This is a genomic window from Parasaccharibacter sp. TMW 2.1884 (genome assembly GCF_023337695.1).
Lineage (GTDB): Bacteria > Pseudomonadota > Alphaproteobacteria > Acetobacterales > Acetobacteraceae > Bombella > Bombella apis.
Genome location: NZ_QORR01000004.1, coordinates 1 through 54,741, shown reverse-complemented (window position 1 = coordinate 54,741; position 54,741 = coordinate 1). Strand labels below are relative to the sequence as shown.

Sequence of the window (54,741 nt, the reverse complement as noted above, 5' to 3'; positions counted from 1 at the left end):
CGGCGTGTGCAGGAGATCGCCCGGCAGGAAGCAGGAATCAGTCTGCCCATCTCCAAGCGCAGTCTCGTGTTTTCCCGTGTGTCCCGGCGCATCCGTGCTACCGGGCGGGCGTCCTTCCGTGATTATCTGGATTACGTCAGCATGAGGGAGGGGCAGGAGGAGCTGAAGGAGCTCATCTGTGTTCTGACAACCAATGTGACGCAGTTCTTCCGGGAGAAAAGTCATTTTGAACATCTGGAGACGCATGTCCTGCCCCAGCTGGGGCAGAAACTGCGTGCCGGAGGGCGGGGGCGTTTCTGGTCGGCAGCCTGTTCGACAGGGCAGGAGCCATGGAGCATGGCCATGTCCATCATGGCGGAGCTGCCGGATGCCTTGCGGATGGATCTCAAGATTCTGGCAACGGACATCAACCACGCAGTGGTGGAGACAGGGCGCATTGGCCAGTATCCCGGCGAGGAGGTGCAGAGTGTGCCGCAGCGCTGGCGGGATGCCTACATGGAACCCGTGGAGATGGCGCAGTTCAGCATGGCACGGGAGATACGGCGCCTTGTCACGTTCCGGCAGCTCAACCTGAATCGGGACTGGCCTTTCAAAGGTCAGTTTGATGTCATTTTCTGCCGGAATGTCGTGATCTATTTCGATGACGAAACCCGCAATGCCTTGTGGAAGCGGCTTGCCGAACGGCTGGTGCCGGGCGGATTTCTCTATGTGGGTCATTCCGAGCGGGTGGACTGCATCAGGGAGTGCCATCTCGAGGCTGTGGCGCCGACAATCTACATGAAAAAGGGTTGAGGCCATGAAAGAACGGGTCAAGGTTCTTGTAGTGGATGATTCAAGAACCGCCAGAGAGCTGATAAGGCGCTCTTTTCTCAAATATCCCGAGATTGATGTCATTGGCATGGCATCGAACCCCATCGAGGCACGGGACCTCATCATCGCCGACCAGCCTGATGTCATCACGCTGGATATCGAGATGCCGGGCATGAACGGGCTCCAGTTTCTGGAAAAGATCATGCGGCTGCGGCCGATCCCGGTGGTGATGGTGTCCAGCATGACCACACGGGGGGCCAATACGGCCATCACGGCTCTCCAGATGGGAGCTTTTGAATGTTTTCCCAAGCAGGGCGGGGCCGGGGAAGCCTTTGCTGGGTTGGGGCAGATCGTGCTGGAAGCCGCCCGCTATCAGCCCGGCCACCGGCAGGCGACCCCGGGCCCCCGGCCTGTACGGACAGAGCCTGTCGCAGGTAGCGGTACGGCGTCGTGGCGGACACCGTTCGATGTGGTGGGGATTGGCTCTTCCACCGGTGGGGTGGAAGCTGTTGAAGAGGTGATAAAAGACTTCCCGGCCAAGAGTCCGCCCATCGTCATATGCCAGCATATGCCTTCGCTTTATACGTCCAGTTTTGCTGCCCGTCTGGATAGCCTGATCCCGCAGCTTTCCGTTGCCGAGGCGCAGGATGGGGAGATGCTGGCTCCCGGCATGGTCCGTATTGCTCCCGGTGGGGAGGCCCATCTCGTGCTGGAGGGACATGCCCCACGGCTTTTCACAAGGTTGCGGTCTGGGGAGCCTGTTGGTGGTCATCGGCCATCGGTGGACAGGCTCTTCCATTCCATTGCCCAGACGGCAGGCAGGACCTCACTGGGGATCATCCTGACAGGCATGGGGCAGGATGGTGCAGAAGGGTTGCTGGCCATGCGGCGGGCCGGGGCACGGACCATAGGGCAGGACAGGGCCTCCTCGGTCGTCTATGGTATGCCTCGTGTCGCTGCCGAGCTGGGAGCTGTGGAAAAGGTTGGCTCCCTGATGGACATTCCCGGCCTGGCCATGGGCCTGCACTAGGAAAGATGAACGCCTGGCGTGGCGTTCCTGATGTCAGGCCATCCTGACAAAGAGTGATTATCAGAAGGCAGAAAGGTTCATAAATGCCGTCCGCATCTCAGATTCGCGCTTTAATTGTAGATGATCAGGCCTCCATCCGGCAGGTTCTGGCCAGCCACATGGCGGCGCTCGGCTTCAAAGGGGTCGTGCAGCGTAAGGATGGGAAGGAGGCTCTGGAATATCTGGAGGCCAACCCCATCCATCTCGTGATTTCAGATTTCAACATGCCGGGCATGGATGGGCTGGCCCTGCTGGAGGCCGTGCGCTCCAACCCGAAGACAGCCAAACTGGCGTTCATCATTCTGACAGGTGAGGCAAATGCCGGGCTGGTGCAGAAGGCCGTTGCGGCGGGGGTCAACAATTTTCTGGCCAAGCCCTATACGGTCGCCAAGCTGAAGGAAACCCTGGAGAAAGTTTTCGGGCCTATCAGGTGACGGACCTGCTGAAGATCACGACTGTTATCCAGGGCGAAATCGCCATTTCGGATGACCCCGGCGTGGTGTTCGGCACGTTGCTGGGGTCGTGCATTTCAGTCTGCATGTATGATCTTCAGGCAGGGGTAGGGGGTATGAACCATTTCCTTCTGCCCGGAGAGGACTGCATGGGGAGCATGGATGCAGCTGCCTATCTGTACGGGGTAAACGCCATGAAAGGGCTGGAAACCGGGCTCATGAAGGCAGGGGGCGTGCGGGAGCGTTTCCAGTGCAAGGCGTTTGGTGGAGCGGCCGTGCTGTCCATTGCCAGTGACATTGGTCAGGAGAATGTCGGTTTTCTTCTGGATTATTTCCGGCGGGAGGAGATCCGCTGTGTGTCTTACAGTTTTGGCGGCAACCAGGTGCGGCGTATCCGTTTCTGGCCAACGACAGGAAAAGTTCTTCAGAACCTGTGCTGACCGGCGACCGGTCGTGATGATGGGAGAGGCCGGTATGGAGAGAGAAAGATGATGCCCAAAGATACAGGAACCCAGCCTGTCGGGGAGGCAGACAGCATAAGGGCCTCGGTGCTGATGAAGAGGCTGGGGGCCATTCTGGATGATGTCTGTGGTCGGCTCTCGGATGTTCAGGATGTCGTTTCAGATTATGTCGGCACGGGAGAGCTGGATGCCGGGCAGATGGAACGGCTCCAGAGTCTTGATGCCCTGACACAGGAGGTTGAAGCCGTCCGTACCGTGCTGGAGCAGGTGGAACAGGCGGCTCCGGAGATCGGCAATCCCCGTTATGGGATGGGTACCGTTCTGGCGGGTGTAAAGCTTTCGCAGATAAGGGATATGCTGCGGTATGGCCAGACGGCGGACCTGAAAGAAGACAGGGGCAATTTTACCTTGTTCTGACCCTGACCTATGTTCTATGTGCCAAGTAGGGCAAGGTTATCCGGTGTGGTACCGCAAGCTGTGGCTGGCCGCATCGGAGCATCTGGAGAGAGCTGATGGCAGGGAGGGAACAGGGGGCGAATCTTATTGGCGTCATTGCCGAAACCGCCCGGGGTGCCGTTTTTCAGCCGCATGGCCACGTTGCAGGGCCGGCCAGACGTTTTCTGGCCGGGTATCATGAATCCGCAGGGCTTGTAGGGATGGGTGTACAGATGCTCCCTGTCCTTCTCGAGGGGCAATGGCCATTTCCCGGCACGGGCGGACTGGGGCAGGAGAAACGGTGTCTTGTCGGCCAGGGAGATGGCAGCGGCAATGACAGTGTCTATGATTCGATCCTGCGTCATCACCCTCCCCTGGTGCGGGAGGTGGATGAGATTGTCATTTCTTTCATCCCTGCCAGCATGTTCCAGCGTTGTTCCATAGGAGAAGCGTTGAACATCGGGCGGCTGGCAGCCTGTTTTGACCTTGCTTCATGGTTTGTGGATACCTTGCCCGGCCAGACCAGCAGCGGCTTTTATGAGCTGACGAAGCTGGATGTCAAAGCGCTTTCCCTGGGTGTCTGGGTCAATGTTCTGGTGACGTGGCTGTACGGAATGGACGTCCTGTCAGCCCGGGCGTTGCAGAAGATGCGTCTGGCCATCTGTGGCATCGTCATGGAAAATCTGGCACTGCTGAAGCTTGGCCCTTCAGCCCCGGCCTGTAGCAGTACGGCGGTTCTGCCAAAGAAATGTCTGGTGGAGGCCTATATGGGGCTGTACCCTGGCATGATGGGCAGGGTGGCGCGCATGCTTGCCTTCTGTCCGGAGGAACATATCCTCAAGACAGCCGGCTGTCCCGAGCGGGTGTGCCGTGATGTGCTCAGCAGGTCACTTGATTTCTTTCAGAGCAAGCAGGCTGTATGAGCTACTTTTTTTCGTCAGATTTTCCCTATAAGAAGTGACGGGGCCACTTTTGCGGTGTGTTTTGTGCAATCGGGCCAGTTGTTGGGGAGAAGTGGGAATATGGCAGCGTTTTCCATGCTGACTATTCTGCGTATTTTTTTAAACAGGTCCCGTGTGGGGGCCTGCTCTGTTCTGCTGCCATCCGTGGCGGCAATGTCTTTTGGGGCATCGCCTTCGATGGCCGCTGATGGCAGCCGGGCAGGTCAGCCTCTGCTCTATTCGGCCCAGGGTGCCCTGTCTCATGCCATGCAGACGCCTGCCGTCGTAAAGCAGACAGAGAAAGCACCAGAGCGACAGGTCATCCTTACACGGGACGGAAAACCTGTCCAGCAGGTATCCGTGGTGCAGAAACCGAAGGTAGTGGATGCCGAGAAGACGGCGGCCCATTATATCCATGACATGGGGTTGCGGCGTCGGCCATATTCCAATTATCCGACGGAAGAATTCGGTGTGTTCGGTGAGAACGGGCGTGAGCTGCTCGAGCGCGTGAACATTCCTTTGCATGAAGGGGACCCGATCAACAATGATGGGCCGCCGCTGCCCCGGCCAGAAGCACTCTTCCAGAAAATGCGTTGGAATGAGTGGCTGCGGGACCGTGGTGTGGTCGTCCTGCTGGACAACACCAACGAATTTGCTGGTGCCATCACCTCTCCGAGGAAAGGACTGGGGTTGAGGCAGGGGTCCTCCAATACGGGACAGTATGGTTTCGAGAATGACATTGACTGGTACAAGCTGGCCGGGATCCCCGGGTTCCAGACCCATGTCATCGGTGTAGGCCGTTACGGTATTCCAGCCAGCAGGATGTTTGGCGACAATGTGAACCCCAGCCAGGAAATCTATGGTGGTGGTGGTAACGTGGCGTTCCATCTCGTCTATTTCTACGGGGAAGAGACCCTCTGGGGTGGACGGCTGAACATCGCAGCAGGCCGCATGTCCATGGATTCGGACTTCGCCATCAGCCCGATCTACTGTAACTTCATGAACAACGCTTTCTGCGGAAACCCCAAGGCCGTTACGGATACGTACACACGGTCATCCTATCCGGGGTCAAGCTGGGGGGCCCGTATTCGTGGCCGTCCTACAGACAGTACCTACATCCAGGTCGGTGTCTATTTCCCCGAGCGCGGTATTTATGGCGTGCAGCAGAATCGCAGCGGGTTCAAGTTCAATGGCGGGACCATCAGCGGGGTCGTGACCCCGATCGAGGTTGGCTGGGAGCCTGAGTTTGGTAAACAGCAGCTGCCGGGTCACTACAAATTTGGGTTCTCCCCGGATACGTCCGACCATTATCTTGGTGTGTATAGTCCTCCCAATCGGCGCAATGCATGGCGGACCCGGATGACCATCCCCAACTGCCCGACCTGTCAGGGGGTGGGCGATGAGGTTCCCGGTACGGGCATCCGTCGTAATTTCAACTGGAGCATGTGGTTCCTGGCGGACCAGATGATCATGAAGAACAAGACACAGGACACGCCAGAAGGGGGACTGGTGGCCTTCTTTGATGCATACTGGAACAAGCCAGCCACAGCCATGCGTGGCAAGATGTATGCATTCGGTCTTGTGGATACGGGCTTCTGGCCAGCCCGCCCGCTGGATACGGTGGGTGTTTCCTTCTCCTATACCGGTTCCAGCAGCTATACCCGTGCTGCGCAGCGGTTCCAGGTGGATCATGGGATGGCTCCAGAGGGGGCGACCGCCTATTATGCGAGTGGCGGGGCGCCGCTCCTGTGGGGGTCTTATGGTGTGCAGCGCTGGGGCAGCACGCTGGAGGCCACCTACCGCATCCATGTCATGCGGGGTGTGACCTTTGCGCCGGATTTCCAGTATTACTTCCATCCGGGGATGCAGCGTGTCCTGAAGGACGCCGCCATGCTGGGCTTCAAGTCCCACATCCAGCTCTTCTGATGACGCTTCCTGCTTCCCGATGCAAAGGGGAAGCAGGAGGTTCGGGCCCCTTTCCAGCCACAGGCCGGAAAGGGGTTTTTTTATGGGCTTATTGGTTGGATGGAGGAGGCTGAGGCGTAGGGTCCGTGCGGGTCATGGCTTTGCCACGGACGAGCCAGTAAGCGGCGGAGAGTGACAGAACAGCGGCTGAAAGCGCCAGAAGTTCACGGACATTCACGCCATTCAGGTCCAGCACGATGAACTTGCGTACGGCTGCCATCATGCCGATGAGCAGGACGGACCTCATGCGGATCATTCCCTGTGATTCCGAACCGGGAAGAACGAGGATGGAGTGGCGGAATTCCAAGGCGATCAGGACGGTGAAGAACAGCCCGAAGACTTCCTGCAATATGGCAGGCTCCGTGGGGCTGAGGCCGGCATGGATGATGAGCTTTGCCACTGCCACCACGACATGCAGCAGCCCCAGGCAGGCCACCAGCGTGATGCAGATGGACAGGATCAACATGGCCGCTCCTTCAAACATGTCGAACAGGCGGGACAGTGTGACGAAGCCGGGCAGGGTGCTTTTCATGGAGTAGGGGATGCCTTTGATGTGGGGATGGATAATGTTGTGCTGCTTTTACTTCATTCTGATGGGAGGGAGAAAGGTAGGTGCAGCAGGACGCTTCCGCCTCCTCTGGCATGATTATGCCGACGGGGCGTCTGCCTGTGCGTCGCGGGGGGCCCGGTTTCGTGTCGGGTAGGGGACGGAAAGCAGCGTCTTACATACTACATGCGTCAGACATGAAGCACTGGGGAACGGCCTATTTTCAGGGAAAATCGTGGTGCCGGATGAGAGATTCGAACTCCCGGCCTTCGGTTTACAAAACCGCTGCACTACCACTGTGCTAATCCGGCAACGGGGCCGTACATCTCATTTTTCCCTCCAGAAATCAAGTGGAAAATCAGGGGAGTGGGGAAAAAATCCCGGCCAGGAAACAGCCGGACAGGTCAGCGGTCCGTGGTGGCGGGCTTCTGGTGCTGCATGAGATGGGCTGGGGGCGCAAGGACAGGGCCATCCTGTACAAAGCCATAGCCATCAGAAGAAAGGCCACGATGGCCGATAGCCTGGTTGGGTCTGTTACAGCCCCCCATGCTGAGCAGGGAGAGCACAAGGCCTGTCAGGAGGAAGAAACGGGGATGGCAGAAAGTCGGCATGGGCTTCCGTGGGTTGGTCAAAGAGGTGGACAGGATTGCCGGTCAGCATGAAGAGGGAAACAGTCTATCCTTCAGGGTGCGGGCAATGGCTCTGTAAGCCTGTGATGCAGGATGATCCGGGTCACGCAGGACAAGAGGGGTCCCTTCATCAGCACTGCATCTTATATCCCGCAGCAGGGGAATTTCCCCAAGGAAAGGAATGTTGAGGGCCTCTGCTTCCTTGCGGGCCCCACCATGGCCGAAGAGGTCAGTCCGTTCCTGACAGTGCGGGCAGCAGAAATAGGACATGTTCTCGATCAGCCCCAGCACGGGCGTTTCGGTCTTCTCAAACAGCGTGACACCCCGGCGGGCATCAAGCAGGGCAATGTCCTGCGGGGTGGAGACGATGACGGCCCCACCGGCCTTCAGCTTGTCCGAAAGCTTGCGGGTCAGGGTCAGCTGGGCATCTCCGGTGCCGGGTGGCAGATCGACCACCAGTACATCCAGCGCCCCCCAGGACACATCACTCATGAGCTGGGTCAGGGCGCCCATGACCATGGGACCACGCCAGATCATGGCCTGTTCCTTGTCAACCAGATAGCCGATGGACATCGTCTCCATGCCCCAGCGTTCCAGTGGGCGCAGCCTGCCATTCTCGACAACAGGTTTCTGGGTTTCACCCAGCATGTGGGGAAGAGAGGGGCCGTAAATGTCAGCATCCAGCAGGCCGGTCCGAAGGTCCAGCCGGGCCAGGCTGCATGCCAGATTGACGGCTGTGGTGGACTTCCCCACGCCTCCCTTGCCGGACGCCACGGCAATGACGGCCCGCACATCGGGCAAGCAGGCTTCCGGGGGGGCGGAGCGGCCTGTGGGTCGCTTCCCGAGGGCCAGAGGCCGGTGCCCGCTTTCTGCACCGGCCTTGCGGGGGGCGGGGCCTGCCGGGCGATGAGCTGTGAGGGACAGGGTCAGACTGCTGACGGCGGGGTGCTGCCTGAGCCTGTCCTCCAGTGTCGTCTGAGCGTCTTGGAGGAACGCCGCACCTTTAGCTGTTGTCCGCAGAATGAGGTGGAGATGGCCATCTTCCAGTGTCAGTGCTTCTATGCTGGTCTGACGTGCAGGCTCTTCTGCTGTGAGAAAGTCGGAGATGAGGTCTTTCAGGGAAGAGATGTCGGTGGCTGTCATGGGGCAGGACCTCTCATGCAACGCCCCTCATGAGGCAAAAAAACACAAACTTGCAGGCTGGAAGGATGACGTCCGGTCCGCCGTGGAGTAGATTCTACAGCATGAGCCGATTCATGTCTTCTTCTCTTCTGTCTTCCTCCCGCATGAGGGTGGCCCGCTGGCTGTCCTGTTGCGTGCTTTCTGGTATTCTTGGCCAGTCCGGTGGAGCCTGGGCGCAGGATGATGTGCCGATGCCGACCCTGCCGGGGGAAGAGCTGCCGCAGGGGGGGAGCGTGACAACCCGTGCTGCGCATGAGGCGGCCATGATGCCCGGTTTTGCGGCACTGGTGGAGCGGCTCCTGCCTGCTGTGGTGAATATTTCCGTCTCCAGCGTGATCCACCCTGATGAACAGCAGCCGGACGGGCCGGATGGCAGTACACCGTCCGGGCCGCAATCATCCCCTTTCCCGCCAGGGTCACCGCTCGAGAAGTTTTTCCATGATTATCTCCACCGCCGTCATGCCGATGGGCACCCTGCCCGTCAGGTACAGGCGCTGGGGTCCGGCTTCATCATCGATCCTTCTGGCGTGGTGGTGACGAACAATCACGTCATTGACAATGCCCAGCAGGTGAGCGTGACTCTGTCGGATGGGACGGAATATCCGGCACGGATTGTCGGGCGGGACAGCAAGGAGGACCTTGCCGTCCTTCAGGTGAAGGCAGACCGGCCCCTGCCGTCCGTCCCGTTGGGGCATAGTGACGATGCCCGCATCGGAGACTGGGTGCTGGCCATCGGCAATCCGTTCGGTCTGAGTGGCACGGTGACAGCTGGCATCATTTCGTCCCGCAAGCGGAATGTCGATCACGGTTTGTATGACGACTTCATCCAGACGGACGCAGCCATCAATCACGGTAATTCAGGTGGCCCGCTCTTCAATCTGAAGGGTGAGGTCATCGGGATCAATACGTTGATTTATGGCGGGTCTGGTGGGGATTCCATCGGCATCGGCTTTGCCATTCCTTCGGATGATGCCCGAGGCATCATCAACCAGTTGCGGCAGACAGGCCATGTCCGGCGTGGCTGGTTGGGTGTGCGCTATCAGGATGTCACCCGCAACATGGCAGAAGACCTTGATTTCTGGAAAGCGGATGTGCCCGGAAAAGAACGGGGAACGGGGGCCATCGTTGCCGAGGTCAGCAAGGATGGGCCGGCCCGGAAGGCAGGTTTGCAGGTTGGGGACATTCTGACAGCCCTGAATGGTCAGCCGGTGACAGGCCAGACCCTGCCCCGGCTCGTGGCGGGGTATCAACCGGGAGAGACGGTGCATTTCACCCTTTGGCGGCGTGGCAGCTATCAGACGCTGGATCTGACCCTGGGGCGCAACCCCGATGAGAAGGATCCCCTTCCTTCCGACACGCACCCGCCGGAACATCCGGTAAAGACCCTGAAAGAACTGGGGGTGAAGCTGGGCGTGGTCGATGAAGCGGCCCGGACGCAGTATGGCCTGACTGACAGCCAGAGGGGTGTGCTGGTGATGCGTGTCTATGAGGGTAGCCCCGCTGCCAGCCGTGGGTTGACGGAAGGGAATCTGGTGCTTCAGGTCGGGCAGCAGGAGGTCAATACACCGGAGGCCCTGCAGGCTGCGCTGGACCGTGCCCGTGAGCTGAAGCGGACGGATATTCTTCTGTTGGTGCAGGATGGTGAGGGGCTGCGCTGGGTGGCTGTGCCATTGGGGGGACAGCAACCCCAGCCGTGATGGAGCAGACCCGCCTTACAGGCCACGGTCCCGCTTTATCTGGTCCCATGCGGCATTGATGCGGGCCACATGCTCCTGTGCTGCTTTCCGTTGAGCATCGCTCATGGGGCGCTGGGCAAGACGGTCCGGGTGATGTTCACGGATCAGCACACGCCAGCGTGTCCGGACTTCGCCATCCGTTGCCGTTGCACTGATGCCCAGCACACGATAGCACTCTGCCGTTGATGATGTGGAGGCAGCCCGGGGCTGGCCGTCCTCGGCCCGCTCCCAGGCCCGTTCTGAAAGGCGGAAGGCTTTGTGCGTCCGGCGGAGATAGTCCATTTCTGCCGGATGCAGCGGGGCCCCGGCAGGCAGGTCTGCCCTGGCAATGCGGAAGAGGACGCTGAGCAGTGTTTCCAGCGGCTCCGGCTTGTCGGCAAAGGCACGACCCAGCTCACGGGCATAAAGTTCGAAATCGTCCGTCCGGTTCCGGGCCCGGTCAAAAAGCAGGCCAACCTCTTTCTGGTTGTCTTCAGGGAACCGGAAGGCCGTCTTGAAGGCTTCAATCTCGGCCCGGTTCACGGGGCCATCGATTTTGGCCAGCTTGGCGGAGAGCGTGACGACACCAAGGCCGTAGAGCTGATCCGTCTTTCCCAGCAGGGCAGAGAGTTTTGCGGCGGTGAAGAAGGCGGCATTATGCGGGTCGGGCTGCCCCCGTGCGGGGAAACGGTCGCCCCATGTGCCGGAGAGCGGGGTCAACAGTCTGTCCGTATCGCTCATATGGCCCAGAATGGCCCCGAGAAGACCGCCGACCGGCCCCCCGGCGGCAAAACCGGCAATACCACCAAACATTTTCCCCCAGAAAGCCATCGATGCCCCCCCCCTGTTCACATGGTTGTAAACTCTATCACGGGGACAGGGGAGGGCGGAACAGGAATATGCGGTCTTTCCAAGACGGGTCACACGGGGGCTGACGGGGCCTGGTTCAGGGCAAAGCGTAGTGCCGTGAGGCGAAGCAGGGAGGCCAGCGTCTGTTCCGGGGGGCGATGCCTGTCCAGCCGGGCGATGAAGGCTGCCAGGGCAAGCTGTTCGGCACGGGCCATGGTCTCCAGAACCTGCCAGAATTCGGCTTCCAGAGCGATGGAGGTTCTGTGCCCGTACAGGCTGAGGCTGCGCTTCTGCAACTGTGGTGGGGGTGGAGGAGGAGCGTGCATGGGGGAAGTGTGGCAGCTGGCATTGTGTGTGGAAAGGGATTTTCTTGTCAGCTCCGGCGCAGGCCGCCATCATGAGGCATGAGATTCTTTTGTCCTGCTGTTTTTGCCCTTTTTGTCTTTCTTGCTGGCCAGACAGGTCGGGTGTCTGCTGACCCGGTGGCGGCCCCGCCTTCCGTGGCGACCCTGTTCGAAAGGGTGAAGACCGACCCTGTCCGGCTGGAGCTGTTCCTGCGGGCCTTCCCCAAGGGAGCGGACCTGCACAACCATCTTTCCGGGGCGGTCTATGCCGAGAGTTTCCTCAAATGGGCAGCGGGGGATGGCCTCTGCGTTTCGCTGAAGGAGCGGACCATTCTGGCCAGTCATTGCCCAAAGCCGGGGGAGGGGCAGGTTCCGGCAGATGGTCTGCCAGGGAATGGAACCGGCTGGAATGAGATGGTCAATGCGTTGTCCATGCGCAATTTCATTCCTACGGAACATGACCGCTCCGGCCATGATCATTTCTTTGCGACCTTTCTGCGGTTCATGGCGGTGGAGTCAAGGCATCAGGGGGACATGCTGGCCGAGGCTGCCGAGCGGGCTGCCCGTGACAATGTGCAGTATCTGGAATTGCAGATCGCTCCCATTACCTTTGATGCATTGGGGGAGATGATGAAGGCTGCTGCCCTGCCTCCCTTGAGGACGGAAGCTGATTTCAGTCGGGCTTATGAGGTTCTGAAGCCCGCCCTGGGGCGGATGGCAGCCCTGTCCCATGTGGCCATTGATGAGATGGAGGCCCGTGCCCGAACCATCATGAAGTGCGGCACAGCGCAGGCTTCCGCAGGGTGTGGGGTGACGGTGCGCTATCAGTATTCCGCCCTGCGGACATTTCCGGCACCGTTTGTCTGGGTACAGCTCGTGGCGGCGTATGAGAGTGCCCGCCAGGATACCCGGCTGGTCGGCGTCAACATCGTGGCGCCGGAAGATGATCCGGTGGCCCTGCGGGACTATGACCTGCACATGCAGATGTTCCATACTCTGAACCGGCTGTATCCGGGGACGAATCTGAGCCTTCATGCGGGGGAGGTGACACCGTCTCTCGTGCCGCTGGGCGATCTGGACCATCATATCCGGGCGGCGATTGACGTGGCGGGGGCCAAGCGGATCGGCCATGGTGTGGATGTTCTGTGGGAGCATGACCCGGCCTCTCTGCTGGAAGAGATGGCACGGCGCTCCATTCTGGTGGAGATCAATCTGACCAGCAATGATGAGATTCTGGGTATCCGGGATGGGCGGCATCCTTTTTCGCTTTACAGGCAGGCCGGTGTGCCCGTGGCGCTCTCGACAGATGATGAAGGTGTGTCCCGTAGCGATCTGACGCAGGAATACATGCGGGCCGTATTGGCCTACCATCTGGATTATCCGACACTTGTCCAGCTGTCCCGTACGGGGCTGGAATATGGGTTCATGCCGGGGCAGAGCCTCTGGGCCGGGCATCATCTGGGGCAGGCTGTGCCGGCCTGTTCGGGCATGGTGCCGGGTGGAAGCGCCGCTCCAGCCTGTGAACGGTTTCTGAAGGACAATATGAAGGCACGGCTGCAATGGCAGCTGGAGGCCCGTTTTCAGGCTTTCGGGCAGGATGTGATGAAGAATCCCCTGCTGCGGTCCGTGCCCTGAGACAGGCCGGAGAGAACGATGGGAAGGAAAGGCATGTGATGAGACAGGCAGTGAAGGCGGGCTGGATGTATGGTCTTGGTCTTCTGGTCGGGCTGGTGGCAGCGGGGGCGGGGTCTGCCCGTCCGGCACAGGCTGCCCCGCTGGAGGTACACGTCGTGGTGGTGACAACCTTCGAGCTGGGGCAGGATAGTGGCGACATGCCGGGAGAGTTCCAGCACTGGGTGGAACAGTACCCGCTGGAACAAACACTGCCTGCACCGGGGACGGAGCACGGTGTCCTTCGCTATAATGCGCAAGACCATGTGCTTGGGCTGGTCAGTGGTGAGGGACCGGGCCATATGGCAGCGGCCATTACCGCTCTGGCGCTGGACCCCCGGTTTGACCTCCGCCATGCCTATTTCGTTCTGGCAGGGATTGCCGGTGTGAATCCCAATAAGGGCAGCATCGGGTCTGCCGCCTGGGCGCTGCATGTCGTGAATGGCGGGGCAGCCCATCTGATTGATTCACGTGAAATTCCGTCCGATTGGCCGGATGGTTTTACGCCGTTGCAGGGCCATGTACCGGATGAGCAGCCACGGCCACCGCTCCATTCCATCGCTGGGGACATGGCCTATACGTTGCGACCTTCCCTTGTGCGCTGGGCTTATGAAAGGACACGCCATATCGCTCTGCCGGACAATGAAAAACTTCAGGCCCATCGCCGGGCCTATCAGGGGTTCCCCGAGGCACTGAAGCCGCCGCATGTGATGATGGGTGATACGATTTCCGGTGAGACATACTGGCTTGGAGCGCTCATGAACCGGTGGGCGGAACGCTGGGTCGCTTACTGGACGGACCATCAGGGCGAGATGGTCACGACGGCAGAGGAGGACATTGGCCTCTGTCAGGCACTGGCGTTGCAGGCCAGAGCAGGACGTGTGGATGACCGGCGCCTCCTCATCCTGCGGACGACCAGCAATTTCGACATGCCGCCCAACGGCGTGGCACCGGCCACCATGCTGGCCAATGCAGCGCATGAGGAAAACCTGCCGGGCCTTTATGCCTCCACCAGTGCGGCCTATCAGGTGGCCAGCCCAATCGTGCGGGAGCTGGCCACCCATTGGGGGAGCTATGAAGGACAGGTGCCCTGAAGGAACGACCTAGCCCTGCTGGTAGCGGGGCATGGGCCATTCATCCTCGCTCCAGTCGCCCCTGGCCCAGTTCTGGCGGAGCTGGGTGGCGGTCTGTTCCAGCGTTCCTGCCACGATGGCGGCCCGTATCTGGCGCATGAGCCGCTGATAATAGGCGAGATTGTGGAGGGTCAGGAGCATCGGCCCGAGCATCTCGTTGGCCCGGAAGAGGTGGTGCAGATAGGCCCGGCTGTACCGGCCTGCCATCGGGCTGTCATCTTCGGGGGAGATGGGGCGGGTGTCTTCGGCGAAGCGGGCATTGCGGAGATTCAGCGTGCCCCGCTCCGTATAGGCCCGGGCAGTACGGCCTGCACGGGACGGCATGACGCAGTCGAACATGTCGCAGCCCCGCATGACGGCACCCAGCAGGTCATCTGGCGTGCCGACGCCCATCAGATAGCGGGGCTGGTCCTCGGGCAGCATGGGAGTCGTGTAATCCAGCGTGGAGAACATCAGCTCCTGCCCTTCGCCTACGGCAAGCCCCCCGATGGCGTAGCCCTCGAAGCCGATCTCCCGCAGGGCAAGGGCGGAGCGTTCCCGCAGGTCCTGTTCCGTGCCGCCCTGCACGATGCCGAACTGCCCATAGCCGGGGCGGGCGATGAAGGCTTCACGGGAGCGGGCGGCCCATCGCATGGACCGCTCCATGGAGGCTTCCAGCACGTCCTTCGTAGCGGGCAGGGCCGGACATTCGTCAAAGGCCATGGTGATGGTGGCATCCAGTTTGTACTGGATGTCCGTAGAGCTTTCAGGTGTCAGACGGTGGGAGCTGCCATCAATGTGGGAACGGAAGGTGACGCCATCTTCATCCATCTTCCGCAGTGGTCCCAGAGACATGACCTGAAATCCGCCGGAATCTGTCAGGATGGGGCCGGGCCAGTCCATCATGCGGTGCAGCCCGCCGAGACGCTGGACCCGCTCGGCCGTGGGGCGCAGCATGAGGTGATAGGTGTTGCCCAGCACGATGCCCGCCCCGGTGGCCCGCACATTGTCCATCGTGATGCCCTTGACGGTCCCGACGGTTCCGACCGGCATGAAGGTCGGTGTCGGTACGCTGCCATGACGGGTATGCAGCCAGCCTGCCCGGGCCCGCCCACACTGGGCGTCTTTCTGCCAGTGCATGCGGTCGGATGGGGTAAGGTTGGGGCGGATGGACTCGGTCGTCATGGGGCACGTTCCAGAAGGCAGGCATCACCGTAGGAATAGAAGCGCAGCCCTTCGGCAATGGCGTGATGATAGGCATGGCGCATGGTCTCCGTACCGGCAAAGGCACAGACCAGCATGAAAAGGGTGGAGCGGGGCAGGTGGAAGTTGGTCAGCAGGGCGTCCACCGCCCGGAAGCGGTAGCCCGGCCGGATGAAGATGGAGGTTTCGCCTGTCCATGGATGAACGATACCCTGTTCATCCGCCGCACTTTCCAGCAGGCGCAGGCTGGTGGTGCCTACGGCAACGACACGGCCGCCATTGGCACGGGTCCCGTTGATGAGACGGGCCGTTTCCTCATCAATATGGCCCCATTCCGCATGCATTTTATGTTCGGCAATGGTGCTGCGGACGGGCAGGAACGTCCCGGCTCCGACATGCAGGGTGAGGGTCTGTTTTTGTATGCCTCTGGCCGCAAGGGCCTCCAGCAGTTCTTCCGTGAAATGCAGTCCTGCCGTCGGTGCCGCCACGGCTCCACGAAAGCGGGAGAAAATGGTGCGGTAGTCGCTGTTGTCGGCTTCAGTCGGACCATTGGGGCGGGCAATGTAAGGCGGCAGGGCCAGGGCGGCCCGGCGTTCCAGAAAGTCATCGAACTCATCGCCTTCGACCGAGAAGCGGAGGGTCACGGCCCCATCGCCCTCATTGGTCAGGACGTCCGCCGTGACGGGATCATCCTCGAAGTGGAGCCGGTCACCGGGGCGGAGCTTGCGGGCATTGCGGGCGAGGGCATGCCACTGCCCTTCCGGCAGGATGCGGTCCAGCGTGATGCCGATTTTTGCCTCACCCCGTCGGGCCTCCATTTTTGCCCGGATGACTTCCGTATCATTGGCGACGAGCAGGTCGCCTTCCTTCAGCAGTTCGGGAAGATTGCGGATGCGATGGAGGGAGAGGGTTGCATCATCAGTTCCTGCAAGGGCCGGTGGGACGACATGCAGGAGCTGTGCCATGTCACGGGGGCGGGCAGGTTCCGTGGCGATATGGTCACGAGGGAGCGTGAAATCGAAGAGGGAGAGGTCGTCAGTCATTCCGGGGACATGGTTGGAGAAACAGGCCAGTCAGCGAAAAGGGGGCTTATGGCCCCCTCCACGTTGCTGATCCGTTGTGAATGGAGAGATCAGTGACGACCCAGCTGATGCTTGAGGGCGTCGATCAATGTCTGCACCTGCCCGCCATGGCGGGTGAGGTAGGTCGTGTAGTCGCTGCGCTGTGTCAGGCGCATGCTGGCACCCTCACCATACAGGTCCACCACCTTGGGCGGTTCGCCATCAATGACGGCCGTCATCAGGATGGGGGGCTGATGCGGACGGGAAATCTGAAGGGTCACCTTCTGGCCTGCCGGGGAGGGCACACTGTCCACCAGGCGGACGGAAATGTTCTGATATTCCCCCACGCGGGCCGTGACAGCATTCAGCAGTACGTCCTGAAACAGCTCAAGATAAAGCTTCTGTTGTTCCGGCGTGGCGATCCGCCAGTAGCGGCCCAGGCAGTAGCGGCCGATTCCTGGTACGTCCACATTGGCCCGCAGGAGGGGCAGAAGGGCTTCGCGCTTTTTGTCCAGCGAAGTGTCGCTGTTCAGGACGGCCACCAGTTTCCCGCCAAAATCATTGACAAACGCCTTTGCTTCATCACTGGAGGGAGTGGCGAAGGCCAGCGTGGGAATGAGAGCGAACAGGCTGGCAGCTCCCAGAATGGTGCGGCGTGTAAGCTGACGGAGCATCATGTTTAGGGATCCTTCCGATAAAGGCTGTCCTCATGGGGACGGAATGGTCAGTACCAGTCGGGGGTGGTGGCGCGGTGATCAGCCTTGAGGGTATCGATCTGGCTCTGACGCTGCTGCTGCCATGCACTTCGCATGAAAGCATAAGGGTCGAGACTTTGGTGTTCCAGCTGGTCCAGCTGGTCTGTACTGTCTGCAAAGGTATTGAAGGTGCCGAGAATGTTGTAGCCCCAGTTGAAGCTGATGAGGCCATACCCTCTGGGCACGTAGTTGATGGGTGTCAGCCCCTGGCCGATGGCATAGCCTGCGGCATCACGGAAATTGGTAGGACCAAGCCCGGGCAGGAAAATGTAAGGCCCGGATTTGACCCCCCACAGCGCCATGACCATGCCAGGGTCTGTCTCATGCTGCTTGTAGCCAAGATGCTGGGCAACGTCATAGAAGCCAGCCGTCGTCATGTTCAGCAGGAAACGCATGAAGGAATCCCCCGCACGCCGCGGGCGCCCTGCCCCCACATCGGAGAAGAAGACGGCGGGTTGGCGCCATGTCTCGTTCAGCGTGGCGACAGAGGTGCGGATGGGCTGGGGAATGTTGTTTTTCCAGAACCGTCCTACCGGCCGCAGGGCCTTGTGATAGACCCACATGTTGAGGCTGAACATCTTGCGGTTGAAAGGCTCGTAAGGGTCGTTGACCGCCTTGTAATCCGCCAGATCGTCCGGGTCGGTCGGCGGCTTGGCGTGGAGGGAACCACACCCGCCGAGCGACAGCAGGGCCAGGCAGCCGACCAGTGCGGAAAGTGCAGTGAGTCTGCCTCGATGATGCTGTTTTGTGCTGCCTGTGCACGCCATGCTGCTGCCGCTCCTGTTTTTTTCTTTCTTCAAGGCCCGGCTATGCGGCTTGCCACGTCATCCACCAGGAGATGGCAGCGGCGTACCTTTAACGGGAACGGGCCGTAACATACGTCTGATTCCACATGCGCAAGTCATGAAGACCAGTGAACTCAAGCATATGGTACTTGCTCCATGCTGCCTACCCCTTTCGAATATCAGGCATGTTAAGAAAAAGAAGTATTGCATTTTTGCATCGTTAGGTTTTCTGATGGACACCAGCCCTGAAGGGGACGCTTCCCGCCCCCTCCCGGGAGGAGCGCAGCCCGTCGTCCTGGCGGGTCCTGTATTTCGTGGAGTGCGAGAGATTTTATGTCTTTTCTGAAGAGTCGCAGCTGGCTTCTGTCTGCCAGCGCTTTGGTTGCCAGTGTGGCCCTGTCTGGCATGGCTGCCGCAGCGCCAACGGTCCAGACAAAGGACTGGGGTCGTCTTTCCACTGGCAAGAAGGTGCAGGCAATCACCCTGACCAATGATCATGGGGTGAAGGTTGTCGTGCTGACCTATGGCGCCATCATCCATGAGATGGACGTGCCGGACCGCAATGGCCGTCTGGGGAACGTTGTTCTGGGCTTTCCGAACATTGCCGGGTACGAAAACCATAACTCCGACCCGCACTTCGGTGCCGTGCTGGGGCGTGTGGCCAACCGTATTTCCGGTGGTGTCTTCACTCTGGAAGGTGAGAAGTATCATACGAGCGTCAATGAGGGGCCGAACACCCTCCATGGCGGTGCTGAGAGCTTTGACCGCAAACTCTGGAAGATCGTTCGCAAGGGCGTGGACTCCCAGGGGGCCTATGTTGTGCTGAAGATGGTCAGCCCCGATGGTGATCAGGGCTTCCCGGGTGAGCTGAAGACGCAGGTTACCTATCGTCTGAGCGGCAACGACACGCTGAGCCTGAAGTTCAATGCGACGACCAAGGCTCCGACGGTCGTGAACCTGTCCACGCACAACTACTGGAACCTCAATGGCGAGGGTTCCGGGAGCATTGCTCCGGAAGTGGTGCAGATCTATGCCGACCGTTTCCTGAGGACAGACGAGCACTCCATTCCGACGGGTGAGCTGGCCTCTGTTGAGGGGACACCGTTCGATTTCCGTCAGCCCCGCACGGTGGGTGAAGGCCTAGGCAGTGCAGACCCGCAGATGGCTCCGCAGGGTGGCTATGACAAGTGCATGGTCCTCATCGGCCCATCCCAGCCGGGCAATACGGAGCGTGTCGTGGCCCGTGTGACGGATCCCCGTTCCGGCCGTGTGATGGAAGTTGCCACCAACATGCCGGGGATGCAGTTCTATTCCGGCAACCATCTGTATGGCAATTATCAGGGTCCGTCTGGCCGCCCCTATGGCAAATGGGAATCTCTGGCTTTCGAACCTGAATTCTTCCCGAACAGCCCGAACATGCCGAACTTCCCGAGCATCGAGCTGAAGCCGGGTCAGACCTATGATTACGGGATGAGCTTCCATTTTTCCCGCCAGTAAGGGCTGAGGCTTTCAGGAGCTGAATCCTGGGAAAGGAGCCGGGCCGGTGCAGTCATGCATCGGTCCGGCTTTTTCATTGGTGGGTGTTCCGGCTTTGTGGTGAGCTGAAAAGAGGGCCGGAACAGATCATCAACAGTAGAAGAGGGCTGTTTTCTCAGGAGTCGCCTGATTCCATCCACATTCTTCCCGTCCCGGCACACAGGATGATGCCCCAACCTGTCCCCTGAACTGGGGATAAGTCGGGGCGTGCCGGTCATATCTGATAATTCGTGAAGTCCTGGTCCATGTCGCCAAAACGGACGATACGGGCGGGGTTGCCCACGGCGGTGGAACGGGGCGGGACATTGCCCAGCACGACAGAAGCGGCTCCGACACGGGCATGGGCACCGATTTCCAGATGGCCCAGTATTTTGGCACCAGCGCCAATCATGCAGCCCTGCCGGATGACAGGATGGCGCTGCCCGCTGTTTTTGCCGGTTCCCCCGAGCGTGACCCCCTGAAAGAGGGAGACGTCATCCTCAATGATGGTGGTTTCCCCGATGACGATACCTGTGCCGTGATCGATTGTGATGCGCTGGCCGATGCGGGCGGCAGGGTGGATGTCTATACCGAATTTCTCGTTCACACGGCTCTGGAAGTGATAGGCCAGTGGTCTGCGGCCAGCCAGCCAGAGATGATGGGCAATACGGTAGGATTGCAGGGCATGAAACCCCTTGAAGAACAGGAACGGCGTAGCAAGGTCCGGGCAGGCGGGGTCCCGCTGGAAGGTCGCCACGATATCCGATGCTGCAGCCCGGACGATGTCGGGACTGGCCTCCAGCGTGGAGGCGACAAGGTGCATCAGGGCGGCTTCCGACATGGCCCGGTCTGTCAGCTTGGCGCTGATCAGTGATGTCAGGGCAGAGGCAAAATCCGCATGGTTGCAGATATTCACTGCAAAAAGCCCCTGGATCAGAGCATCGGAACAGCCGCAGGCCTGCGCCCGCATGGTGGTCCAGAATTCTTCCAGAAATCCGGGCTCTGATGAGGAGTGTGGAAACCTGTCGAGAAAAGTGGCCATAGCTGTTTTCTTATAGCCCCATGGCACGTTGGACAAAACCATGACGCAGGGATGGCAGGCGCTTCAGGGCCATGAGTCCCGCATGGCGAGCATGACGGATGAGGGGCATGTCGGTGCTGAAGAGCCGCTCCATCATGTCGCAGCCTGCCAGCATGGCGAGATTGCCCGGACGGCTGAGACGCTGATAGCGTCTCAGCAGTGCAGGGTCTCCTAGATCCTGTCCCTGCGCATGGGCGTCTCCCAGAAGGTCATTCAGGGTGCGGACATCACGGAAGCCGAGATTCATGCCCTGACCCGCCACGGGGTGCAGCCCGTGCGCTGCATCCCCGGCCAGAAGCAGCCGTGTGGCGCAATAGTGATGGGCATATTGCGATGCCAGAGGGTACGTCCAGTGGGTGCCTGCCTGCTCCAGCGCACCAAGGTCTTCCCCACAGAGACGGTCCTGAACCAGCCGGGCAAAGCTGCGGGCATCAAGCCGGGTGAAATGGTCGATGCGCTCGGGCCGGTCTGTCCAGACGATGGCGGAGCGGTGAGGGTGGGCTTCGGTGGCAGGAAGAGGGAGCCGGGCGAAAGGCCCCTGCGGCAGGAAGTTTTCCAGAGCACTGCCGTGATGGGGTTTCTCATGGGCCAGAACGCTGACCAGGGCAACCTTGTGATAGGGAATGCGGGTCAGCCCGATGCCGGCCTGCTCGCGGAGGAGGGAGCGTCGCCCGTCTGCGGCAATGACAAGGGAGGCCGTAACGGTGTCCCCCGTATCCAGGGTGATCCGGGCGCTGTCGGGCGAGAAGGTGAAGCGGCCCGTTGCTGGTGCCCGGACATCCAGCCTCGGCTGGGCCATAAGGGTACGGGCGATGGCTGCCAGAAGGTTGTGGGCTTCCACCATCCAGCCGAAGGGGCGGCCTTCTGGGGCATCATCACCGGTAAAGCTCAGCCCGTCTGCAATGCTGCTGCGGGATGCCGAGGGAATGCGCCCCTGACTATCGGTGACATGGATGGTGGTGATGGGCTGGGGAGACAGGGGCAGGGCCTGCCAGATTCCCGCTTCTTCCAGCAGGGGGCGGACGCCTTCAGCAAGGGCATACGCCCGACCATCGGGATTCTGCGCCGGGGTGGGAGAGAGGGGAGCCCGCTCCAGAAGGAGGATGCGCAGCCCTTTCTGCGCAAGCAGGCAGGCCAGTGTCGCCCCGATGGGGCCACCACCATTTATGCAGAGGTCGTAATCCGTGCCCATGGCAGATGTTCCTTCCGGCCCGGTGAATGGCAGGATGCTCCCGTCATGGCGGTACTTTCCGTCAAAGGAGCAGGTCTATCGTGTCTAGCCCTATCCTTGCGGAAAAGAAAGTCTTGCAGAAATCGTTATGAAGGTGGCACGATTTTGTCTTCATGCAGCAGAAGAGCCATGGGAGAGGGCCGCAAGGGATGAAACTTGTAACGGCGATCATCAAACCGTTCAAACTGGACGATGTGCGGGAGGCTCTTGCCGAGCTTGGCGTGCATGGCCTGACAGTAACGGAGGTACGGGGCTTTGGGCGCCAGAAAGGCCAGACGGAAATTTACCGTGGGGCGGAATATACGGTCAGCTTCATTGCCAAGATCAGGGTGGAGACAGTCGTGGCGGATGAGCGTGTGCCAGACATCATCCAGGCCATCACGGAGACGGCCCGGACAGGCCGCATCGGTGATGGGAAGATCATGGTTACCAATGTGGAACAGATGGTGCGTATCCGTACTGGGGAAACCGGCGAGGGAGCTCTGTGATGCGGGCGATTGATACGGGTGATACCGCCTGGATGCTGGTCAGCACGGCGCTGGTCCTGTTGATGACCATTCCTGGTCTGGCTCTTTTCTATGCCGGGATGGTGCGGCGCAAAAACGTGTTGTCCACCATGATCCAGTCTTTTGGCATATGCTGTATTGTGAGCATTGTCTGGATGGTGCTGGGCTACAGTCTGGCCTTCACGACGGGCACACCCTGGATTGGTGATCTGTCCCGTTTCTTCCTGGGGGGTGTGGCAGAGCATATCCATCAGGGTGCGGACGGAGCCTTCACGCTGGGCGCCGGGACTTCGGCTGAAACCCCCATGACCATCCCGGAAAGTGTCTATCTGATGTATCAGATGACCTTCGCCATCATCACGCCAGCCCTGCTGACAGGCGCTTTTGCCGGGCGAATCCGCTTTGCGGCACTTTGCGTGTTCACGATCCTCTGGTCCCTGCTGGTCTATTCTCCCATTGCCCATTGGGTCTGGAGTCCGCTGGGCTGGGTGGCTGGTCTTGGTGCCGTGGATTTTGCGGGTGGAACGGTCGTGCATATCAATTCCGGGGTGGCTGGTCTTGTCTGTGCCATCATGATCGGCCGTCGGTATGGGCTGAAGCGGGATGATATGTCCCCGCACAATCTGGCCTATGCCATCATCGGGGCTTCCCTGCTCTGGGTGGGCTGGTTCGGCTTCAATGCCGGGTCGGCACTCGGTGCGAATGGCCGTGCCGGCATGGCCATGCTGACAACGCAGATCGCCGCTGCTGGTGGTGGTGTTGGCTGGATGGTGGTGGAATGGTGGCGGCATGGCAAGCCGACGGCGCTGGGCATCATCTCCGGTGCGGTGGCGGGCCTTGTGGCTGTGACCCCGGCTGCTGGCTATGTGCTGCCCGGTGGGGCTCTGGCCATCGGGCTGATAGCCGGTGGCGTCTGCTTCTACAGCGCTGCCGTGCTGAAGAACAGGCTGGGCTATGATGACAGTCTGGATGCCTTTGGTGTGCATGGTGTTGGTGGCATTGTCGGAGCCCTTCTGACAGGTGTGTTTGCTTATGGGCCGCTTTCAGCGACGGCAGCCAGTCCTGCCGGTGTGAGCGGCGGATGGAGCCAGCTTCTCCGGCAGGCTGAGGCTGTCGGTGTCACGATTGTCTGGTCTGTCGTGCTGACGGCCCTCATTTTCTGGGTTGTGGACAGGCTGATCGGTATGCGTGTCTCTGCCGAGGAAGAGCAGATGGGTCTGGACCTGACCCAGCATGGCGAGCGACTGAACTGAGGCACTGGCAGGGCTGTTTTGTCTCTTGCCGGAGGCAGGGCAGCCCTATAAGGCTGGTAGGCAGTACGGTGAGGCCGGGCTATCCGCCCGGCTGACTGTGGCGTTCTGCCCCTGTGGCTGCGCTATCACGAACGATGAAAAAGGGGTGAGACTATGAAACTGTTGCGTCTGTGCCTGCCCATGGTGGCCTGTTCCGTACTGGGTGTTCAGGGCGCTCTGGCTGCTTCGTCTCCAGCGGGCAAGATGTCTGCGGCGGCCTGTCGTCAGGCTTTCAGCGATGCGAAGAAGGCCGGTACGCTGAATGGTCAGAAGTATGCCGATTTCAAGCTGGACCATTGCACGGGCAGCGCTGCGGCAGCTCAGCCCCAGTCTCCTGCTGCCTCCACGCCGGTCGCTTCTGCCCCGGCTGAGACAGGCAAGCCGGCTGCGCCAGCCGCAGCTGCTCCGGTTGCCAGCGGGAATGTCCTGTTCCCGGCTCGTGTTTCGCCGGAGTTTGCGTCTCTCTCACCGGGTAAGGCGCGTATGAAGACCTGCCTGGCACAGTATAATGCCAATAAAAGCAGCGGGCGTAATGGCAGCCTGAAATGGATCCAGAAGGGTGGCGGTTATTACTCCGAATGCAACACCCGGCTGAAGAGTGCAGCACAGTAAGCTGGTTCTGGTTGTTCCTGATATGGAAAAAGGCCCGCTTTTCCGCAGCGGGCCTTTTCTGTTGCAGGGCATTCTGAATGCCGGTGGGTTCAGGGCAGGACCGGTCCTGCCCAGTGCCACCATGCCTGGGCTATGTCCCTGTCCATCAGATGGTCTGCGGCCCTGATGGCTTGGTCAGCTGTCTCGAACAGGGCGAAACAGGTCGCTCCTGACCCACTCATGCGATGGAACCGCACCTGCGGTAGGGTCGCCAGAGTTTCCAGTACGGTCGCAATGACGGGCGCCTGAGCGATGGCATGGGGTTGGAGGTCGTTTTCCGTCTGCGCCAGAAAGGCGATGAGAGCGTCCAGCGTGGGCCAGCCTGCTTCCGGGAAGGCAAGTGGCGGGCGGGGGGTGATGCCGCCTGTTTCTGCCAGACGTCGGAAAATGCTCGGGGTGGAGACACCGACCCCCGGATTGACCAGAAGCATCCCCATCTCTGGCAGGGGCGGGGCTGCTGTCAGGATGTCACCAATCCCTTCCATGCGTGTGGCTTTTTGTGCCAGACAGACTGGGACATCCGCCCCCAGTGTTGGGGCGACATGGGCGGCCGCTTCCATTGGGAGGCTCCAGTAACGGGTCAGCAGGCGCAGGGCGCAGGCGGCATCGGCAGAGCCCCCGCCAATGCCGGATGCCACCGGTAGCCGTTTTTCCAGCGTGAGGGCAGCGGCGGGCTGTCTGGCTGCTTCCTCCCCCCGGGTCTGGCGCAGGGCCCGGGCGGCCTTCAGGACAAGGTTGTTTTCATCCGCTTCCAGCCCTTTTGCGAAAGGACCCTGTAGCGTGAGGCTGTCTGCCTGACCCTGTGGTCCGGTAGAGAGGTGGAGATGGTCACCCGCTCCAGCAAAGGCAGCCAGACTGTCCAGCAGGTGGTATCCGTCTTCACGGCGCCCGGTGACGTGGAGGAACAGATTGATCTTGGCGTGAGCCATATCCTGATGCAGCGCCATGGCAGGGCATCCTTGCAGAAGAGGCCGGGCAAGGCGGGAGACTGATCTGCTCTGGCACCATGTCCGGGGGAGGGGTGTTCATTTCCGATGAGGCTATGTAACAAATTGAAAGCTCAAAGACCATGAGGGGGTGCAGCCGCCCCTTCATCCCGTGGAACTGTAGAGAAGAGATCTCGCTCATCATGGCATCTTTCCCGGCCTGCTCTGCTCAGGATGCTCTTGCTGCCCTCCGTCTGCATCAGGAATGGGGTGTGGATGCTGTCATGGAGGACATGCCGTGGGATGTCTGGGGTGAGAGCCCTGTTCTGCCGGATCGTGTGCGGGCCCGCCAGAAGGCTGCTGCTCCAGTGGAGAAACCTTCCGCGTCCCGTCGTGTTGTCAGGGGGCGGGACGAGGTGTTGGCTGATATCGCTGCGGCCCGGGATGTTGCCGCCCTGCTGAAGGCCAGCCAGCAGCTGCCGGGCGTTGGCCTGATGCGGACGGCCAAGCATCATCTGGCACCTGTCATCGTGGAGGGAGCCCCATTTCTGCTGGTGGGGGATGTGCCAAATGAGGATGAGGACCGGCATGGAACTCTTTTCGCTGGTCCCATGGGGGCCCTGTTGGACAGGATATTGGCCTCCATAGGGTTGAAGCGGTCCCAGCTTTCCATGGCGCCGGCCATCCCCTGGCGCCCGCCGGGAGGGCAGCGTGCCTCACAGCGTGATGTGGAAGCCTGCCTGCCCATTCTGCACAGGGCAGTGGCACTGGCACGACCTCGCCGGATTGTGACGATGGGCAGTACGCCCGCTGCCATGCTCTTACAGAATACCTCCCGGCTGAGTCAGTTGCGGGGGCGCTGGCATGAGGCTCATGTGCCGGGGCTGGAGGGGGGTGTGCCTCTGTTACCTCTCTGGCACCCGGCCCAGCTGGGGGAAACGGCGGGACGACGGAAGGCGCTGTGGGCTGACATGCTCCTGCTGGATGCGACTCTCTCACAGGAAGCAGCGCAGGCTGCCGATTCGTAGTCGGGAACAGGTGTTGATGCAGGAGGCTGAGGGCCGGAATGGGAGTGAATTTCATAATTTCTTAATTCTGTCGCTGACCAGATACAGAAAAAAAGCTAACAGCGTGTAAAATCAGAAGAATATTCTGGATTCCTGGCTAGGGAGCCGTTACTATGAAAGGCACACTGGAATTGTCTGGCTTGACGTCAAGGGTTGCCAGAAAAATAAAAGCGGGTTACGTCCCTCGGCATTATGCGATGGATATTGCCATGTGGGTCTCCCGCAGTGTGGCGTGGTGCCGTTCTCGGTGCTGCCATTCTGGCGGGAAACACTGTTTTTCCGGCGCAGGGGCAGGCTCTTTCTTTTCCGTCCCACGTGCCGGAGTATTCAGACGGTGAGGGCCACGATGCACCACCTTCTTCCATGGCGGGGGTTCCCCTGCCTCATCCTTTGCCGGCCACGGTGGCCGGACACTACAGGGCGCTTTTTGCGGCAGTCCGCTCAGGTGATGCGGCCCGTCTCGGGGAATTGACCCATGGCCCGGGGACGGATGGCACGGCGGGACAGCTCCTGCTGCCGGATTATCTGGCCGAGCGGTACCTGAGTATATATTTCACTCCTTCCGAGTCCGAGCTGGACAGCTGGCTCCGTCGTTATCCGGCTCTTCCTGATGCCCCGCTGCTCAGGCAGAAGCAGGAAGAGCTGCGTCGGGGGGTGTCTGCTGCTGCCCCGTCTGCCGGGTACCGGAATGTTGCGGATATCCAGCAGTCCGACCGGGCGACGCCCTTTTCCCAGACACTGGTCCGCAATGGTTTTCTGGAGCGGGACCTCATGGACAAGGCCTCCTCCGGGGAGGAAGGTGTCCGCAGGGCACTGGCCCAGCTGCGTGTCACACCGGGGATGTCTCCGGCTTATGCTGCCCAGCTGTATGGCGAGATTGCCATGCAGGCTCTGAGCCAGGGTGATACACGGACAGCGCTGCGTGTTGGTTCTGCCGGACTGGAGAAAGGGCAGTACCGGGTTGGGCTTCCTGCTTTTGCAGCTGGTCTGGCTGCCTGGCGGGAGGGCCAGCTTGATGCGGCCTACAGCCTGTTCGAAACGGCGGCCAATGCCGAGCAGACAGATGGTGACGTGCAGGCTGCGGCGTCTTTCTGGGCCGGACGTGTGGCGGAGCGGCACGGCAAGACAGCCCTGTATCGTACATGGCTGCGCCGGACATCCGTGCAGAGTGAGAGTTTCTATGGCCTGCTGGCCGGGCGCCTGCTGCATTCCGAGAAATCACAGGCCGCTGCCGTTTCCGGCGCCCTTTCCACGATCGGGCGGGCTGGTGCGAAGCAGGCATCCCTGAGTGAGGTGGACATTAATGTCGTGGCCTCCATGGGAGAGGGGGAGCATCTTTTCGCCCTGATCCAGCTCGGTGAGCAGGGGCGTGCCGAGATGCTGGCCCGCCAGATGTGGCAGGATGCGCTGGCTGACCCTGTTCGGGCACATTCGCTCCAGCTCGTCGTCAGAAAGGCCGGGATGCGTGCTCTGGCTGACCAGATGGAGCAGGCGCTGGCAAAACTGGATCATAAAGAGTTCAAGGATGCTCTGGGGCCATTGCCCGACCTGCGGCCCCATCATGGTTTCCGCCTGTCGTCGGCGCTCGTTTATGCGGTGGCCCGGATGGAATCCAATTTTGACGCCACGGCATCATCGGCTGCCGGGGCGTACGGGATGATGCAGGTGAGGCCGACGACGGCCAGCTTCGTAAGTGAGCAGTACCACCTGCCTCAGACGGTTGCAGCGGCCTCCAGTGATGATTTCAATCAGGAAATGCAGCGCCGCCTGCGGGAGCCGGGTTATAATCTGGAGGTCGGGCAGCTCTATATGCTTTATCTGGCCCACAGCCTTGCCCAGGGGGAACAGAGTGATGGGGCGTCGCTGCTGAAAGTTCTGGCCTCCTACAATGCGGGACCGCAGGCCATTCTCCGATGGGAAAGCGGCCAGAAGGGTCTTCAGGACCCGCTGATGTTCATAGAGTGCCTGCCCAGCCCGGAAACGCGCCAGTATGTACGCAATGTTCTGACCAATGACTGGGTATATGGCCGCCGTCTCCATGTGGCCACGCCGTCTCTCGTTTCTCTGGCTGATGGCCAGTGGCCGAGCTTCCGTGAGGAGGAGCAGGGGCGTGACTCGCCCAGCTGAGCTCTGATCCGGCATGCCGAGGGGTTCGTTTCACAAAGCCCAGACTGGAGTTTCATGCATGGCAGCATGAGGCTCCAGCTGGGTTTTTCTTTAAAAACCCACCGGAAACTGCCCTTTTTCGTAAAATGGACTTGCCGTAGGCGAGATGATGATGACTGAGATGTGCATGGGTGGCCCGCTTGCCCGGTGAGACGTCTTTCCCTAAAAAAGGCGATGCATGCTTTCCTCGATGAGAGTGGAAAGCGAGCGATGATAATATGATGCCGTGTCTCTCAGGGGGAATTATCCGTCTGTCTGTGGGGTGTCCAGCCGAACAGCGAGTGCTTCAATGTCTCTGAATTCCGTTGTTGAGAGTGTAACGTCCAGAATTATTGAGCGGTCCAAGACGTCCCGCCGTCGTTACCTCACTCTTATGGAGCGTAATCGTGAAAAAGGTGCAGACAGGTCCCGGCTGACCTGTGGCAACTTGGCTCACGCCGTCGCTGCCTCCAGCGCTGCTGACAAGCAGGAGCTGGTGTTTGAGCAGCGTCCCAATCTGGGGATCATTACGACCTATAATGACATGCTCTCCGCACACGAGCCCTATGGCCGTTATCCAGAGCAGATGAAGGTTTTTGCGCGTGAGGTTGGTGCCACGGCTCAGGTTGCTGGTGGGGCTCCGGCCATGTGTGACGGCGTTACGCAGGGGCAGGAGGGGATGGACCTCTCCCTGTTCTCCCGTGATGTGATCGCCCAGTCCACGGCTGTCGGTCTCAGCCATGCCATGTATGATGGTGTTGCTCTGCTTGGCATCTGCGACAAGATCGTGCCGGGCCTGCTGATGGGTGCGCTGCGCTTCGGCCACCTGCCGGGTATGCTGATCCCCTCCGGCCCGATGACCTCCGGCCTGCCGAACAAGGAAAAGGTCCGTGTCCGTCAGCTCTATGTGCAGGGCAAGATCGGCAAGGATGAGCTGATGAAAGCCGAAATGGCTTCCTATCACAGCGAAGGGACCTGTACTTTCTATGGTACGGCCAATACCAACCAGATGATGGCGGAGTTCCTTGGGCTGATGATGCCGGATTCCTCCTTCATTCCGGTTGATACGCCACTGCGTCAGGCCATGACACGTGCCGGTGTGCATCGTCTGGTCGAGATCAGCAACAAGGGCAAGGATCCCCGCCCGATGGCGGAAGTTGTCAATGAGAAGGCCATCGTCAATGCGATTGTCGGCCTGATGGCAACAGGTGGTTCCACGAACCATACCATCCATATCCCGGCCGTGGCCCGTGCTGCTGGCATCATCGTGAACTGGGAAGATTTCTCCGATCTCTCCGCCGTCGTGCCGACACTCTGCAAGGTCTATCCGAGCGGTCCGTCCGATGTGAACAAGTTCAACGAGGTTGGTGGCCTGCCGACGGTCATCGCCGAGCTGTCCGATGCAGGTCTGCTGCACCGTGATGCTCCGACCATCTCCGAAAACGGCCTTGAGGACTACGCCAAGCGTGCCCTGATGGGGAATGACAAGAACGTCGTCTACACGCCGGCCAAGCCTTCCAGCGATCCGGAAATCCTGCGTGGTGCGAAGGAGCCGTTCCACCCGGTGGGGGGCATCCAGCTGCTTCAGGGCAATCTGGGCCGTGGCGTGTACAAGTCCAGCGCCGTGGCAGACAACCTGCTGACCATCGAGGCTCCGGCCCGTGTCTTCCAGTCCCAGACCGCCGTGAAGGAGGCCCAGAAGGCTGGCGAGCTGCATCGTGATGTCGTTGTGGTCGTCATCGGCCAGGGGCCCCGTGGCAACGGGATGCCCGAGCTGCACAACCTGATCCCGTCCCTCGGCGTCGAGCTGGACCAGGGTTTCAAGGTGGCTCTGGTGACGGATGGCCGTCTCTCCGGTGCCAGCGGCAAGGTTCCGGCCGTGGTGCATGTTGGTCCAGAAGCCCAGGTGGGCGGACCGCTCGCCAAGGTGCGTGATGGCGATGTCATCCGTGTCTGTGCCCGCACCGGCAAGCTGGAAGCTCTGGTGGATGAGAAGGAATGGGCCGCCCGCACGCCGACCAAGCCGCACCGTGCGACAGCCGGTACGGGGCGTGAACTGTTCGCCCTCATGCGTGAGGTGGCTCCGTCCGCCGAAGAGGGTGCTTCACCGATGCTGTTCATGATGGATCGTGAACTTGAAGAAATCGGTGACGATGTTGAGAAAGGAACCGAGGTATGAGCTACATCGAGAGACTGGATGCGGTGATGGACCGCAGCCCGATTATGCCTGTTCTGGTGGTTGAGGATGTGGCCAAGGCCCGTCCGATCGCCGAGGCTCTGGTCGCTGGTGGCATCTCCACTCTGGAAGTGACACTGCGTACACCGGCTGCTCTGGATGTCATCTCTGAGATGTCCAAGGTTGAGGGAGCTCTGGTCGGTGCCGGTACGGTGCTGAATACCGAGCAGATGGACAAGGCCATCAAGGCCGGTGCGAAGTTCATCGTCAGCCCTGGCATCACGCCGGCTCTGGCCAAGGGTGCGCTGGAGCGTGACATTCCGTTCCTGCCCGGCACGGCCAATGCCAGCGACATCATGATGGGTCTGGACCTGGGGCTGCGCCGCTTCAAGTTCTTCCCGGCCATGACCAACGGTGGCATCCCGGCCCTCAAGGGTCTGTCCGCCGTGTTTGGCAACCTTGGCGTGCGTTTCTGCCCGACAGGCGGCATCACCGAGGCTACCTACAAGGACTGGCTGGCCCTGCCGACCGTTGGCTGTGTCGGTGGTTCCTGGCTGACAGCTGGCGATGCGTCTCCTGAGGAAGTCGCCAAGCGGACCAAGGCTCTGGGCCTGCGCTAAGACTGGCGCTGCATGAACCGGGGGGAGTTCCCCCGGTCTGAAAGATGGCGGGCTGTACGGCATGGCTGTACCCCGCCATTTTTGTATCTCGCTACAGGAAAGAGTGTGGACGGGGTGCCTGTTGTATTCAGGTAACAGACTGGTCGGATAATCATGAAAAAGTGATCTTTCAGTTAAAATGTATCCCGTTCCCTGATACAACTCTGACCAGTCAGTCAGGAGGGATTGTTGCAGGCTGTTCGTACTCATATGACGTCAATCATCGGCCTGTCCGGTGTGCTGCTGACGGCCATCATGACGACACTGAACGAACAGGTCTCGGCGCAGGGTCTCAATGACATCATGGGCGGGATGGGGCTGAGCCATGATCCGTCCCGCTGGTTTGTCAGTCTCTATACGTCAGCACAGGTCATCGGGGCCGGACTTTCGCCGTGGATGGCCATTACTTTCAGCCTGCGGCGGTGGGCCTTTTTCGTGCTGGGACTGGCGGTGTGCAGCATCGTGCCCACGGCGTTCTGCCAGACGCCGCTCCTGCTTTACATCCTGCGGAGTGTGCAGGGGCTGGCCGGTGGTTTCGCCATCCCGCTGCTCATGTTTTCCATTCTCAAGATACTGCCCTTCAACCTCCGGGCCTATGGCCTGGTGGCCTACACGCTGGTTTCCACCTGTTTCCCCTATCTTGGGACAATGCTTGCCGGATTATGGACGGACCTGCTCAGCTGGCAGTGGATCTTCCTTCAGGCCATTCCGCTGGGAGCATTGGCCGGGCTGCTCATCTGGTACGGGATGCCCGTCATGGAGCCACAGCATCACCGGCTCCAGATTTTCAACGGGTATGGCCTTCTGTTCTTTGCCGTGGCGGCCTGGTGCCTGACGACCGTCCTCTCCCTTGGGGACTGGTTGGACTGGTTCAATTCACCGCTGGTCTGTGTGCTGGGCGCCATCGGGCTGGCAGCTGTGCCATTGCTGATCTGGAATGAATGGAAGCATCCTCTGCCGTTTTTCCGTTTCCAGCTGCTCAGCCGGAACAATTACATTTACGGGGTCGGGGGGATCAGCCTGTTCGTGGTGGTGTCCCTTTCGGCCTCCGCCGTGCCCTTGCAGTTCCTGACGAAGGTTGTGGGGTACCGGCCCGAGCAGAGCTATCTCGTGACGCTGGAAGTCGCCGCCGTGGAGATCGCCATAGCCCCGCTGGTGGGTTACCTGCTCAACCGGCGGGATGTGGACTGCCGGATTGTCGGCTTCTTCGGCATGGTCTGCATGTTCATCGCCTGTTGTGGAGATTCACTGGTCACTTCCGTGTGGCAGAGGCCGGAATTTTATCTCTGGCAGTTTCTTCAGGGGATTGGCGGTGTGATGGTGCTGTCCTCCCTTCTGCTGATGTCCACCAATGCTGTGGTGGCGGAAGAATCGCCCTTTGCCGTGGCTCTGGTGAACATGCCACGGGCCTTCATGATGGTTGGTGGTACATGGCTGATGGAGCTTGTGGGCCGCTGGCGGGGCGGGCTTCATTCGGACAGGCTGGCGGATCATCTGGGGCAGTATCGTTATGCGCTGGTGCAGGGCAGCAGCCCGCTCATCCAGAGTCCGACACCGCTCCTGCCGGACGGACGGCCCCGCTATCGGGGAAGCATGGGGTACCTCAAGGAGCAGTTCCATCATCAGACAGCCGTTCTGACCCTGTCGGACCTGTTCTGCGTTCTGGCCGCCCTGCTGGGGGTATTGATGGTTTTCATCCTGCTTGTCCCCGTGCGGACCTATCCGCCATGGGTCGTGTTCGCTCCCCGTGGAGCAAGGAAATCCCCTGACCATCCGGCAGCTCATCACAAGGAGACAATCAGGGCATGAGGGAAGAGCAGAGACACGGGATGATGGGCATGACAAGGCGGGGGAGATGGGGATGACGCAGAAATCAGACAAACAGGCCGGAGATGCCCGCCCGCAGGCCAGTGTCACCAGAACGGTTCCGAGTGACGGGGCTGCTCTGGCACGGGAAAGACGGCGACGCTGGCCGTTCCTGCTGGCCGGGGGGATCATCCTTGCCTTCATCATCAGCGTGCTGGTCATTGTTTTTGTGCCCGCAGCGCATGTCTGGACGAATGATGCCTATGTGACGGCCCATTACAGCGTCATTGCTCCCCGTGTGCCGGGGCAGGTCGTGTCCGTCCCGGTGGATGACAACCAGACCGTCCATGCCGGGGACATTCTGGTGCAGCTGGACCCACGGGACTATCAGACGGCCCTGGACCAGGCCCGGGCGGTGGAAGCCCATGACCGTGCCCTCGTGATGGATGCCGCTGCCAGCGTGGCCCGCCAGCCCGCCATCATTGCCGAGGCAAAGGCACGGGTGGCCCAGCTTTCCGCCCAGCTCCTGTTCGCACGGCAGAATGCCAGCCGCTATGCCCATCTGGCCCTCAATGGTGCAGGCAGCCGGGAAGAGGGTGAGCGGACCCGGGCCAGTCTGGATGATCTGACGGCGTCCCTTCAGGCAGCGGAGGCCCAGAGGGATGCCGCCGAGGCGCAGCTCCGTGTGCTGGAGGCCCGGCAGGATTCCAGCCGCCGTCAGGTGGACGTGGACCGGGCACGGGTGCATCAGGCCGAGCTGAACCTGTCCTATACGGCCATCCGTGCGCCCTTTGATGGCATGGTCGGGGAGCGCACGGTGCAGAGCGGCAACTATGTGCCTGATGGCGCAGCCCTGATGGTGGTCGTGCCGATGGACCAGCTCTGGATCGAGGCGAACTATCGGGAGTTGGCCCTTCAGCACATGCGCCCCGGCCAGAAGGCCCACATCCATGTGGATGCGTACGACATCGACCTTGATGGTGTTGTGGACAGCGTGCCTCCGGCCTCCGGTGCGGCCTTTGCGCCTCTGGCCCCGGAGAATGCGACCGGCAACTTCACCAAGATCGTCCAGCGTCTGCCCGTCAAGATCACGCTGGTGCCGGGGCAGCCTCTGGCCCGCCTGCTGCGGATGGGTTTCTCTGTCGAGACGACCGTGGATACGGGGCTGAGTTCCGTGGTCAGGGCGCAGACCCGGACGGACCGGGCGGTGACGGACAAATGAGCATGAAGGGTCTGTCTGTCTGCGGTCGGGGGAAAGTGGCCAGATGGGCCATGCTGGGGCTGGTCTCTCTGGGTGGATGTGTGCGGATGGGGCCGGACTATCATACCCCGAAGGAGAACGATCAGCCTGCCGCCTGGCAGAAGGCGGCGGATGTGCGGGAGAGGCGGAGCCGTGGTTTCACCAGTCCGGCCACGGTGGATGTCAGCTGGTGGCAGCAATGGCATGACCCGGTCCTGAACCGGCTTGTGGAGCGGCTCTCCCGGGAGAATCTGGATATCCGGCAGGCCGCCACCCGTGTGCTTCAGGCCCGGGGGCAGCTGAAGGTCGTGGCGGCGGAAGGTGTTCCCAGCCTGAACTGGGCCGGGTCCTATACATGGACACAGCAGAGCCGGAAGGGCTTCCTGACGCTCGCCCAGCCAGCTCCGGGCTCCAACCTGCAATATGAGCAGTATGCCAATATCGGCTCGGCCTCGTGGGACATGGATGTGTTTGGCCGCATCCGTCGCCTTGTGGAAGCCGGAAAGGCCCGTGTGGACGAGCAGCAGGCCTATGCCCGTGGCATTGCGCTGGCCCGTCTGGCCGATTTCGTGGAGGCCTATCTGCGCCTGCGGGCGGTTCAGGCCCAGATAGGCCTGACAGAACGGCATCAGGCCCTCGTGCGGCATGATCTGGCCCTCGTGCTGGCCCGCCAGAAGGAGGGGGCGGCCAATGATCTGGAAGTGGCGCAGGCCCGTGGGCAGGTGGAGCAGACAGACAGTGCCCTGCCGCCCCTGCGAGACATGCAGGCCGCCCTGATCAACACGATGGGGGTCATGCTGGACCTTCCGCCCCGTGCGCTGGAGGAGGACCTTCTGCCGGTCCAGCCCCAGCTGGATGTGCCCGTTTCTGTCGGGGTGGATGTGCCCTCCAGTCTGGCGCAGCGCAGGCCGGATATCATGGTGGCGGATGCCCGCCTCCATGCGGCCACGGCGGAGGTCGGGGCAGCGAAGGCGGCCTTCTATCCGGATATCAATCTGGCGGGCAATCTGGGGACGCAGAGCCTTTCGGCCGGGGACTTCTTCATGCCTGCGGCCAAGTATTTCACGCTTGGCCCGACCGTGAACGTGCCGATCTTTGAGGGGGGGCGCCTGCGGGGCACGCTGTCCCTGAAGAAGGCCGAGCAGCAGGAAGCTGCTCTGGCGTATCGGCAGACGGTCCTGAATGCGTGGCGGGATGTGGATGATGCCATCACGAGGCTGGCCCAGATTCAGCTCCGCTATCAGCATGTCACGGAACTTGTGGCGCAGAACCGGAAGGCTTACCGGGCTGCCCGCCTGCAATATGAGGATGGGGCCGTACCTTTTCTGGAAGTGGACCGGGCGGAGTCCATGTTGCTCTCCAGTCAGGTGACGTTGGCGGATCTGCGGATGGAGACGACACTGGCCGCTGTCAGTCTTTATCGGGCACTGGGTGGGGGCTGGCAGCCCGTGCTGGCTGCCACCGAGCAGCGCATGACGGCAGAGGCTGGAGGAAGGAGCGGGGAAAGATCGGTCCGGTAGGGCTGGGGAGACAGAAACGTGGCTTTTTTGCGAGGTCGTGATGTGAATCTGTCTTGCACAGCCGGAAGGTGAGGGATATGCCACAAGCATGACTGATACACGCTTTTCTCCCCGTCGTGCCCTTCTGTCCGTTTCCGACAAGACAGGGCTGGTTGATCTGGCCCGTGCCCTCGTGGCCCGGAATGTTGAAATCCTCTCCACGGGTGGATCGGCCCGCACGCTGCGTGAGGCTGGCCTGCCGGTAAAGGAAGTCTCCGAGCATACGGGCTTCCCCGAGATTCTGGATGGCCGGGTCAAGACGCTGGTACCGTGGATTCATGGCGGTATCCTTGGGCGGCGGGACAAGGAAGAGCATAAGGCGCAGATGCAGGAACATGGCATTGCGCCGATCGATCTGGTCTGCGTCAATCTGTATCCTTTTGCGGCCACGGTGGCATCCGGTGCGGATGCAGAGCAGTGCGTGGAGAATATCGATATTGGTGGTCCGGCCATGGTGCGGGCTGCCGCCAAGAATTTTGCCTCCGTGGCCATCCTGACAAGCCCGGCCCAGTATGCGGGCTTTCTGGCGGCTCTGGAGCAGGGCGGCACGACGCTGGCCGAACGCCGGGGCTGGGCCGCTGCGGCCTACACCCATACGGCAGCTTATGATGGCATGATCTCCGCCTGGTTTACCCGCCAGGGTGATGAAGAGGGCAAGGTCGCCCTGCCGCCGGTCCTGACACTCTCCGGCCAGCGTGACGAGCTGCTGCGCTATGGTGAGAATCCCCATCAGGCAGCGGCCTTCTATCGGGATGGCAGTGCTCGGCCCGGTCTGGCCACGGCAAAGCAGATTCAGGGCAAGGCTCTGAGCTACAACAACCTGAATGACACGGATGCTGCCTTCGAGGCTGTGGCCGAGTTTGACGAGCCGACGGTGGTGATCGTCAAACATGCCAATCCGTGTGGTGTGGCTTCTGCCGCCACGCTGGTTGAGGCATGGAAGGCTGCGCTGCGCTGCGATCCGGTTTCAGCCTTTGGTGGAATCGTGGCCCTGAACCGCACGCTGGATGAGGCTACGGCGGAGCAGATCAGTGCGATCTTTACCGAGGTGATTGTGGCTCCTGATGCTGATGAGGGGGCGAAAGCCATTCTGGCGAAGAAGAAGAACCTGCGCCTGCTGCTGACCGGTGGCGTGCCGGATGCACAGGCTCCGGGCCTGTCCTTCCGGTCCGTTTCTGGCGGGTTCCTTGCCCAGAGCCGGGATAACGGGCATCTCACGGAGGACATGCTGAAGGTCGTGACCAAACGCAAGCCGACAGCGCAGGAAATGGCGGATCTTCTCTTCTCCTTCCGTGTTGCCAAACATGTGAAATCCAACGCCGTGATCTATGTGAAGAATCAGGCTACGGTGGGCATCGGTGCCGGGCAGATGTCCCGTGTGGACAGTGCCCGGATCGCCGCCCGCAAGAGTGAGGATGCCGCGCATGCAGCCGGGGAGTCCGAGGCTCTGACAAAAGGGTCCGTTGCTGCTTCCGATGCGTTCTTCCCCTTTGCGGACGGGCTGGAGAGTGTGGTTGCCGCAGGGGCCACGGCTGTCATCCAGCCCGGTGGGTCCATCCGGGACCAGGAAGTGATTGACGCAGCCGATGCTGCCGGGATTGCCATGGTCTTCACGGGGATGCGCCACTTCAGACATTGAGGTTCCATGATGATCACCCGATTTTCTGCTCTTTTCGTCCTGATGGGGAGCCTGCTGGGCGGGCTTCCTGTGGTGGCTCAGGCAGCCGACTGCCAGTATGACGTGAAGCCCGTTCCGGTCTTCACCGGTATGGTCAGTCGCATTACGGGTGATGGGGTCCTGTTCGCTGATGGGCGGGATGTTGTCATGCCGGAATCCCTGCTGCCGTTCGTGCGTCTGGCCAATGAGGTGAAGGTGCATGGGCTGGTCAGCCTCGATGGGCGGAAAATCTGGGTACTGGCCCTGTACGACAAGGACAGGCTGGTCTGTCCTTCGGTCCTGGATGTCCGCAAAGGGGCCTACCCCGGTTCAGCTGCCTATGATGTGATCGAGCATCAGGGTGGCGGGTCTCCCTGAGCCGTTCCATGAACATTGCCTTTGTTGCTGCTTCCACCGAGGCTGCACAGGAAGCCTTGGAGCGTTTTACTGAGCGTTATGGCAATGTCCCGCTGGACCAGGCCGAGGTTCTGGTGTGTCTGGGGGGGGATGGCTTCATGCTGGAGACGCTTTTGCATATCTGTGGCAGTGATATTCCTGTCTTTGGCATGAATTATGGGACAATCGGTTTCCTCATGAACAGCCCGGCGGAGGATCACCTGCCCCAGCGGCTGGCTTATGCCCAGCATACGGAGATTGCTCCCCTGCACATGTGGGCCCGGACAAAGTCTGGCGAGCTGCATGAAGGTGTTGGTTTCAATGACGTGTTTCTGTATCGGGAGACCCGTCAGACGGTTCATATAGGCATTGAGATTGATGGCCGGGTGCGGATGTCCCGTCTGATCTGTGATGGCATCATTCTGGCTACGCCGGCTGGTTCAACAGCGTATAACCGGTCGGCCCATGGGCCCATCATTCCCCTGGGGGCGGAGCTGCTGTCTCTCACGCCCATTTCTCCGTTCCAGCCCCGGCACTGGCGGGGGGCTCTCCTGCCTGCAGGCGTGACAGTCCGTTTTACGCTTTATGACACGGACAAGCGTCCCGCTTCGGCTGTGGCCGGGCCTGAGGAGATCCGTGACGTGAGTGAGGTCATCGTCAGGCTGGACGATGAAAAGAAGGTGACGCTTCTTTTCGATCCTGATCACAGTCTGTCCGAACGGATCATTGCGGAACAGTTTGCTGAATAAATCATTACTTTTTAAATGCCAGTGGAGCAATTTTCTGTCTGGGGAGGAATTCTGACAGAAATGTTCCTTTATGTCTGATCGAATTCATTTTAATGTTTTGGCCAATCAGTAAAGATGGAGACATGAGATGCGCGGGACGATCCTGAACTACGATATACGCAATGGTGAGGGCATCATTAGCGGGAACGATGAAAAACGTTACTCTTTCAAGGGGGCCAGCTTCGGCTCTGAAGGTGCCTTACTGAAGAATGGTGCAGTTGTCGATTTTGATGTGCAGGGTGATGAGGCCCTGTCCATTTTCATCGTGCCCGGGTCTGGCCAGACGCCAGCAGGAAATCTCTTTGAAGAGGTGGGTGGCAAGTCCAAAACGGCTGCCTGGATTTTTGCCTTCTTTCTGGGTGGGCTGGGCATCCACAAATTTTATCTGGGATACACCCGGGCAGGTCTGATCATGCTGCTGGTGTCGGTTCTGGGGTGTATTCTGGTGCTCCCTCCCGTCATCATCGGGTTGATCGCCTTCATCGAGGGAGTGATTTACCTGACAAAATCTGATAAAGATTTTTATCGGATCTATGTACAGAACCGCAAGGAATGGTTCTGAGCCTGCCTGCTCCAGCAGGGTGAATTTTGCAGCCCGGGTACCCGTCTGACGGGGCCCGGGCTTGTAATGTTTCGTAGGGGTCAGCAGGCTGGTGTAAGCAGGGGTTTCCCGCTGAAGTGAGCCAGCAGGTTGTCGATGATGTTCTGCCCCATGGCCAGCCGTGTCTCGATGGTGGCGGAGGCCTGATGGGGCTGGAGCACGACATTGTCCAGCGTGGAAAAAGCCGGATTGATGGTCGGTTCATTCTGGAAGACATCCAGCCCCGCCCCGGCGATCGTCCTGTCCTTCAGGGCGGCCAGCAGGGCTTCTTCGTCAATCACGCTGCCCCGGGCTGTGTTGATCAACACACCATCCTTGCCAAGTGCTGCCAGTATGTCGGCATTGACGATATGTTTTGTGGCAGCAGTGGCAGGAAGGGTGATGACGAGCACATCCGCCCATGCGGCCAGTTTTTCAAGGCTGGGTTCAAAAGTCAGAGGGCTGCCTTCACGGGGGTGGGGGTTGAAGTAGGCGACCTCCATGTTGCTGGCCTGTGCCCGCCGGGCTACGGCCTGACCGATGCGACCGAAACCGGCGATTCCCAGTTTCCGACCATTGAGAGAATGAGCCAGAGGGGGCAGTTTCCCAGCCGCCCAGCTGCCATTCAGCAGGAACTGCTCATTGCTTCTGAGATTGCGCTTCAGGGCCAGCAGGAGGAGCATGGCCATGTCGGCCACGTCATTGGTGGAAATGTCCGTGGTGACGGTAACCCGGATATGCCGCCTCCTGGCTTCTGCAAGGTCAATCCTGTCCAGCCCGACGCCATTGACGGCGATGATCTCCAGATGGGGGAGGGCGGCCATGACCTCCGGTGCCACACCATAGGACCCGCCCGTGGCAATGGCCCGGATTTCCGGTGCGATTTTTTTTAGCTCATCCATGGTGCTGAAATGATGGATGACGAAATGTTCCCCCAGTGTTGCCAGTGTGGGTTCCGGGAGCGGTTCCAGCAGGAGAAGATGCTGCTGTGTCTTTGGTGTTGCCGTCATGATGCGCACTTTCAAGAGGTGGGGAGCAGGCGGGGATCAGGTCCAACCTGACCGCTGCCTAGCAGGTGGAAGGTCTGTCCAGAAAGCGGGCAGCCAGAGCCTTGCAGCCCGCTTCAACATCCCGCCACGTAGTTTCAAAGCCTTCTTCAGGACCGTAATAGGGGTCGACCACATCATCCCCCTGCCGACCGGAAACATGGTCCAGCAGAAGGCTGACATGGGCCTTGCTACCAGCAGGCTGAAGCTTTTTCAGGGCAGCAAGGTGGGACCGGTCCAGTGCGATGATATGGTCGAAGCGGTCAAAATCCACGGTCCTGACCTGGCGGGCCCGGAGCTGGTTGCCATCCAGACCATGGCGCCGTGCCGTGGCACGGGCACGGGGGTCAGGCCGGTCGCCTTCATGCCAGTTCCCCGTGCCAGCGGAATCAATGTCGACCATCAGGCCGCGCCGTTCCGCCTCCCGGCGCATGGCCAGCTCTGCCAGAGGAGAACGGCAGATATTGCCGGTGCAGACAAAAAGAAATGAAGGAAAGGAGGATGAATCTGTCATGCGTTTGTCAGCCATATGAAGAATGCCAGAGTCAATATGGAGCTGATCGTACCGAAAAAAAGGACCGAGGCGATTTCACGCTCCATCATGTGATAGCGCATGGCGAGAATGACATTCATGGCAGCGCTGGGCATGGCCATGGCGAGGACACCTTCCTGCAAGGTCAGAGAGGGAAGGTGCCAGACAAAGGCCAGCATGCAGACACCAAGAGGGATAAGGACATTTCGGCCCAGCACCATGAGTCCTACAGGCAGGCTGAAGCGGACCTGCCGGGCGCAGAGGACAACCCCGGAGGCAAACAGCGCCGTGCCGCCCGTGGCGTGTCCCAGCAGCTGGAGTGAACTTTTGAGGGGGAGGGGCAGGTGAATATTGGCCAGAACCATCAGGAAGGCCAGCATCGGCGCCCAGACGACGGGTTCCCGGCAGGAATGGAGCAGATGGCCCCCCAGCTCTCGTAGCGTGGTCTGCCATGTGGGGTTTGTTTCGTCATCCTGTTGCTGCCGCTGTTGGCGCTGCTGGTCGTGATTCATCAGGATCAGTGTCAGCGGAATCTGGCAGAGATTCATGATGAGCGAAGCGACGGAAATGGGAACGGCGCTGGTTGGGCCAAAGAGCTGCCCAAGAACAGGAATCCCGATGAAGGGAACAGAAGGGCCTGTCACGGTCATGGTGATCAGGGCTGCTTCTCCCTGTCGGCGTCCCAGCCCCCAGCGCAGGATGGCAAAGAGGACGATATACACGCCCAGCATGGCAACAAGGATCAGCCCAGCCAGCGGGCCCGCAGAGAGGACCCGCTCCCGTGGAGTGCTGAGAATGGAGGCCAAGAGGGCCAGCGGCAGGGCATAAAGCATGACAAGGCGGATGAGGACACCCGCCTGATGGGAATCAAAATCCCGCCGCCATGCTGCCAGATACCCCAGCCCGAGCGTGACCAGTATGGGCAGGATGGCTTCTATGATTGTCAGGAAAAGGCCTGTTGTCATGGGCTGCCATCAGTCCTGCGTTGGAAAGCGATGAAACAGCCTATGACGTTTTGGAGCCCGGGGAAACCATCCTGTTTCCCCGGGGTGTGGTCAGACCTGTCGGTAGGGGCCGCCAGCCTGTACTTCAATGCTGAGCATGTTCTGGCCAACACTGGCAGCGGGGGCATCATGCAGGAGAAGTTCCGCTTCACCCTGCGTCCAGCGATGGGGACCGGCCTCAATGACATCCCAGCCTTTCAGGTTCTTTTCTGTCAGATGGCGGGTGATGATGTGCTCCTTCTCGCCAACCCAGAGGGAGACCTGCCCGACCAGAATACCGAGCTCACGTCGGTCATCCACGTGTGGGCCGATACTTTCGGAGGGCCGGAATGTCCGGGAGCCCAGCGTGACCTGGCGGGCATGTGCCGGGAGGACAAAGAGGTAGCGCCCGGCTTCATGCCGCTGAGGCCGGATGGTCCGCCCGTCTGGCAGACGGATATAGGGAGCAGGATCGGCTGTCATGCCGTCATGCGGCGCACCGTGCGACGTCCCGGCTTCGGCAATGCCGAGTTCAACGGCCCGTGCGGCAAATCTGTCATGCAGCGGCTTTACGAAAGTCTGGGAGACATCCAGCGGCGCAGCGGCGTGGTCGTCCCAGTTGAGCTGATGACGCTCTGCCAGCTTCAGGGTATCTTCCGAGGAATTGTCTTCCGGTTTGTACAGATCTTCTTCATCCGTATCCAGCCAGCTTTCCGTCAGGACACCATTGGCCCAGATGACAGAGTGCGGTTCCGTCTGCACGTGGTAATAATCGTATTCAACCTGACTGTGATCATACCGGATGGACGTGCCGTTGACGAGCATACGGGCAGGGACAAAGCGGCCCTCAAAGTAGAAGCAGTGCTCTGGCGTGACGGAAAGGTCCTTGTTGGGCAGCCCCTCACCAAAGGCATCCTTGGCGATGAGAACAGACCAGCCAGCCATGTCTTCAGGTCTGGATGTGTTGACACGGGCGCGACGCTGGATGACAGCCGTGATGTCACGGGTCTCTTCCCGGCCATCTACAAAGACATTGATCTGTTCGCCCTTGCGCAGGCGCTCCACGGCTTTTTCGCCTTTGGGGGTGCGGATCATGCTGCCTGCCAAGAAGCATTTCTGATAGGCGATGATGGTGTTGCCCTGTCCATCGTCATTCAGAACGAATCCGGTGGCGTCATAATTGCCCTGGAGACCGACCGCCCAGGTCTGCCCATTTTCTGTAACTGTCAGAGTACCATTCCTGATGGTCACCTTCCCGGAATTGCTGTATTTCAGCCCATCGACCTTGATGCGGGCGTTATAGCCCATGGACGTGTTGAGAAGCACCGCCCCGGAGGCCACAGTCAGCAGTCCCCCCAGATTGTTGCTGCTGCTGGCCCCGGAAGCCCCGATAATGGAGGCCCCGGAGAGGGTCCCGCCGGATTGGACCATGGTATAGGAGGCGCCAGAATGCTGCCCTGTACCGGCATCGAAGGTGACAAGTGTCTGAAGAGCTGTCCCGCCGGAGGAAACAGCCAGTTCACTGTTGTTGGCGATGCGGGCCCCGCTGACCCAGCCGCCATTGGCTACCTCGACATGCTGGACGGAAGCTCCCGAGTTCAGAACGCCAGAGGCGCCACTCATGATGGTCAGGCGGCTGATGAAGGCCCCGGAGGTGACAGTTGCATTACCGGATGAGAGGAAGACGCTGTCGATCCGGGCGCCGGAACTGATGATGCTCGTAGCCCCATTGAGGGCAGAAAGAAGCGTGATCCCTGCTCCGCCCTGAGGGACGGTGAGATTGACGCCATTGAGCGTGACATTGGAGACGGACGCCCCACTGGCGAGGGCGAGGGATGCCCCCGGGCCAGCGCTGAGCGTGTTGACCAGCACGCCAGAACCAATGCTGTTGACACCGCCTGTGACGTTGAACGTATTGATGGAGGCCCCGGCGGCGAGATTGTTGGTCCCTCCTGTGGCCGTGAAACTGTTGACAGTTCCGCCGGAGATGGTGCTCAGCCCGCTTGTAGCCGCAAGAGACGTGACAGATGCCCCGCCTGTAATGGTGTCGGTCCCACCGCTGCCGATCGTGAAGGTACCGACAGTACCTCCGTTGATGGTGGCTGTGGCTTTGCTGCCAACGTCAATTTCCGTGAAATTGTAGCCGGAGTCGACATAAAGGGCGGCACCAAATGTTACTGTGTTGAGCGGTGCTCCAACCCATGTCCCCATGGGCACGGAAGTGCTGATGCCTGAAACCTGCAACGGCGTGGTGGTATCCATCTTGCCGCCGGAGAGGAACGAGCCCGTCCCCCCGAGGAGGCTGAGAGTACCACCAACTGTCCCGCCAGAGCCGAGAATGACAGCCCCACCCAGCTGGACCGTGGCAGCAGAGAGAACACCTCCGTTGCTGACAGCGATGGTCCCGCGGCTGGCCAGGCTGCTGTTGGGGTTGAACCCGGCAAGGGCCGTCCCGATGGTGGCACCGGAGCCTGAGAGGAGGGTTGTACCACTACCGGTAGCGTACACGACATTGTTGAGGATTGTGGCCCCGGGAGTGATGAGGGTCGTGCCATTGTTGGTCACGACATAGTCCGCTGTCGCCCCGGAAGGGAAAACGATGCTGGTATTGGGGCTGGCATTGATGGTTGCCCCGTTGGAAATGACGGCACCAGAGGCAATGGTCAGGGTACCACCGCTATTTACGACAGGATGGCTGACTGAAGCGCCACCATCAATCTGGATGGTGCCGCCATTGCTGGCAGAGAATTCGGAGCCGATGCCTCCGGATGTGACCTCAGCATAACCCTGGCTGATGTCCACGCTGGAGGCATAGCCCCCGGAAGAGACAAAAATGGAACCGTTATTGCTGACAGTTCCTGTGCTGAGGATACCACCGGAACTGACAGTCTCCGTTCCCCCGGCGATGTTGGCAGAGAGGGAGGTCCCTCCACCGAGGATGGTCCCGACCGCCCCGGAGGAAAGGACGGAGCGGTACACGGTTCCGTCACTGCCGACCACCTCCGTGCCACCGGAGGTGATGGTGTCGTCATAGGAGGTCCCCAGCCCGTAACTGCCAGTCACGCTCTGATAGCCTGCATTCAGCCAGGTGACGTAGGTTCCGCCGGTGATGCGTATCTGCCCGCCACTGCTGATCGTGGCACCGGATGTGGTTCCACCGGAATTGAGAAGCGTCCCGCCTATGATGGTCGCTTTGGAGGAAAGACCATTGCTGACAACTGTCTGCAAAGCATTGTTACCGACAAAGATCTGGTTTTGTGAGAGCCCGTTGGAGAAAACGGACTGACTGCCGAAGATGGTGCCTCCGGTTCCCGTTCCCCCATTACCAATTCCGTAGAGGCTGCCAGGATTGAATGTCCCGCCAACCATGAGGCCACCCGATCCGTTGACCTGGAAGCCTTTGACGATGAAGTCGGCGGCCCCACCGCCTACGAGCGCATATCCACCAGAGCCGACGCTGGGATTGATGGCCGTGCCGGGTCCGTTGACGTAAGGCGCATTCGGGTCGGTGCGGGCGAGAGTGACAGCCCCTGCGAAGACGGCCCCTGACGAGCCGACAATGCCATTCAGAACGGTTCCCTGCCCCACAGCTTCGATGGACGCTCCGGAAAGGGCTGTGGCGCCCGAGAGGATACCGACTTTTCCGACGGCAGCCAGAGAGCCGCCATTTACGGCGATACCGTTGTTCAGGGTATTCTGATAGACATAGGCGAGGGAGTTCGAGATGTTGTTTCCAAGACCACCGGTCCCGGCTACGTAAATATTGTTGAGTTTGCTCTGTGCCTGTGTGGTGCTGGTCGTGTTGCCGCCCAGGATAAAGGTCCAGTTCCTTTTTCCAGTAACCTGGTTGGTTCCGATGGCTTTCAGATTGTCGTAGCTGGAGTTATAGGAGTAGGTGGCCATGGCGGATAGTGCCCCTCAGCGTCTGTTGGCGGCGGGTAATTTTAACCAATTATAAATCATCATGTTACGAAATGCCAGAAGAATCAGGGTCCTTTTTCCGCGATCATGTGCAGTTGCCGGATAGTGCTGGCCATCTCTCCTTCTTTGTAAAAACTGAAGAGAAGGACAACGCCATCTCCCTCGGGTGATGAAAACACGACCCGGCTGGGCGCACCGTTGGTCAGGGCAATGGTGCGTATGTCTGTGGATAGTGACAGGCATGGGTGTACCTGTTCCATCTGCGGGGCGTGGGTATCAGGCCCTGTCTGCTCCAGAAACCTGTCTGGCAGGTAGGCCCGGCCAGCCGGGTCTGGGAAACCCGGTACGGTGGAGGGATCACAGTCAAACGATCCACCAAGAAAGGACAGGAGGGCATATTGCCCCTCAGGGAAGGAGATGGCGTATCGCCTGCCTTGTGGAATGTAGCCCAGTTCAGCCTGATAGCCATTGCGCCGGTACAGGGTAATGGCGACCATTCCGTCTCTCTGGCAGGTGGGCTGATGAAGGGGAACACGCATCAGGCCCGGGCCGGCAAGAGAGACAAACCATTCCTGGAAAGTCCGCAGGGCCTCGAGGTCTCTCTGGGTCATGGGGTTTTCCCTGCTGTCATTCCATCGGCAGTACGGTTGTTATCGGTGCTGCGTGGTGTCCGCGGGGGACACCATATTTATACGCATAGACGTTCTGTGTATTAGGCTGTTTTGGGATCGCTAGAAATCCTACCCATCCCTCTACCCAGATTGTCTATCTCGAAAATACAGAAATTTTTCCACGGATAAAGAGGTTGTTTATCCTCCCTGGGCCCGGCGCCCGTCGGAGGCGATTCGTGCGCCACGTAACGGCGGCTCATCAGGGTGGGTTGATTTTTTTCTGTGGAAACAAAAAAACATCTTGCGCTCTGTATCTTGGTGAGATACAACAGAATCACACCACAGGGAATGATCCCTAGGTGAATAGGAGATGAAACATGACACAATTTATCCTGATGCGCCGCCTGCCCGAAAACGTCGCAAACGATATTCGCAGCAATAGTGTGGGCGATTTCACCAATCGTCCGCAAGAATGGCTGAACACTCCTGCAACGGGCACTGGGCTTATCGAGATACTGGAAGAGGTCGAAAAGCGCACAAGGGCCACAGCAGGGGGCAATAACGACCGCTGGCATGGTGAAATCACTGAGTATTTTGTGGCGTGCGAGGGGAGAGAAATCCTTAATCCAGACGATCTGAATTCTCTTCTCGATCTGTACATTGAATTGCGTGGGACGCAGGATGAGGATTTCGTGATTGATTATTTCACCAATAGGGCTGCCGACCTCCACTAACAGATTCATGGGCGCTGGGTATCCCCCGGCGTCCACACAAAACAGACGAACGAGAGAAATACGATGAGCAGTAAAAATAATCTGATGAGCCGCCCTCCATTGCGTTCCCGTGAGATCGCCATGGCCTATAGCGGATGGGAGACTGACGAGCTGAAGCGCCGGTTTTTTGATAATCTGGTTATAAAGGTCGGCGGAATAAAAGGCGTTCCTTATGGAATCTACGTTTATATCTGCTATAAAGACACGCCGTTGGAAGAAGAACAGTTTGCTGATGTGCCGTTTTTCGAGAAGAGCGACGATGGCAACCTGATTATAACCGGGTTCCGGGCCAGGAGCGTGCCTATCAGGAAAGACACGCCGCCGCAGTCTGGGATCCCCATCCGCACGCATTTCTCCAGGGAGATAAACGATTTTATCCCTGAGAAAAAAATTGACCGCCTGATCTCGATATTGCGCAGAGAGTGGGGCAGCGATGTCCCGGTCAAAAATAACACTCGATATGCAGCAATCAGGTACCGGGATCGTGACGAAAGAGCAGAGAATAACAGGATAATTTTTTCATCGCTTCTCCAGTCAACCGGGCTATCCCTGAAATCAGCGTCACAGCTGTTCCAAATCAGGGAGGACAGTTTGCGGAAATTTCTCGATGGGAAAGCGCCCGTCCCTGATGCGCTGGTTGAGCGGGGCGAACGCCTCGAAAGCGAGATACAGTATTACGTCAATATTATATCAGAAAAAATCAGAAAAGAGAAAGGGGACGAAATCGACATTGCAATATCTGAAACTGATTACGGCCATGCAATTTCAGTGACGTACGGTATAGATGCCCCATGTGAATTTTCTATAAATGGTAAAAAGATAAGGGAAACCAATAAATATGATGGCGGAGACTGGTCAATACCTGTTTTCAGGTGCATTATTGGGAGAATAATCGGGATGACGAACAAAAAATTAAATATAAAGGAGGTACCGTGGAATCGGCAAAAATAAAATTTCTTCTTGCTGCTACCGGCCTGTCGCTCAGGCAGGCTGGTGAGCTGCTGAGGTTCAGCACGGTTGCCGTCAAATCGTGGTGTGCTGGGATCAGGACCGTGCCTCCTGGAGTGATTGATACGCTCTGTGAGTACCATGACAGGATGCGGGATTGGGCCGCAGGGCAACAGTGGCCTGTCCCTGACGTTAAAACAGATGAGGAGGCTAGAGAGCACGGATTTCTCGGTGTCAATTCCTACAGGATCGCAGCCTCTATGGTTTTTTTTGATAATTTTTGAAAGCCCCTTGCGCTATGTATACTGATGGGATACAACAGAATCACACCACAGGGGATAGGCCCCTAGGTGGAAGAGGAGAAAAAATAATGAACGCAATCTACGCAACAGCCGCTACGCAGTCCCTCGTAACGATCAGCGGATTTATCTCTGATTTCTGCTCTGCTCCCAAGACAGAGGCCAACAAGCGGGCCCAGGCTTTCCTCAAAGCGATGGATGACGAGGTTCGTGACCGCTTCCTGGCTCTTACACAGGCCGTCAGGAACGTTATCTCAGCCCACGAAACCATCGCAATGGCAGCCGCCTATCTCAATGACAGAAACGATGAGCAGATTGGTGATGGCCTGCCTTTCGCACTGGCAGAGACGCTGACGGCGCTGGTCAGCGGGTATAACAACGGTGAGGCGCTGAGTGGCGTCGAGGGGAACTCATGGAAGGGCGGCTTGGCTCTTCTGCGGAAAATCAGCCCCGCCCTGACATCTGATCTCGATATTGAGGGCAACAGCGAGCTGAAAAAGGTGTTTTTTGATTGCCTGGAAGGGAAGATCGAACTCAAGAAGGCTAAGTGAAGGCAGGGCCGGGGGATTATCCTCCGGCCTTCTTTGCCCCCAGAGCCCTGCACTCAGCTCGTTCGTTCCCGTAGTCTGTCAGGAACACGGGAACCTCTTTGAGATCAGGATGCGACCGCAATTCGGCAGCCAGGGCGGCCTGTTCCTGCGCACTGTACTGCACCAGAGGCGGGCAGGTGAGGCGCACCAGAGCGGGGGTGCAGCCTCCAAGAAGAGCGGCCACGAACGCCGCCAAGAGCGCCGCCCCTGCCAGATAAAGAACTGTATTTCTTTCCTGCATCAGAACTCTCCCTTATCGAGCGTCCCCAGCAGCTCATTGTTGCTGCGGATTCCGTTGGTACGGGCCGCCAGTGCCCGCTGTGAGGCGGCGGCTTCCTCATTGGCCGTGGCGGCGCCCTGCCGCTCGGACCGTACACGGGCTGCGTTGCTCCCGGCCCGGTTCGCATACCAGATCAGGGTGAGAATGAAGGAAATGACGGTCATGGCTAGGCCGCCGACGAAATAGGGGCTCATGGCTCCCTCCATTTTATGGGGTGATTCGGCAATGATGGGCCCGGGTAATCCCGGGCCCCTTTGCTTCAGCCGATACCTCCGGTGCTGGAAGAAGAGGGGGCCACTGTGGGGATTGGTGTACTCTTCTTCTTGCGGACGGCGGTCAGAACATCCTCAATGCCCTGCTCAATCTGCTGGGCACCCTGTTCGACCTGAGACAGGCCGGAGATCAGGCCCTGTGCGTCCAGATGTTCAGCCAGAAGCGGCTCAAGGATGCTGCCCACGGCAGAGAGGGCGGACGTGGCGGCATGGATGCGCACCTTCGTGGCGGCGCTTTCATGGTCCCCCAGGGCGTTGGTGATGAGGGTCTCAATGCCGCCGAATACGGTGGACAGGGTAGCGTTTGTGTCAGTCATGATTTCTTCCTTGGTGAGTGAGGTGTTCAGTCAACCGGCCTTGTTCTGGCCCGGCTTGATGTGATTGGCGGCCCATCCGACATTCAGTGCCAGCGTGGATATGCATCGGTATGGCAGTATCCAGCGGGAGCCAGCAGCGGGCGGCCGGACAAACACGGTCACCAGATTGCAGGCCACGATGGCGGAGGCGGCGTAGGGCCACCATGCCGCCGGGAGGGTGTCGAGAAGAGTATCGAGATCCATTTCTGTCTCCAGACATGAAAAAGCCGCCCGGAGGCGGCTGGTTGAAGGGTCAGTCTTCGATGCGGGCCGGGAGCTTCGGCCAATGCCCATAGATACGCTGGCTGGCTGCCAGCTCTTTCAGAGCCTCCAGGTAGGCCCTTGTCTGCGGGCCGCCACGGTTCTGGAGATCCATCAGTACCAGAGCCGGATATTTCCGCATTTCGTTCTGCGCATCCGTACTGATCTGGCGCTGCCCTGTCGTGTAGACCTGATCGGTGTCGGTCGGGTCGCCCAGGTTGATGAAATCCCCATTCCCAGCGTTAACGATCTGATCTGCCATTTACTGTCCTTTCAAAAAACCGATGATGAGAAATGTCATGACCTCGGTCGTCCAGCCCGGCCAGCCGCCGGGATGGCGGTAGGTGAGGCCTGTTTTCGTGACGGAAACCCAGCCCGGAGATCCTCCAGCGCTTCCGTCATAAGGGGATATCCCTGATCCACTCTGGAAGTCAGAGGCGTTCAGGTCGGCCCCCTGCACCCGGACGTATGGAACGTCCAGAAACTCGATGCCGTCAGGGAAGGTGAGGCTGCCCTGATTCCCTGCTCCACCACCAGAACGGACCGTCATGAACAGGACTGTCGGCTCTTTCTTTTTGAAACCCGTCCCGTCATCGTAATATCCGATCACATTGCTGGCTGTGGTACCGCCTGATGGTGCCCCCGTCCCCCCGCCAGAGGGGAGGGCGTCCATCCTCTTCTCAACCGCTCCGACCCGGTTGCTGAGAGCCGCATCCGCATCAGAGCGGGCCTGCGCCTCCGCTTTCAGGGCGTCCTGCGATGCCAGACCGGAGATCCGCTGCGAAAGCGCATCATCGGCATCCTGCCGCTCGCTCTTTTCAGACGAGATCGCCTGTGTCATGGCTGCGGTCGTGGCATAGGCAGACAGGTCTGGCGTTTTCCCTCCACCGAGGGAAGACACAGGGAACAGCCCCGCCTGTCCGTCCTGCATACCCAGTACCGTATCTTCAGGCTGAGGCGTGTTCAGGGAAGGCAGGCTACCAATGCTGACACGCCCGCCCTCTGTCGTGACTGTCTGGCTGCTCATAGTGTGAGTATCCTCCCGTCTGGCAGGGTAAGATTGGGGGGCTGCACTGCGGCCCCATCGGGCGGGGTCAGGCTGGCCCGCATGCCATCCACGGATCCGCCATCATCCAGAACCGTGACCTGCACGGTGCGGACGTACCGGCGGCCCGTGCTGGTCTCCAGTGTCAGGGTAAGGGCGTGCTGCCCCACCGTGCCGCCCTGTAGCCCGATTGTGGCCCTGTCAGGGGACAGGGAGGACCAGAGGAGGGTCAGGCCGGTACTGTCCGGCACGTCCACGGTCAGACGGGTGACTGTTTCGCCCTGATCGCAGCAGAACGGAGCCAGATAGAGGCTATAATCCAGCGCATCACCTTTGTTCTTGGCTGGCCATCCCTGGATTGTGGCCATCTGTGCCGGATAGAGCGACCGGGCGGCGCAGGGCGTCACGATGCCCTCGCTGTGCCCTGTGACGGGGCCGGGGGCGATGTGGCAGCAACCTGTGCGACGAGCGACCCATAAGGGTTCTGGCCGTTCTCAAAGCGGATAATGGCGTTCATCAGGCCAGCAATCAGGCCGGGTGTCGGCAGGCCGAGCGTCGCATCCGGTTCAACCCCCAGAGCATGCGCCACGCCCCGGATATAGGCCGCCGTGTTGTTTTCGGTCGGCGGGGCCCACTTGCTGATGATGCCCGTTACCGTGTCGATGCCGTCCCGCTGGATGTAGCGGCACAGCTGGTCACGCAGGGCCTCCAGACCCGCTTCTGGCGTGGAAAAGCGGGCGAAGCGGGGCGTGATGCCCGGTCCAGCAGGCTCCAGAACGGCGCCGGGCTGATGGGCGAAGTTGAGGTTGCCGGGGTTGTTGTTGCGGATGCCACGGGGCAGCCGTGTGGGTGTCTGGGCCATGTCAGCCTCCGAAGAAGTGGGGGTAGAGCGTGTGGACAAGCTGATAAAGGCCGCAAGCCACGGCCCCGCCGATGGCAGCCCCGCCCGATATGGCGGCCGTCACGATCCTCGACCTGGCAGAATTGGTGTCACGGATCTGATTGCTCAGGGCGGCAATCCCGACACGGAACTCCGCTGCCAGATTGTCGATCTTGTTGCTGAGCTTGGTGATGTCTTCATCATGGCGGGCCTGTACCGCCTCCAGGGCAGCAATGCGCTCATGCAGAGACAGGCTGGCCGGGGTGATCCCCGGCGTGTTGTCGTCCATCGTGTTCCTCAAGGCATAAAAAAACCGCCTCATGGGCGGCTGGTGGTGTTCATCAGTCTGGCGGATCAGGCCGCTTCATCAGGCGGGAGCGGATACACGTCGCCCTGCCTGTATTTTTTGTCGTTGTCCTCAACCCAGATTGTGCCCGGATACACGTTGCCGGACGCTGCATTTTGCAGCATGTCGTCCAGAAGCACGTATCCTCTGGCTTGCCAGCCAATAGATTTTGTTCTGCACAAGATAAACCGTTTCAGGGTTTTGAAGTACGCCTCAAACGGGCTCTCACTATTGCCAGAGTTATTGCTATCGACCGTTAAATTTTTGTTCTGTTCTGACACTTTATTTATCCTCCATAACCATACGCAACGTACATCACGAGCGTAGGAGTTTTCTCATTCTCGTACGTGGACCCAGTCCACGCATTCAGCGAAATCCGCCAGCCAGTTCGGTTTTTTTCAAACCAATTTGCCTGGTGAATCCTGTTATTCCCGCCATCCTGCGGAAACGGAACGACCTGAACGTCATCGTCGTTGAACGGTTCGTCAAAGTAAATCCAGTCGCCATGGACGGCAGAAACTGTCTTGGTCTGAATTTTTCTATAAGCGCTGCCGGTTGCACGAACATAGTTCCCAGCCGGTTGCAGCGCCGCCTCTGCGCTCTGGGCCCGCATCTGCTCAGCCTGTAGGTCGCCCGCCATCGCTGGATGGAAAAATTTTCCATCTCCCGCACCAAACCAGAGCGCCCCCGTATTGGCCTGCGCCCCGATAAACCGGATCTGAAGATCGTTGCTATCAGCGTTCGACCTGACCACTCCCACCAGATCAGCTGGGGTGGCATATTGACCATCCGTCGGAGCATGATGGAATGTGCCGTCGTTGTCCGCCATCCAGATTTGACCTGTTTTTTTATCAATCCCGATGAACTGAACCTGAGTGTCGTCGTCATCAGCGTTCGATCTGACCACATTTGTGAGACCGCCCTGAATCGCCGCCTCTGCGTTCTGGGCCCGAACCCGCTCCGCCTGTACGTCAGATGGCAATGCTGGGTAGAAAAATTTCCCAGAGGCGCCGTTGTAGAGCCATATCTGGCCGTTGGATTTATTCACCCCGCACGAATTGATCTGATAATCGCCGCCATCGTCTGGCGACCTGACCACTCCCACCAGATCAGCTGGGGTGGCATACTGCCCATCCGTCGGAGCGTGATAGAAGGTGCCGTCGTTGGTCCGCATCCATATCTGGTTTGTCGATTGCTGCACGCCGATGGACTGGACCTGCAAATTGCCCTCAGAAGTGCGGGACTGGACAGTGAACTGCAGCGGGTCAACCCAGCCCGTCATGCTGTTCCCGGGATCGTTGGTATTCCCGTCCATAACGCAGATCAGGAACCGGCCCTGCACTGAGGGATGAGCGACCGTCGCTCCGCTCGGGTACCCCCCGATGGCATTTGCGAAAACGGCAGAAAACGGCCGCAAAAGGCCAGCCTCGGAGGCCCGGGCAGCGATGGAGAGCATCGCCAGAATCCCGTTCATGTCCTCCCCGTATGGGGGGCGGCCACCCGCCGCAAGCGGCGTCATCGTGGCTTTCGGGAAACCCATGGCCATCGATGCCCTGCCGGTTTCAGCCGTAGTTTCAGGGATTGTAGAAATGGTGGAGCTGTCCGCCTGAGACGCCCAGGGGATAGCAAACAGGTGCGTAGTGTCTGACTGTTTCACGATAGATGAACCCGCTGATAAAGGATGTGTACGCCCGCCGGGCGTGGAAGGGCGCCGCTCTGCTGGATGAGGGTGGCGTCCAGAGGGGACAACTCCCAGCTGTGCCGGATTGTCATGGTCCCCGTCGCTGTTCCGAGAGATGAGGCGTTGAAAAAGATGCCGTTGTTGAAGGTCTGCGGCTGGCTGTCTTCTGACACAGCCTCGCTGAACCCCAGATAATCCCCCGAAGTGGCGCCCTCAGCCAGATAGATCAGGCCACGGCCACCGAAGAGGATCATGAGGATGCGGTTGATGTCAGCGATGGATCCGCTGGAGATGTTCGCCGCCGCCTTGGCGTAGATGAGCTGCCGGAAAGCATCATCTGTGAGGGCGTAATTGTCGGTGATTGACGCCCCGTGATAGAAGAGCCCCTCATTGAAAGGCCGCTCCGCATCAGAGCCGTCCGCAGCCTCATCGAACCCCAGAAACTGGGGCTGGGCAACTTTCTGGACCCTGTTGACCCCGACAATCCTCCCCCACACGTCCAGCCCCCAGCCTTTGGCCGTGGCCGGGTTCCAGACATCATGGAGGAAGGTCTCGATAGACCGTTGCGGGTCCACCGCCGCATTGAAGCGCTCGAGGATGCCGGTGAGGGCAGGGCTGTTGGCATACTGGGCGAGGATGGTCTCCCGTATGTCGAT

At 59.8% G+C, this 54,741-nt stretch carries 58 protein-coding genes and 1 tRNA gene (1 of these 59 only partly in view); 29 read left to right on the top strand and 30 right to left on the bottom strand.

Annotated features, from left to right (window positions below; translation table 11 throughout):
• From DTI93_RS06950 to DTI93_RS06920, 7 genes are all read left to right on the top strand, one after another.
• Positions 1-792: the 3' portion of a protein-glutamate O-methyltransferase CheR gene (locus tag DTI93_RS06950; protein WP_043558227.1), read on the top strand. Its footprint begins 51 nt before the window's first position; the window shows 792 of its 843 coding nt (coding positions 52-843); its start codon lies beyond the left edge, outside the window; it ends in the stop codon at positions 790-792.
• 4 nt (positions 793-796) lie between these two features.
• On the top strand, positions 797-1,840 hold the full coding sequence (locus DTI93_RS06945) for a chemotaxis response regulator protein-glutamate methylesterase (RefSeq protein WP_043558228.1): 1,044 nt from the start codon (positions 797-799) through the stop codon (positions 1,838-1,840).
• Positions 1,841-1,923: 83 nt separating this feature from the next.
• Positions 1,924-2,313 (top strand): response regulator, encoded by a 390-nt coding sequence (locus DTI93_RS06940; protein WP_043558231.1) that lies wholly within the window; start codon positions 1,924-1,926, stop codon positions 2,311-2,313.
• Positions 2,310-2,771, top strand: a complete 462-nt coding sequence (locus tag DTI93_RS06935; protein WP_043558235.1) for a chemotaxis protein CheD — start codon at positions 2,310-2,312, stop codon at positions 2,769-2,771. The genes DTI93_RS06940 and DTI93_RS06935 overlap by 4 nt, the downstream gene beginning before the upstream one ends.
• Before the next feature lie 48 nt (positions 2,772-2,819).
• Entirely contained in the window at positions 2,820-3,209 is a 390-nt protein-coding gene (locus DTI93_RS06930; RefSeq protein WP_043558238.1) for a hypothetical protein, read from the top strand.
• 95 nt (positions 3,210-3,304) lie between these two features.
• The gene (locus DTI93_RS06925; RefSeq protein ID WP_043558241.1) at positions 3,305-4,150 is read left to right on the top strand and encodes a hypothetical protein; all 846 of its coding nucleotides are present in this window, start codon (positions 3,305-3,307) and stop codon (positions 4,148-4,150) included.
• A 99-nt stretch (positions 4,151-4,249) separates the two neighbouring features.
• Entirely contained in the window at positions 4,250-6,094 is a 1,845-nt protein-coding gene (locus DTI93_RS06920) for a carbohydrate porin (RefSeq protein WP_249080107.1), read from the top strand.
• Between the two features lie 88 nt (positions 6,095-6,182).
• On the opposite strand, the gene DTI93_RS06915 is transcribed toward DTI93_RS06920, so the two are convergent.
• The 4 genes from DTI93_RS06915 to DTI93_RS06900 form a co-directional block, all read right to left on the bottom strand.
• The gene (locus tag DTI93_RS06915; protein ID WP_081562771.1) at positions 6,183-6,665 is read right to left on the bottom strand and encodes a phosphate-starvation-inducible PsiE family protein; all 483 of its coding nucleotides are present in this window, start codon (positions 6,663-6,665) and stop codon (positions 6,183-6,185) included.
• A gap of 251 nt (positions 6,666-6,916) precedes the next feature.
• A tRNA-Thr gene (locus DTI93_RS06910) sits at positions 6,917-6,991 on the bottom strand.
• Between the two features lie 93 nt (positions 6,992-7,084).
• Entirely contained in the window at positions 7,085-7,291 is a 207-nt protein-coding gene (locus DTI93_RS06905; protein WP_249080106.1) for a hypothetical protein, read from the bottom strand.
• Between the two features lie 42 nt (positions 7,292-7,333).
• Positions 7,334-8,452 (bottom strand): Mrp/NBP35 family ATP-binding protein, encoded by a 1,119-nt coding sequence (locus DTI93_RS06900; protein WP_249080104.1) that lies wholly within the window; start codon positions 8,450-8,452, stop codon positions 7,334-7,336.
• A 113-nt stretch (positions 8,453-8,565) separates the two neighbouring features.
• Here DTI93_RS06900 and DTI93_RS06895 point away from each other — a divergent pair, with 113 nt between their 5' ends.
• Positions 8,566-10,188, top strand: coding sequence for a Do family serine endopeptidase (locus DTI93_RS06895; RefSeq protein ID WP_249080102.1), 1,623 nt, complete (start codon positions 8,566-8,568; stop codon positions 10,186-10,188).
• Positions 10,189-10,203: 15 nt separating this feature from the next.
• On the opposite strand, the gene DTI93_RS06890 is transcribed toward DTI93_RS06895, so the two are convergent.
• Together DTI93_RS06890 and DTI93_RS06885 are read right to left on the bottom strand one after the other, a co-directional pair.
• Entirely contained in the window at positions 10,204-11,037 is an 834-nt protein-coding gene (locus DTI93_RS06890) for a TerB family tellurite resistance protein (RefSeq protein ID WP_249080100.1), read from the bottom strand.
• Between the two features lie 89 nt (positions 11,038-11,126).
• Positions 11,127-11,381 carry a ribbon-helix-helix domain-containing protein gene (locus DTI93_RS06885; RefSeq protein WP_043558252.1) on the bottom strand — a complete coding sequence of 85 codons (255 nt, stop codon included), beginning with the start codon at positions 11,379-11,381 and terminating at the stop codon, positions 11,127-11,129.
• Between the two features lie 78 nt (positions 11,382-11,459).
• On the opposite strand from DTI93_RS06885, the gene DTI93_RS06880 reads away from it, so the two are divergent.
• Both DTI93_RS06880 and DTI93_RS06875 read left to right on the top strand, forming a co-directional pair.
• Entirely contained in the window at positions 11,460-13,034 is a 1,575-nt protein-coding gene (locus DTI93_RS06880) for an adenosine deaminase (protein WP_249080098.1), read from the top strand.
• A 38-nt stretch (positions 13,035-13,072) separates the two neighbouring features.
• Positions 13,073-14,164, top strand: a complete 1,092-nt coding sequence (locus tag DTI93_RS06875; protein WP_249080194.1) for a purine nucleoside permease — start codon at positions 13,073-13,075, stop codon at positions 14,162-14,164.
• Between the two features lie 9 nt (positions 14,165-14,173).
• On the opposite strand, the gene tgt is transcribed toward DTI93_RS06875, so the two are convergent.
• The 4 genes from tgt to DTI93_RS06855 all read right to left on the bottom strand — a co-directional run bounded on the left by tgt (position 14,174) and on the right by DTI93_RS06855 (position 17,968).
• Positions 14,174-15,322 (bottom strand): tRNA guanosine(34) transglycosylase Tgt, encoded by a 1,149-nt coding sequence (gene tgt / locus DTI93_RS06870; RefSeq protein ID WP_086442121.1) that lies wholly within the window; start codon positions 15,320-15,322, stop codon positions 14,174-14,176.
• A 41-nt stretch (positions 15,323-15,363) separates the two neighbouring features.
• The gene (queA, locus tag DTI93_RS06865) at positions 15,364-16,428 is read right to left on the bottom strand and encodes a tRNA preQ1(34) S-adenosylmethionine ribosyltransferase-isomerase QueA (protein ID WP_249080095.1); all 1,065 of its coding nucleotides are present in this window, start codon (positions 16,426-16,428) and stop codon (positions 15,364-15,366) included.
• Between the two features lie 89 nt (positions 16,429-16,517).
• Positions 16,518-17,123 (bottom strand): phospholipid-binding protein MlaC, encoded by a 606-nt coding sequence (locus DTI93_RS06860; RefSeq protein ID WP_227449678.1) that lies wholly within the window; start codon positions 17,121-17,123, stop codon positions 16,518-16,520.
• A 47-nt stretch (positions 17,124-17,170) separates the two neighbouring features.
• Positions 17,171-17,968: a VacJ family lipoprotein gene (locus tag DTI93_RS06855; RefSeq protein WP_081563399.1), complete on the bottom strand. Its 798-nt coding sequence runs from the start codon at positions 17,966-17,968 to the stop codon at positions 17,171-17,173.
• A 351-nt stretch (positions 17,969-18,319) separates the two neighbouring features.
• On the opposite strand from DTI93_RS06855, the gene DTI93_RS06850 reads away from it, so the two are divergent.
• Positions 18,320-19,483: an aldose epimerase family protein gene (locus DTI93_RS06850; RefSeq protein WP_043558260.1), complete on the top strand. Its 1,164-nt coding sequence runs from the start codon at positions 18,320-18,322 to the stop codon at positions 19,481-19,483.
• 253 nt (positions 19,484-19,736) lie between these two features.
• On the opposite strand, the gene cysE is transcribed toward DTI93_RS06850, so the two are convergent.
• Together cysE and DTI93_RS06840 are read right to left on the bottom strand one after the other, a co-directional pair.
• A complete protein-coding gene (gene cysE / locus DTI93_RS06845; protein ID WP_227449693.1) occupies positions 19,737-20,471 on the bottom strand; it encodes a serine O-acetyltransferase in 735 nt (244 codons plus the stop codon).
• Positions 20,472-20,553: 82 nt separating this feature from the next.
• Positions 20,554-21,774: an FAD-dependent monooxygenase gene (locus tag DTI93_RS06840; protein ID WP_249080092.1), complete on the bottom strand. Its 1,221-nt coding sequence runs from the start codon at positions 21,772-21,774 to the stop codon at positions 20,554-20,556.
• Between the two features lie 188 nt (positions 21,775-21,962).
• On the opposite strand from DTI93_RS06840, the gene DTI93_RS06835 reads away from it, so the two are divergent.
• The 3 genes from DTI93_RS06835 (at position 21,963) to DTI93_RS06825 (ending at position 24,223) form a co-directional block, all read left to right on the top strand.
• On the top strand, positions 21,963-22,301 hold the full coding sequence (locus tag DTI93_RS06835; protein ID WP_043558265.1) for a P-II family nitrogen regulator: 339 nt from the start codon (positions 21,963-21,965) through the stop codon (positions 22,299-22,301).
• Positions 22,301-23,572 (top strand): ammonium transporter, encoded by a 1,272-nt coding sequence (locus DTI93_RS06830; RefSeq protein WP_043558267.1) that lies wholly within the window; start codon positions 22,301-22,303, stop codon positions 23,570-23,572. The genes DTI93_RS06835 and DTI93_RS06830 overlap by 1 nt, the downstream gene beginning before the upstream one ends.
• Before the next feature lie 153 nt (positions 23,573-23,725).
• Positions 23,726-24,223, top strand: a complete 498-nt coding sequence (locus DTI93_RS06825) for a hypothetical protein (RefSeq protein WP_249080090.1) — start codon at positions 23,726-23,728, stop codon at positions 24,221-24,223.
• Between the two features lie 89 nt (positions 24,224-24,312).
• Here the strand turns inward: DTI93_RS06825 and DTI93_RS06820 are convergent, their stop codons facing one another.
• Complete coding sequence (locus tag DTI93_RS06820; protein ID WP_249080088.1) at positions 24,313-25,209, bottom strand: 4-(cytidine 5'-diphospho)-2-C-methyl-D-erythritol kinase; 897 nt, start codon at positions 25,207-25,209, stop codon at positions 24,313-24,315.
• Between the two features lie 122 nt (positions 25,210-25,331).
• Here DTI93_RS06820 and DTI93_RS06815 point away from each other — a divergent pair, with 122 nt between their 5' ends.
• The 11 genes from DTI93_RS06815 to DTI93_RS06765 all read left to right on the top strand — a co-directional run bounded on the left by DTI93_RS06815 (position 25,332) and on the right by DTI93_RS06765 (position 39,243).
• On the top strand, positions 25,332-26,216 hold the full coding sequence (locus DTI93_RS06815) for a uracil-DNA glycosylase (RefSeq protein WP_086431279.1): 885 nt from the start codon (positions 25,332-25,334) through the stop codon (positions 26,214-26,216).
• 402 nt (positions 26,217-26,618) lie between these two features.
• Positions 26,619-28,382, top strand: coding sequence for a transglycosylase SLT domain-containing protein (locus tag DTI93_RS06810; protein ID WP_249080086.1), 1,764 nt, complete (start codon positions 26,619-26,621; stop codon positions 28,380-28,382).
• A gap of 328 nt (positions 28,383-28,710) precedes the next feature.
• Complete coding sequence (gene edd, locus DTI93_RS06805) at positions 28,711-30,579, top strand: phosphogluconate dehydratase (RefSeq protein WP_043558274.1); 1,869 nt, start codon at positions 28,711-28,713, stop codon at positions 30,577-30,579.
• Entirely contained in the window at positions 30,576-31,196 is a 621-nt protein-coding gene (gene eda / locus DTI93_RS06800) for a bifunctional 4-hydroxy-2-oxoglutarate aldolase/2-dehydro-3-deoxy-phosphogluconate aldolase (RefSeq protein WP_043558277.1), read from the top strand. The genes edd and eda overlap by 4 nt, the downstream gene beginning before the upstream one ends.
• Before the next feature lie 249 nt (positions 31,197-31,445).
• Positions 31,446-33,044 carry an MFS transporter gene (locus tag DTI93_RS06795; RefSeq protein WP_081562705.1) on the top strand — a complete coding sequence of 533 codons (1,599 nt, stop codon included), beginning with the start codon at positions 31,446-31,448 and terminating at the stop codon, positions 33,042-33,044.
• A gap of 52 nt (positions 33,045-33,096) precedes the next feature.
• The gene (locus DTI93_RS06790) at positions 33,097-34,263 is read left to right on the top strand and encodes an HlyD family secretion protein (RefSeq protein ID WP_081562703.1); all 1,167 of its coding nucleotides are present in this window, start codon (positions 33,097-33,099) and stop codon (positions 34,261-34,263) included.
• A 2-nt stretch (positions 34,264-34,265) separates the two neighbouring features.
• Positions 34,266-35,801 (top strand): efflux transporter outer membrane subunit, encoded by a 1,536-nt coding sequence (locus DTI93_RS06785; RefSeq protein WP_227449677.1) that lies wholly within the window; start codon positions 34,266-34,268, stop codon positions 35,799-35,801.
• Positions 35,802-35,889: 88 nt separating this feature from the next.
• Entirely contained in the window at positions 35,890-37,479 is a 1,590-nt protein-coding gene (gene purH, locus DTI93_RS06780) for a bifunctional phosphoribosylaminoimidazolecarboxamide formyltransferase/IMP cyclohydrolase (protein WP_086431277.1), read from the top strand.
• Positions 37,480-37,485: 6 nt separating this feature from the next.
• On the top strand, positions 37,486-37,875 hold the full coding sequence (locus DTI93_RS06775) for a hypothetical protein (RefSeq protein WP_249080084.1): 390 nt from the start codon (positions 37,486-37,488) through the stop codon (positions 37,873-37,875).
• An 8-nt stretch (positions 37,876-37,883) separates the two neighbouring features.
• A complete protein-coding gene (locus DTI93_RS06770) occupies positions 37,884-38,642 on the top strand; it encodes an NAD kinase (protein WP_043558284.1) in 759 nt (252 codons plus the stop codon).
• A 127-nt stretch (positions 38,643-38,769) separates the two neighbouring features.
• A complete protein-coding gene (locus DTI93_RS06765; protein ID WP_249080082.1) occupies positions 38,770-39,243 on the top strand; it encodes a TM2 domain-containing protein in 474 nt (157 codons plus the stop codon).
• 80 nt (positions 39,244-39,323) lie between these two features.
• Here DTI93_RS06765 and DTI93_RS06760 read toward each other — a convergent pair whose 3' ends face one another.
• The 5 genes from DTI93_RS06760 to DTI93_RS06740 form a co-directional block, all read right to left on the bottom strand.
• A complete protein-coding gene (locus DTI93_RS06760; RefSeq protein ID WP_248630632.1) occupies positions 39,324-40,271 on the bottom strand; it encodes a 2-hydroxyacid dehydrogenase in 948 nt (315 codons plus the stop codon).
• A 58-nt stretch (positions 40,272-40,329) separates the two neighbouring features.
• Positions 40,330-40,821, bottom strand: coding sequence for a low molecular weight protein-tyrosine-phosphatase (locus DTI93_RS06755; protein WP_249080081.1), 492 nt, complete (start codon positions 40,819-40,821; stop codon positions 40,330-40,332).
• Positions 40,818-41,804: an AEC family transporter gene (locus tag DTI93_RS06750; RefSeq protein WP_249080080.1), complete on the bottom strand. Its 987-nt coding sequence runs from the start codon at positions 41,802-41,804 to the stop codon at positions 40,818-40,820. The genes DTI93_RS06755 and DTI93_RS06750 overlap by 4 nt, the downstream gene beginning before the upstream one ends.
• A gap of 90 nt (positions 41,805-41,894) precedes the next feature.
• Entirely contained in the window at positions 41,895-45,725 is a 3,831-nt protein-coding gene (locus tag DTI93_RS06745; protein ID WP_249080079.1) for a Hint domain-containing protein, read from the bottom strand.
• Between the two features lie 83 nt (positions 45,726-45,808).
• The gene (locus DTI93_RS06740) at positions 45,809-46,354 is read right to left on the bottom strand and encodes a hypothetical protein (RefSeq protein ID WP_103765224.1); all 546 of its coding nucleotides are present in this window, start codon (positions 46,352-46,354) and stop codon (positions 45,809-45,811) included.
• Between the two features lie 377 nt (positions 46,355-46,731).
• On the opposite strand from DTI93_RS06740, the gene DTI93_RS06735 reads away from it, so the two are divergent.
• From DTI93_RS06735 to DTI93_RS06725, 3 genes are all read left to right on the top strand, one after another.
• Positions 46,732-47,088, top strand: coding sequence for a hypothetical protein (locus DTI93_RS06735; protein ID WP_249080078.1), 357 nt, complete (start codon positions 46,732-46,734; stop codon positions 47,086-47,088).
• A gap of 63 nt (positions 47,089-47,151) precedes the next feature.
• The gene (locus DTI93_RS06730) at positions 47,152-48,078 is read left to right on the top strand and encodes a hypothetical protein (protein WP_249080076.1); all 927 of its coding nucleotides are present in this window, start codon (positions 47,152-47,154) and stop codon (positions 48,076-48,078) included.
• 367 nt (positions 48,079-48,445) lie between these two features.
• A complete protein-coding gene (locus DTI93_RS06725) occupies positions 48,446-48,925 on the top strand; it encodes a hypothetical protein (RefSeq protein ID WP_249080074.1) in 480 nt (159 codons plus the stop codon).
• Positions 48,926-48,941: 16 nt separating this feature from the next.
• Here the strand turns inward: DTI93_RS06725 and DTI93_RS06720 are convergent, their stop codons facing one another.
• The 11 genes from DTI93_RS06720 to DTI93_RS06670 form a co-directional block, all read right to left on the bottom strand.
• Positions 48,942-49,205: a hypothetical protein gene (locus DTI93_RS06720; RefSeq protein WP_249080073.1), complete on the bottom strand. Its 264-nt coding sequence runs from the start codon at positions 49,203-49,205 to the stop codon at positions 48,942-48,944.
• The gene (locus DTI93_RS06715) at positions 49,205-49,438 is read right to left on the bottom strand and encodes a hypothetical protein (protein WP_249080071.1); all 234 of its coding nucleotides are present in this window, start codon (positions 49,436-49,438) and stop codon (positions 49,205-49,207) included. The genes DTI93_RS06720 and DTI93_RS06715 overlap by 1 nt, the downstream gene beginning before the upstream one ends.
• 65 nt (positions 49,439-49,503) lie before the next feature.
• Positions 49,504-49,833: a hypothetical protein gene (locus DTI93_RS06710; protein WP_249080069.1), complete on the bottom strand. Its 330-nt coding sequence runs from the start codon at positions 49,831-49,833 to the stop codon at positions 49,504-49,506.
• Positions 49,834-49,863: 30 nt separating this feature from the next.
• On the bottom strand, positions 49,864-50,076 hold the full coding sequence (locus tag DTI93_RS06705) for a hypothetical protein (protein WP_249080067.1): 213 nt from the start codon (positions 50,074-50,076) through the stop codon (positions 49,864-49,866).
• Positions 50,077-50,125: 49 nt separating this feature from the next.
• Complete coding sequence (locus tag DTI93_RS06700; protein WP_249080066.1) at positions 50,126-50,395, bottom strand: hypothetical protein; 270 nt, start codon at positions 50,393-50,395, stop codon at positions 50,126-50,128.
• On the bottom strand, positions 50,396-51,160 hold the full coding sequence (locus DTI93_RS06695; RefSeq protein ID WP_249080063.1) for a hypothetical protein: 765 nt from the start codon (positions 51,158-51,160) through the stop codon (positions 50,396-50,398).
• Positions 51,157-51,585, bottom strand: coding sequence for a hypothetical protein (locus DTI93_RS06690; RefSeq protein ID WP_249080062.1), 429 nt, complete (start codon positions 51,583-51,585; stop codon positions 51,157-51,159). The genes DTI93_RS06695 and DTI93_RS06690 overlap by 4 nt, the downstream gene beginning before the upstream one ends.
• Entirely contained in the window at positions 51,582-52,040 is a 459-nt protein-coding gene (locus DTI93_RS06685) for a structural protein P5 (protein WP_249080059.1), read from the bottom strand. The genes DTI93_RS06690 and DTI93_RS06685 overlap by 4 nt, the downstream gene beginning before the upstream one ends.
• 1 nt (position 52,041) lies before the next feature.
• Entirely contained in the window at positions 52,042-52,347 is a 306-nt protein-coding gene (locus tag DTI93_RS06680) for a hypothetical protein (protein WP_249080057.1), read from the bottom strand.
• 65 nt (positions 52,348-52,412) lie between these two features.
• Positions 52,413-52,685, bottom strand: coding sequence for a hypothetical protein (locus DTI93_RS06675; RefSeq protein WP_249080055.1), 273 nt, complete (start codon positions 52,683-52,685; stop codon positions 52,413-52,415).
• A gap of 5 nt (positions 52,686-52,690) precedes the next feature.
• A complete protein-coding gene (locus DTI93_RS06670) occupies positions 52,691-53,878 on the bottom strand; it encodes a hypothetical protein (RefSeq protein WP_249080053.1) in 1,188 nt (395 codons plus the stop codon).
• Here DTI93_RS06670 and DTI93_RS06665 point away from each other — a divergent pair.
• Positions 53,877-54,014 carry a hypothetical protein gene (locus DTI93_RS06665; protein WP_249080052.1) on the top strand — a complete coding sequence of 46 codons (138 nt, stop codon included), beginning with the start codon at positions 53,877-53,879 and terminating at the stop codon, positions 54,012-54,014. The two genes, DTI93_RS06670 and DTI93_RS06665, sit on opposite strands and share 2 nt — an antisense overlap.
• A 43-nt stretch (positions 54,015-54,057) precedes the next feature.
• On the opposite strand, the gene DTI93_RS06660 is transcribed toward DTI93_RS06665, so the two are convergent.
• On the bottom strand, positions 54,058-54,741 hold a 684-nt coding region (locus DTI93_RS06660), incomplete at its 5' end, for a DUF2612 domain-containing protein (protein WP_249080051.1).

Bases quoted from the DNA above. Each gene is read 5' to 3' on its own strand.
- DTI93_RS06945 (WP_043558228.1), top strand. From the start codon at position 797: ATGAAAGAACGGGTCAAGGTTCTTGTAGTGGATGATTCAAGAACCGCC.
- DTI93_RS06940 (WP_043558231.1), top strand. From the start codon at position 1,924: ATGCCGTCCGCATCTCAGATTCGCGCTTTAATTGTAGATGATCAGGCC.
- DTI93_RS06930 (WP_043558238.1), top strand. From the start codon at position 2,820: ATGATGCCCAAAGATACAGGAACCCAGCCTGTCGGGGAGGCAGACAGC.
- DTI93_RS06925 (WP_043558241.1), top strand. From the start codon at position 3,305: ATGGCAGGGAGGGAACAGGGGGCGAATCTTATTGGCGTCATTGCCGAA.
- DTI93_RS06920 (WP_249080107.1), top strand. From the start codon at position 4,250: ATGGCAGCGTTTTCCATGCTGACTATTCTGCGTATTTTTTTAAACAGG.
- DTI93_RS06915 (WP_081562771.1), bottom strand. From the start codon at position 6,665: ATGAAAAGCACCCTGCCCGGCTTCGTCACACTGTCCCGCCTGTTCGAC.
- DTI93_RS06905 (WP_249080106.1), bottom strand. From the start codon at position 7,291: ATGCCGACTTTCTGCCATCCCCGTTTCTTCCTCCTGACAGGCCTTGTG.
- DTI93_RS06900 (WP_249080104.1), bottom strand. From the start codon at position 8,452: ATGACAGCCACCGACATCTCTTCCCTGAAAGACCTCATCTCCGACTTT.
- DTI93_RS06895 (WP_249080102.1), top strand. From the start codon at position 8,566: ATGTCTTCTTCTCTTCTGTCTTCCTCCCGCATGAGGGTGGCCCGCTGG.
- DTI93_RS06890 (WP_249080100.1), bottom strand. From the start codon at position 11,037: ATGGCTTTCTGGGGGAAAATGTTTGGTGGTATTGCCGGTTTTGCCGCC.
- DTI93_RS06885 (WP_043558252.1), bottom strand. From the start codon at position 11,381: ATGCACGCTCCTCCTCCACCCCCACCACAGTTGCAGAAGCGCAGCCTC.
- DTI93_RS06880 (WP_249080098.1), top strand. From the start codon at position 11,460: ATGAGATTCTTTTGTCCTGCTGTTTTTGCCCTTTTTGTCTTTCTTGCT.
- DTI93_RS06875 (WP_249080194.1), top strand. From the start codon at position 13,073: ATGAGACAGGCAGTGAAGGCGGGCTGGATGTATGGTCTTGGTCTTCTG.
- tgt (WP_086442121.1), bottom strand. From the start codon at position 15,322: ATGCACTGGCAGAAAGACGCCCAGTGTGGGCGGGCCCGGGCAGGCTGG.
- queA (WP_249080095.1), bottom strand. From the start codon at position 16,428: ATGACTGACGACCTCTCCCTCTTCGATTTCACGCTCCCTCGTGACCAT.
- DTI93_RS06860 (WP_227449678.1), bottom strand. From the start codon at position 17,123: ATGATGCTCCGTCAGCTTACACGCCGCACCATTCTGGGAGCTGCCAGC.
- DTI93_RS06855 (WP_081563399.1), bottom strand. From the start codon at position 17,968: ATGGCGTGCACAGGCAGCACAAAACAGCATCATCGAGGCAGACTCACT.
- DTI93_RS06850 (WP_043558260.1), top strand. From the start codon at position 18,320: ATGTCTTTTCTGAAGAGTCGCAGCTGGCTTCTGTCTGCCAGCGCTTTG.
- cysE (WP_227449693.1), bottom strand. From the start codon at position 20,471: ATGCGGGCGCAGGCCTGCGGCTGTTCCGATGCTCTGATCCAGGGGCTT.
- DTI93_RS06840 (WP_249080092.1), bottom strand. From the start codon at position 21,774: ATGGGCACGGATTACGACCTCTGCATAAATGGTGGTGGCCCCATCGGG.
- DTI93_RS06835 (WP_043558265.1), top strand. From the start codon at position 21,963: ATGAAACTTGTAACGGCGATCATCAAACCGTTCAAACTGGACGATGTG.
- DTI93_RS06830 (WP_043558267.1), top strand. From the start codon at position 22,301: ATGCGGGCGATTGATACGGGTGATACCGCCTGGATGCTGGTCAGCACG.
- DTI93_RS06825 (WP_249080090.1), top strand. From the start codon at position 23,726: ATGAAACTGTTGCGTCTGTGCCTGCCCATGGTGGCCTGTTCCGTACTG.
- DTI93_RS06820 (WP_249080088.1), bottom strand. From the start codon at position 25,209: ATGGCGCTGCATCAGGATATGGCTCACGCCAAGATCAATCTGTTCCTC.
- DTI93_RS06815 (WP_086431279.1), top strand. From the start codon at position 25,332: ATGAGGGGGTGCAGCCGCCCCTTCATCCCGTGGAACTGTAGAGAAGAG.
- DTI93_RS06810 (WP_249080086.1), top strand. From the start codon at position 26,619: ATGGCGGGGGTTCCCCTGCCTCATCCTTTGCCGGCCACGGTGGCCGGA.
- edd (WP_043558274.1), top strand. From the start codon at position 28,711: ATGTCTCTGAATTCCGTTGTTGAGAGTGTAACGTCCAGAATTATTGAG.
- eda (WP_043558277.1), top strand. From the start codon at position 30,576: ATGAGCTACATCGAGAGACTGGATGCGGTGATGGACCGCAGCCCGATT.
- DTI93_RS06795 (WP_081562705.1), top strand. From the start codon at position 31,446: ATGACGTCAATCATCGGCCTGTCCGGTGTGCTGCTGACGGCCATCATG.
- DTI93_RS06790 (WP_081562703.1), top strand. From the start codon at position 33,097: ATGACGCAGAAATCAGACAAACAGGCCGGAGATGCCCGCCCGCAGGCC.
- DTI93_RS06785 (WP_227449677.1), top strand. From the start codon at position 34,266: ATGAAGGGTCTGTCTGTCTGCGGTCGGGGGAAAGTGGCCAGATGGGCC.
- purH (WP_086431277.1), top strand. From the start codon at position 35,890: ATGACTGATACACGCTTTTCTCCCCGTCGTGCCCTTCTGTCCGTTTCC.
- DTI93_RS06775 (WP_249080084.1), top strand. From the start codon at position 37,486: ATGATGATCACCCGATTTTCTGCTCTTTTCGTCCTGATGGGGAGCCTG.
- DTI93_RS06770 (WP_043558284.1), top strand. From the start codon at position 37,884: ATGAACATTGCCTTTGTTGCTGCTTCCACCGAGGCTGCACAGGAAGCC.
- DTI93_RS06765 (WP_249080082.1), top strand. From the start codon at position 38,770: ATGCGCGGGACGATCCTGAACTACGATATACGCAATGGTGAGGGCATC.
- DTI93_RS06760 (WP_248630632.1), bottom strand. From the start codon at position 40,271: ATGACGGCAACACCAAAGACACAGCAGCATCTTCTCCTGCTGGAACCG.
- DTI93_RS06755 (WP_249080081.1), bottom strand. From the start codon at position 40,821: ATGACAGATTCATCCTCCTTTCCTTCATTTCTTTTTGTCTGCACCGGC.
- DTI93_RS06750 (WP_249080080.1), bottom strand. From the start codon at position 41,804: ATGACAACAGGCCTTTTCCTGACAATCATAGAAGCCATCCTGCCCATA.
- DTI93_RS06745 (WP_249080079.1), bottom strand. From the start codon at position 45,725: ATGGCCACCTACTCCTATAACTCCAGCTACGACAATCTGAAAGCCATC.
- DTI93_RS06740 (WP_103765224.1), bottom strand. From the start codon at position 46,354: ATGACCCAGAGAGACCTCGAGGCCCTGCGGACTTTCCAGGAATGGTTT.
- DTI93_RS06735 (WP_249080078.1), top strand. From the start codon at position 46,732: ATGACACAATTTATCCTGATGCGCCGCCTGCCCGAAAACGTCGCAAAC.
- DTI93_RS06730 (WP_249080076.1), top strand. From the start codon at position 47,152: ATGAGCAGTAAAAATAATCTGATGAGCCGCCCTCCATTGCGTTCCCGT.
- DTI93_RS06725 (WP_249080074.1), top strand. From the start codon at position 48,446: ATGAACGCAATCTACGCAACAGCCGCTACGCAGTCCCTCGTAACGATC.
- DTI93_RS06720 (WP_249080073.1), bottom strand. From the start codon at position 49,205: ATGCAGGAAAGAAATACAGTTCTTTATCTGGCAGGGGCGGCGCTCTTG.
- DTI93_RS06715 (WP_249080071.1), bottom strand. From the start codon at position 49,438: ATGAGCCCCTATTTCGTCGGCGGCCTAGCCATGACCGTCATTTCCTTC.
- DTI93_RS06710 (WP_249080069.1), bottom strand. From the start codon at position 49,833: ATGACTGACACAAACGCTACCCTGTCCACCGTATTCGGCGGCATTGAG.
- DTI93_RS06705 (WP_249080067.1), bottom strand. From the start codon at position 50,076: ATGGATCTCGATACTCTTCTCGACACCCTCCCGGCGGCATGGTGGCCC.
- DTI93_RS06700 (WP_249080066.1), bottom strand. From the start codon at position 50,395: ATGGCAGATCAGATCGTTAACGCTGGGAATGGGGATTTCATCAACCTG.
- DTI93_RS06695 (WP_249080063.1), bottom strand. From the start codon at position 51,160: ATGAGCAGCCAGACAGTCACGACAGAGGGCGGGCGTGTCAGCATTGGT.
- DTI93_RS06685 (WP_249080059.1), bottom strand. From the start codon at position 52,040: ATGGCCCAGACACCCACACGGCTGCCCCGTGGCATCCGCAACAACAAC.
- DTI93_RS06680 (WP_249080057.1), bottom strand. From the start codon at position 52,347: ATGGACGACAACACGCCGGGGATCACCCCGGCCAGCCTGTCTCTGCAT.
- DTI93_RS06665 (WP_249080052.1), top strand. From the start codon at position 53,877: ATGTCCTCCCCGTATGGGGGGCGGCCACCCGCCGCAAGCGGCGTCATC.
- DTI93_RS06670 (WP_249080053.1), bottom strand. From the start codon at position 53,878: ATGAACGGGATTCTGGCGATGCTCTCCATCGCTGCCCGGGCCTCCGAG.